The 57,671-nt window shown below is 41.1% G+C and carries 54 protein-coding genes (2 of these 54 only partly in view); 45 read left to right on the forward strand and 9 right to left on the reverse strand.

The features are described 5' to 3' along the window. The 12 genes from rfbC to pssE form a co-directional block, all read left to right on the forward strand. Positions 1 to 428, forward strand: partial view of a dTDP-4-dehydrorhamnose 3,5-epimerase gene (gene rfbC / locus ACXAEY_RS02540; protein WP_270180238.1) — the 3' portion only. It extends 124 nt beyond the left edge of the window; only the last 428 of its 552 coding nucleotides appear in the window; its start codon lies off the left edge, out of view; it ends in the stop codon at positions 426 to 428. Positions 429 to 435: 7 nt separating this feature from the next. After that, positions 436 to 1,440: a dTDP-glucose 4,6-dehydratase gene (gene rfbB, locus ACXAEY_RS02545; RefSeq protein ID WP_474810270.1), complete on the forward strand. Its 1,005-nt coding sequence runs from the start codon at positions 436 to 438 to the stop codon at positions 1,438 to 1,440. Positions 1,441 to 1,470: 30 nt separating this feature from the next. Then, a complete protein-coding gene (locus ACXAEY_RS02550; RefSeq protein ID WP_474810272.1) occupies positions 1,471 to 2,385 on the forward strand; it encodes a glycosyltransferase family 2 protein in 915 nt (304 codons plus the stop codon). A gap of 23 nt (positions 2,386 to 2,408) precedes the next feature. Beyond that, a complete protein-coding gene (locus ACXAEY_RS02555) occupies positions 2,409 to 3,110 on the forward strand; it encodes a CatB-related O-acetyltransferase (protein WP_474810274.1) in 702 nt (233 codons plus the stop codon). A 55-nt stretch (positions 3,111 to 3,165) separates the two neighbouring features. Continuing rightward, positions 3,166 to 3,492: a helix-turn-helix domain-containing protein gene (locus ACXAEY_RS02560; RefSeq protein ID WP_270180235.1), complete on the forward strand. Its 327-nt coding sequence runs from the start codon at positions 3,166 to 3,168 to the stop codon at positions 3,490 to 3,492. Between the two features lie 14 nt (positions 3,493 to 3,506). Further along, the gene (locus ACXAEY_RS02565; RefSeq protein ID WP_474810276.1) at positions 3,507 to 4,991 is read left to right on the forward strand and encodes a right-handed parallel beta-helix repeat-containing protein; all 1,485 of its coding nucleotides are present in this window, start codon (positions 3,507 to 3,509) and stop codon (positions 4,989 to 4,991) included. Positions 4,992 to 5,096: 105 nt separating this feature from the next. Continuing rightward, positions 5,097 to 6,218, forward strand: a complete 1,122-nt coding sequence (locus ACXAEY_RS02570) for a glycosyltransferase family 4 protein (RefSeq protein ID WP_474810278.1) — start codon at positions 5,097 to 5,099, stop codon at positions 6,216 to 6,218. 16 nt (positions 6,219 to 6,234) lie between these two features. After that, positions 6,235 to 7,104 carry a dTDP-4-dehydrorhamnose reductase gene (rfbD, locus tag ACXAEY_RS02575; RefSeq protein WP_270180232.1) on the forward strand — a complete coding sequence of 290 codons (870 nt, stop codon included), beginning with the start codon at positions 6,235 to 6,237 and terminating at the stop codon, positions 7,102 to 7,104. Between the two features lie 13 nt (positions 7,105 to 7,117). Then, positions 7,118 to 8,545 (forward strand): O-antigen ligase family protein, encoded by a 1,428-nt coding sequence (locus ACXAEY_RS02580; protein ID WP_474810280.1) that lies wholly within the window; start codon positions 7,118 to 7,120, stop codon positions 8,543 to 8,545. Positions 8,546 to 8,617: 72 nt separating this feature from the next. Next, positions 8,618 to 9,772: an NAD(P)-dependent oxidoreductase gene (locus tag ACXAEY_RS02585; protein WP_474810282.1), complete on the forward strand. Its 1,155-nt coding sequence runs from the start codon at positions 8,618 to 8,620 to the stop codon at positions 9,770 to 9,772. Between the two features lie 40 nt (positions 9,773 to 9,812). Then, the gene (gene pssD, locus ACXAEY_RS02590) at positions 9,813 to 10,262 is read left to right on the forward strand and encodes a PssD/Cps14F family polysaccharide biosynthesis glycosyltransferase (protein WP_474810284.1); all 450 of its coding nucleotides are present in this window, start codon (positions 9,813 to 9,815) and stop codon (positions 10,260 to 10,262) included. After that, entirely contained in the window at positions 10,259 to 10,759 is a 501-nt protein-coding gene (pssE, locus tag ACXAEY_RS02595) for a PssE/Cps14G family polysaccharide biosynthesis glycosyltransferase (RefSeq protein WP_474810286.1), read from the forward strand. Before pssD ends, pssE begins: the two co-directional genes overlap by 4 nt. Positions 10,760 to 10,795: 36 nt before the next feature. On the opposite strand, the gene ACXAEY_RS02600 is transcribed toward pssE, so the two are convergent. Beyond that, positions 10,796 to 12,457 (reverse strand): right-handed parallel beta-helix repeat-containing protein, encoded by a 1,662-nt coding sequence (locus tag ACXAEY_RS02600; RefSeq protein ID WP_474810288.1) that lies wholly within the window; start codon positions 12,455 to 12,457, stop codon positions 10,796 to 10,798. Between the two features lie 325 nt (positions 12,458 to 12,782). Here ACXAEY_RS02600 and ACXAEY_RS02605 point away from each other — a divergent pair, with 325 nt between their 5' ends. Genes ACXAEY_RS02605 through ACXAEY_RS02625 form a run of 5 tightly spaced genes read left to right on the forward strand, consistent with a single transcriptional unit; the run spans position 12,783 to position 17,175 of the window. After that, a complete protein-coding gene (locus ACXAEY_RS02605) occupies positions 12,783 to 13,910 on the forward strand; it encodes a nucleotidyltransferase family protein (protein ID WP_474810290.1) in 1,128 nt (375 codons plus the stop codon). After that, positions 13,907 to 14,692 carry a hypothetical protein gene (locus ACXAEY_RS02610; RefSeq protein ID WP_474810292.1) on the forward strand — a complete coding sequence of 262 codons (786 nt, stop codon included), beginning with the start codon at positions 13,907 to 13,909 and terminating at the stop codon, positions 14,690 to 14,692. The genes ACXAEY_RS02605 and ACXAEY_RS02610 overlap by 4 nt, the downstream gene beginning before the upstream one ends. Continuing rightward, positions 14,692 to 14,952: a PqqD family protein gene (locus ACXAEY_RS02615; RefSeq protein ID WP_474810294.1), complete on the forward strand. Its 261-nt coding sequence runs from the start codon at positions 14,692 to 14,694 to the stop codon at positions 14,950 to 14,952. Before ACXAEY_RS02610 ends, ACXAEY_RS02615 begins: the two co-directional genes overlap by 1 nt. Then, positions 14,949 to 15,422 (forward strand): signal peptidase I, encoded by a 474-nt coding sequence (locus ACXAEY_RS02620; RefSeq protein ID WP_474810296.1) that lies wholly within the window; start codon positions 14,949 to 14,951, stop codon positions 15,420 to 15,422. The genes ACXAEY_RS02615 and ACXAEY_RS02620 overlap by 4 nt, the downstream gene beginning before the upstream one ends. After that, on the forward strand, positions 15,400 to 17,175 hold the full coding sequence (locus ACXAEY_RS02625) for an ABC transporter ATP-binding protein (RefSeq protein WP_474810298.1): 1,776 nt from the start codon (positions 15,400 to 15,402) through the stop codon (positions 17,173 to 17,175). Before ACXAEY_RS02620 ends, ACXAEY_RS02625 begins: the two co-directional genes overlap by 23 nt. Positions 17,176 to 17,289: 114 nt before the next feature. Here ACXAEY_RS02625 and ACXAEY_RS02630 read toward each other — a convergent pair whose 3' ends face one another. Then, positions 17,290 to 18,714, reverse strand: a complete 1,425-nt coding sequence (locus tag ACXAEY_RS02630) for a peptide MFS transporter (RefSeq protein ID WP_474810300.1) — start codon at positions 18,712 to 18,714, stop codon at positions 17,290 to 17,292. A gap of 347 nt (positions 18,715 to 19,061) precedes the next feature. On the opposite strand from ACXAEY_RS02630, the gene ACXAEY_RS02635 reads away from it, so the two are divergent. From ACXAEY_RS02635 to ACXAEY_RS02670, 8 genes are all read left to right on the forward strand, one after another. Next, positions 19,062 to 19,739, forward strand: a complete 678-nt coding sequence (locus ACXAEY_RS02635; RefSeq protein ID WP_270180220.1) for an MgtC/SapB family protein — start codon at positions 19,062 to 19,064, stop codon at positions 19,737 to 19,739. A gap of 202 nt (positions 19,740 to 19,941) precedes the next feature. Further along, positions 19,942 to 20,226: a YhdT family protein gene (locus tag ACXAEY_RS02640; RefSeq protein WP_474810302.1), complete on the forward strand. Its 285-nt coding sequence runs from the start codon at positions 19,942 to 19,944 to the stop codon at positions 20,224 to 20,226. Continuing rightward, positions 20,223 to 21,689, forward strand: coding sequence for a sodium/pantothenate symporter (gene panF, locus ACXAEY_RS02645; RefSeq protein WP_474810303.1), 1,467 nt, complete (start codon positions 20,223 to 20,225; stop codon positions 21,687 to 21,689). The genes ACXAEY_RS02640 and panF overlap by 4 nt, the downstream gene beginning before the upstream one ends. 162 nt (positions 21,690 to 21,851) lie before the next feature. Continuing rightward, complete coding sequence (locus ACXAEY_RS02650; RefSeq protein WP_474810305.1) at positions 21,852 to 22,646, forward strand: carbon-nitrogen family hydrolase; 795 nt, start codon at positions 21,852 to 21,854, stop codon at positions 22,644 to 22,646. Positions 22,647 to 22,795: 149 nt separating this feature from the next. After that, the gene (locus ACXAEY_RS02655) at positions 22,796 to 22,891 is read left to right on the forward strand and encodes a putative holin-like toxin (RefSeq protein WP_270180216.1); all 96 of its coding nucleotides are present in this window, start codon (positions 22,796 to 22,798) and stop codon (positions 22,889 to 22,891) included. Positions 22,892 to 23,225: 334 nt separating this feature from the next. Further along, positions 23,226 to 24,467, forward strand: coding sequence for a hydantoinase/carbamoylase family amidase (locus ACXAEY_RS02660; RefSeq protein ID WP_474810307.1), 1,242 nt, complete (start codon positions 23,226 to 23,228; stop codon positions 24,465 to 24,467). Positions 24,468 to 24,573: 106 nt separating this feature from the next. Further along, positions 24,574 to 25,536 (forward strand): 2-hydroxyacid dehydrogenase, encoded by a 963-nt coding sequence (locus ACXAEY_RS02665; protein WP_474810309.1) that lies wholly within the window; start codon positions 24,574 to 24,576, stop codon positions 25,534 to 25,536. A 199-nt stretch (positions 25,537 to 25,735) separates the two neighbouring features. After that, positions 25,736 to 26,308, forward strand: coding sequence for a transposase (locus tag ACXAEY_RS02670; protein WP_270180213.1), 573 nt, complete (start codon positions 25,736 to 25,738; stop codon positions 26,306 to 26,308). An 83-nt stretch (positions 26,309 to 26,391) separates the two neighbouring features. On the opposite strand, the gene ACXAEY_RS02675 is transcribed toward ACXAEY_RS02670, so the two are convergent. Continuing rightward, a complete protein-coding gene (locus tag ACXAEY_RS02675) occupies positions 26,392 to 26,868 on the reverse strand; it encodes a hypothetical protein (protein WP_474810311.1) in 477 nt (158 codons plus the stop codon). Between the two features lie 161 nt (positions 26,869 to 27,029). On the opposite strand from ACXAEY_RS02675, the gene ACXAEY_RS02680 reads away from it, so the two are divergent. Next, complete coding sequence (locus ACXAEY_RS02680; protein ID WP_474810313.1) at positions 27,030 to 27,929, forward strand: ankyrin repeat domain-containing protein; 900 nt, start codon at positions 27,030 to 27,032, stop codon at positions 27,927 to 27,929. 82 nt (positions 27,930 to 28,011) lie between these two features. On the opposite strand, the gene ACXAEY_RS02685 is transcribed toward ACXAEY_RS02680, so the two are convergent. From ACXAEY_RS02685 to ACXAEY_RS02700, 4 genes are all read right to left on the reverse strand, one after another. Beyond that, positions 28,012 to 29,004: a LacI family DNA-binding transcriptional regulator gene (locus tag ACXAEY_RS02685; RefSeq protein WP_474810315.1), complete on the reverse strand. Its 993-nt coding sequence runs from the start codon at positions 29,002 to 29,004 to the stop codon at positions 28,012 to 28,014. Positions 29,005 to 29,097: 93 nt separating this feature from the next. Beyond that, positions 29,098 to 29,901 (reverse strand): carbohydrate ABC transporter permease, encoded by an 804-nt coding sequence (locus ACXAEY_RS02690; protein ID WP_474814710.1) that lies wholly within the window; start codon positions 29,899 to 29,901, stop codon positions 29,098 to 29,100. Between the two features lie 51 nt (positions 29,902 to 29,952). Continuing rightward, positions 29,953 to 30,852 carry a carbohydrate ABC transporter permease gene (locus ACXAEY_RS02695; protein WP_474810318.1) on the reverse strand — a complete coding sequence of 300 codons (900 nt, stop codon included), beginning with the start codon at positions 30,850 to 30,852 and terminating at the stop codon, positions 29,953 to 29,955. A gap of 77 nt (positions 30,853 to 30,929) precedes the next feature. Continuing rightward, positions 30,930 to 32,168 carry a sugar ABC transporter substrate-binding protein gene (locus ACXAEY_RS02700; RefSeq protein ID WP_474810320.1) on the reverse strand — a complete coding sequence of 413 codons (1,239 nt, stop codon included), beginning with the start codon at positions 32,166 to 32,168 and terminating at the stop codon, positions 30,930 to 30,932. 283 nt (positions 32,169 to 32,451) lie between these two features. Here ACXAEY_RS02700 and ACXAEY_RS02705 point away from each other — a divergent pair, with 283 nt between their 5' ends. The 3 genes from ACXAEY_RS02705 (at position 32,452) to ACXAEY_RS02715 (ending at position 39,163) form a co-directional block, all read left to right on the forward strand. Beyond that, a complete protein-coding gene (locus ACXAEY_RS02705; RefSeq protein ID WP_474810322.1) occupies positions 32,452 to 34,632 on the forward strand; it encodes a glycoside hydrolase family 3 N-terminal domain-containing protein in 2,181 nt (726 codons plus the stop codon). Continuing rightward, positions 34,626 to 37,946, forward strand: a complete 3,321-nt coding sequence (locus ACXAEY_RS02710) for a GH36-type glycosyl hydrolase domain-containing protein (RefSeq protein ID WP_474810324.1) — start codon at positions 34,626 to 34,628, stop codon at positions 37,944 to 37,946. The genes ACXAEY_RS02705 and ACXAEY_RS02710 overlap by 7 nt, the downstream gene beginning before the upstream one ends. Before the next feature lie 212 nt (positions 37,947 to 38,158). Beyond that, positions 38,159 to 39,163, forward strand: a complete 1,005-nt coding sequence (locus ACXAEY_RS02715; RefSeq protein WP_474810326.1) for a serine hydrolase domain-containing protein — start codon at positions 38,159 to 38,161, stop codon at positions 39,161 to 39,163. 86 nt (positions 39,164 to 39,249) lie between these two features. Here the strand turns inward: ACXAEY_RS02715 and ACXAEY_RS02720 are convergent, their stop codons facing one another. Next, positions 39,250 to 39,867: a YesL family protein gene (locus ACXAEY_RS02720; RefSeq protein WP_474810328.1), complete on the reverse strand. Its 618-nt coding sequence runs from the start codon at positions 39,865 to 39,867 to the stop codon at positions 39,250 to 39,252. Positions 39,868 to 40,198: 331 nt separating this feature from the next. Between ACXAEY_RS02720 and ACXAEY_RS02725 the strand changes: the two genes are divergently transcribed. From ACXAEY_RS02725 to ACXAEY_RS02740, 4 genes are all read left to right on the forward strand, one after another. After that, on the forward strand, positions 40,199 to 41,446 hold the full coding sequence (locus tag ACXAEY_RS02725) for a sugar ABC transporter substrate-binding protein (protein ID WP_474810329.1): 1,248 nt from the start codon (positions 40,199 to 40,201) through the stop codon (positions 41,444 to 41,446). A gap of 104 nt (positions 41,447 to 41,550) precedes the next feature. Beyond that, positions 41,551 to 42,471, forward strand: a complete 921-nt coding sequence (locus ACXAEY_RS02730; protein ID WP_474810331.1) for a carbohydrate ABC transporter permease — start codon at positions 41,551 to 41,553, stop codon at positions 42,469 to 42,471. 88 nt (positions 42,472 to 42,559) lie between these two features. After that, positions 42,560 to 43,309 carry a carbohydrate ABC transporter permease gene (locus tag ACXAEY_RS02735; protein ID WP_474814712.1) on the forward strand — a complete coding sequence of 250 codons (750 nt, stop codon included), beginning with the start codon at positions 42,560 to 42,562 and terminating at the stop codon, positions 43,307 to 43,309. Positions 43,310 to 43,498: 189 nt separating this feature from the next. After that, positions 43,499 to 43,645 carry a hypothetical protein gene (locus ACXAEY_RS02740; RefSeq protein ID WP_474810333.1) on the forward strand — a complete coding sequence of 49 codons (147 nt, stop codon included), beginning with the start codon at positions 43,499 to 43,501 and terminating at the stop codon, positions 43,643 to 43,645. 200 nt (positions 43,646 to 43,845) lie between these two features. Here ACXAEY_RS02740 and ACXAEY_RS02745 read toward each other — a convergent pair whose 3' ends face one another. Then, positions 43,846 to 45,234, reverse strand: coding sequence for a GGDEF domain-containing protein (locus ACXAEY_RS02745; protein WP_474810334.1), 1,389 nt, complete (start codon positions 45,232 to 45,234; stop codon positions 43,846 to 43,848). 209 nt (positions 45,235 to 45,443) lie between these two features. Between ACXAEY_RS02745 and ACXAEY_RS02750 the strand changes: the two genes are divergently transcribed. From ACXAEY_RS02750 to ACXAEY_RS02805, 12 genes are all read left to right on the forward strand, one after another. Beyond that, positions 45,444 to 46,460 (forward strand): NAD-dependent epimerase/dehydratase family protein, encoded by a 1,017-nt coding sequence (locus ACXAEY_RS02750; protein WP_474810336.1) that lies wholly within the window; start codon positions 45,444 to 45,446, stop codon positions 46,458 to 46,460. Between the two features lies 1 nt (position 46,461). Then, entirely contained in the window at positions 46,462 to 47,529 is a 1,068-nt protein-coding gene (locus ACXAEY_RS02755) for a dihydrodipicolinate synthase family protein (RefSeq protein ID WP_474810338.1), read from the forward strand. Positions 47,530 to 47,534: 5 nt separating this feature from the next. Then, positions 47,535 to 48,533, forward strand: coding sequence for a zinc-dependent alcohol dehydrogenase (locus ACXAEY_RS02760; RefSeq protein WP_474810340.1), 999 nt, complete (start codon positions 47,535 to 47,537; stop codon positions 48,531 to 48,533). 16 nt (positions 48,534 to 48,549) lie between these two features. After that, a complete protein-coding gene (locus ACXAEY_RS02765; protein ID WP_474810342.1) occupies positions 48,550 to 49,605 on the forward strand; it encodes a Gfo/Idh/MocA family protein in 1,056 nt (351 codons plus the stop codon). A gap of 22 nt (positions 49,606 to 49,627) precedes the next feature. Further along, the gene (locus ACXAEY_RS02770; RefSeq protein ID WP_474810344.1) at positions 49,628 to 50,680 is read left to right on the forward strand and encodes a Gfo/Idh/MocA family protein; all 1,053 of its coding nucleotides are present in this window, start codon (positions 49,628 to 49,630) and stop codon (positions 50,678 to 50,680) included. Next, the gene (locus ACXAEY_RS02775; RefSeq protein ID WP_474810346.1) at positions 50,680 to 52,224 is read left to right on the forward strand and encodes an FAD-dependent oxidoreductase; all 1,545 of its coding nucleotides are present in this window, start codon (positions 50,680 to 50,682) and stop codon (positions 52,222 to 52,224) included. The genes ACXAEY_RS02770 and ACXAEY_RS02775 overlap by 1 nt, the downstream gene beginning before the upstream one ends. Before the next feature lie 55 nt (positions 52,225 to 52,279). After that, positions 52,280 to 53,122, forward strand: coding sequence for a sugar phosphate isomerase/epimerase family protein (locus tag ACXAEY_RS02780; RefSeq protein ID WP_474810348.1), 843 nt, complete (start codon positions 52,280 to 52,282; stop codon positions 53,120 to 53,122). Between the two features lie 15 nt (positions 53,123 to 53,137). Further along, entirely contained in the window at positions 53,138 to 53,848 is a 711-nt protein-coding gene (locus tag ACXAEY_RS02785) for a hypothetical protein (protein ID WP_474810350.1), read from the forward strand. Further along, positions 53,848 to 54,822 (forward strand): Gfo/Idh/MocA family protein, encoded by a 975-nt coding sequence (locus ACXAEY_RS02790; protein WP_474810352.1) that lies wholly within the window; start codon positions 53,848 to 53,850, stop codon positions 54,820 to 54,822. The genes ACXAEY_RS02785 and ACXAEY_RS02790 overlap by 1 nt, the downstream gene beginning before the upstream one ends. A 62-nt stretch (positions 54,823 to 54,884) precedes the next feature. Then, complete coding sequence (locus tag ACXAEY_RS02795) at positions 54,885 to 55,751, forward strand: ROK family protein (RefSeq protein ID WP_474810354.1); 867 nt, start codon at positions 54,885 to 54,887, stop codon at positions 55,749 to 55,751. Between the two features lie 16 nt (positions 55,752 to 55,767). After that, entirely contained in the window at positions 55,768 to 56,913 is a 1,146-nt protein-coding gene (nagA, locus tag ACXAEY_RS02800; protein ID WP_474810356.1) for an N-acetylglucosamine-6-phosphate deacetylase, read from the forward strand. 185 nt (positions 56,914 to 57,098) lie between these two features. Beyond that, positions 57,099 to 57,671 carry the 5' end (the start) of an FIMAH domain-containing protein gene (locus tag ACXAEY_RS02805; RefSeq protein ID WP_474810358.1) on the forward strand. Its footprint extends 1,668 nt past the window's final position, so the window shows 573 of its 2,241 coding nt (coding positions 1-573); its start codon is at positions 57,099 to 57,101; its stop codon lies beyond the right edge, outside the window.

The raw sequence follows: 57,671 nt of genomic DNA on the forward strand, positions 1-57,671 counted from the left end.
ACACGTTTGTACAAGATAACCACTCGTTATCAAAGGAGAGAGGCGTCATCAGAGGGTTGCATTACCAAGAAGAACCTTATGCACAAACGAAGCTTGTCAGGGTCATCGCTGGATCGATCTACGATGTAGCCGTAGATATTCGTAAGAACTCAAAAACCTACGGTCATTGGATCGGACTAACGTTAAGTGAAAAGAATCATCGTCAGCTCCTGATTCCTCAAGGTTTCGCACATGGGTTTTGCACACTCGAAGCGAACACGCAGGTGTTGTATAAAGTCGATCATGTTTACTCTCCAGAACATGAGAGAGGAATCGTTTGGAACGACCCATACCTAGGTATCACCTGGCCAACTGCTACACCGATATTATCTGAGAAAGACACAGGGTTACCATTTTTAAAAGACGTGACAGAAGCAACGAGGAGGTGAGCTAGACGTGAGGGTGTTGGTGACAGGTGGCGCGGGATTTATCGGAAGTAACTTTATCCATTATTTGTTTGAGAAGCATCCTACGTACTCGATCATCAATGTTGATGCGTTAACGTATGCAGGTAACCTTGAGAACTTAAAGCAAGTTGAACATGATGACCGCTATACGTTCGTGCATGCTGACATTAGTGATCGGGAAGGGATGGCACAAGTTTTTAAGACTCACTCGATAGACGCTGTTGTAAATTTCGCAGCAGAATCACATGTTGATCGAAGTATTGAGCATCCAGAAAGCTTCGTGAATGCGAACATCATCGGTACGCATGTGTTGCTTGATTTAACAAAAACGTACGGTGTTAAGTTCGTGCAGATCTCGACTGATGAAGTGTACGGTTCTCTTGGTGCAGAAGGATATTTTCATGAAGAGATGGCCCTTTCTCCATCAAGTCCATACTCAGCATCGAAAGCTAGCGCAGATTTACTTGCACTTTCGTATTTTAAAACATATGGGTTAGATGTTTGCATTACGCGGTGCTCCAACAACTATGGTCCTTATCAGTTTCCAGAGAAGCTGATTCCTCTGATGATTTCGAATGCGCTAGAAGGTAAGGCGCTGCCGATTTACGGTGATGGACAGAACGTAAGAGATTGGCTTCATGTTAACGATCATTGCTCTGCGATCGACCTTGTTCTGCACGGTGGTAAGGCAGGCGAGGTTTATAATGTAGGGGGAAACACCGAACGAAAGAATATCGAGTTAGTAGAAGCGTTAGTTAAGAAAGTTGGCTGTTCCCGGGATTTGATCACGTTCATTAAAGATCGTCCTGGTCATGATCGGCGCTACGCGATCGATGCGACGAAGATCTCGACTGAGCTTGGCTGGAAACCACGCTTTTCTTTTGAAGAAGGAATAGAAGAAACCGTTAGATGGTATAAAAAGAACCGAGGTTGGTGGGAAAGGGTTAAGACTGGTGAATATGTTTCTTATTATGAAAAGCAGTATCAACCTTGATCAAAATATGACTTATTGAGAGGGAGTTAAATGAAGCGTACACCTTCCGTTTGTATAATTATCGTAAATTACAACAATGCGAGCGATACGATCGAGTGCCTTGAGTCACTTGAGAAGGTCAACTATCCAAACTATGAGGTGATCGTAGTAGATAATTGTTCCTCTGAAAGAGAGGAGCTAGATACGTATCTGTCAAAAAGTAGGTATCGTCTACTTCAACTCGAAGAAAACCTTGGATTTGCTGGGGGAAATAATGCGGGGATCAAGCTTGCTCTAGAAGCGTTTCCGGAACTCGATTACTTGCTCCTATTAAACAACGATACGATCGTCGACCCTGATTTCCTTGGCCCTCTCGTTGAAGAATGTGCTTCGAGTTCTGATATAGGAGGATGCTGTTCTCATATTAACTACTACGATCGACCTGAAGAGACGTGGTATAGCGGTGGGGGAATTCGATGGCTGATCGGTACACCGTTTCATAAAGAAGACGTACGGCAGGAGCGAGATGCAACTGATGAAGGGTTCTTAACCGGCTGTGTGTTTCTTTTCCCTGTTCATCTTATCGAAGAAATCGGTTACCTTCCTGAAGATTACTTTTTATATTTCGAAGATGTGGCTTATAGTCTCGAAATAAAAAAAGCAAACTATCGATTGCGTTATGTTCCACAATCTCTCGTCTATCACAAAGTGCAAGCGACAACTGGCTACCGTTCGCCTCTCTCAAATTATTATGGTACACGCAACAACCTTCTTTTCATGTCGAGGTATTCGAAGAAAACGATTTATCCGATCTTTTTCGTTTATTTTATTGTGAAGAACGCAGTAAAGTACGTGCTCTACTTTCTAAAAGGGAAAGAGTTTTATAGTATTCGTGAAGCCATCGTTTGTGCTTTTATCGATTACTTCAGGCGAGCGATGGGCAAACGAGTTCAGAAAGCCAATTAGGAATAGGAAGAGGGGGGAAAGGTATGAAGTTCCTAAAGAAGTCTATTCCACACTCCGTAAAAAATTGGTTGAAGTTGAAGAAGTTCAAACAGCTTCATTCAGCAGTCTACATTGGACCAGGCGTTCAGATCGACCCCAATACGACGAGGATGGGCAAACATTGTGGAATCAACGATTATTCAAGGGTTTCTCACTCTACGATCGGTGATTATACGTATGCTTCTAGAAACAATAACATCATGAATAGCACGATTGGGTCTTATTGCTCGTTCGGCCCAGGTTGTCAGATGGGACTCGGTTCACATCCTGCTCATTTCGTTAGCACATCACCTATTTTTTATTCATCGTACGGCCAATTAAATAACGAAACGTGGGTCGATAAAGAGTATTACGATCACTTCGAAGGGGTTACGATTGAGGATAATGTTTGGCTCGGTGCGAACGTCATCGTTTTAGACGGCGTAACAATTGGGGAAGGGGCGATCGCTGCTGCAGGGTCGATCGTAACGAAAGATGTTCCTCCGTATGCGATTGTGGGCGGGGTACCTGCAAAAGTGCTGAAATACCGTTTTGATAAAGAAACGATCGAGAAACTCGTTTCTCTTAACCTATTTTCTAAAGGAGAGGAATGGTTGAAAAAGCATTTATCTGGGGCAGTCACACCAGCAGATTTATTCAACGATGTAGCCGTAGAAAACAAAGCGAGTGAAAAGCTCTATGGTTGAGATGAGTAAAGGTAAGGTGCCAGCTGTCTGTTGGGATGAGGGGGAACTCTCACACATGGTAGGAGAAAATGTAAGGAAGATTAGAAGGGAAAAGGGGATTTCATTATCCGTTCTCGCTGAGCGTGCGTTAGTTTCAAAATCTTACCTTAGCAATATTGAACGAAACCTTAAGACGAATCCGACGATCGATGTGCTATTACGTGTCAGTAAGGTGCTCGAAGTCGATTTATATGACTTACTGGATGTTGATCGGTTATCGCTATCGAATGAGCTGACGGGAGTCGTACAACTTGCTCATGAAGAAGGGATTACAACGCAGCAGCTCAGTGAGTATAAGATCCTATTCGATTTTATCAAATGGCACAGTCAGCAGGAGAATTGAGTTAGGAGGGAGCTATGGTTGTAAAATGGCTTGTTTCCCTTTTCCTTGTCTTTGTCGTCGTATTCATACTCGTTCTTCCAAAAGAGTATGATATTCAGGCATCGATCGATCAGAAACATAGAGAGGGAGGAGGGGCTGTAGAGCTACCTCCTAGAACTATTTATCTAGAAGACACGATCGTTCTAAGGTCAGGTGTACATTTAAAAGGTGCGGAGAATGGTCAAACCATTCTTAAAATCAAAGCGAAGATTCATGGTGAGCCTAACCGTGCTAAGTTACTAGAAGCAGAAGAAGGTGCAGTTGATGTCAAAGTTAGTAACATCACATTCGATGGTGACAAACAAAATAGAGAATCGTTGATCGATGATCCTAGTGCACACACGATCAGTTTTCCGTTCGTAAAGAACTTCGAAATCTATCATACTACTATCATCAATTCAGCAGGTGCCTCGATCGTTCTCTATAATGCTGAAGATGGCCTTGTTGAGAACAATACGATTATAGATAGTGGCTCTAATGGGATACTTGGGCTTCAGGCAATGAAAAACATCGTTGTGAAGGGAAACACGGTTAAACAGGTAGATTATCAGAACGGAATTTATTTTAGTTATCAGGAAGGTAAGTCGAGTGAAAACATTATAATTGAAGGAAATACGGTCGAGAATGCTGGAGACTTTGGTATCGAAGTTGGCCATAACGTTAAAGAGGGTGACACCCCTCACCGTCAAATCGTCATAGCACTGAACACTGTTCTACACTCTCAAAACGCAGGCATTGCCTTTCGCACGGTCAGCCAGGGGCGGATCGAACATAACACGATCGAAGGATACGGCAAGACCGGTGGGTATGGTGGAGATGGAATCTTTGTTGAAGGTGGATTTAATAAGGCGTATGACGTCTCTGTTACAAACAATTTCGTGAAACAAACTTATGAGAATGGAAATGCTAACGGTATTTATATTACTGGAATTGATGGGGCTTTAGTCGAAAGGAATACTGTATTGAACAGTAACGGAAAAGGCATATTTGTTCAGGCTTCTAACTTAGGGGAAGCGACGGCAGATTTTAAAGATGGTTTACGAGAATACGAGCGAATTACGATTAGAAAAAACGAGATTTTCGAAAGTAAGAACGAAGGGATCCACCTACAAGGAGCGGGTTCAGAGAATAATGAAATTGTTGATAATCATGTGAAAAGGAACCGGTCAACAGGTATTTTTGTCGCAAACATCTATCGAAGCAGTGGACTCGAAATAGAAGACAATACCGTAACAGATAACGAAGCGAACGGGATCGAAGTTTACAATCAGGATGATTTGCGGCTAGATGAAAATACTGTGGAAAGCGGCGGAAAAGCTGCAATCAAAGTAGTGAGCACACGCTATGGCCAAATTACGAACAATACGCTTCGAATCGCTGATGTTGATGGGGCGTATGAACCGATCATCATTGAGAGTTCTGAAGATATCGAAACACAAAATAATATAGAATTATACTGATTTGTTCTTTTTACAGAATTAAAACATTCGCTATATTGTACAATAGCGTAACTAATGTTACAATCGTTCTATATAGAGAACATACGAGGGGACGGTGAAAATGCGATGAACGTGCTGCATGTTGTCCGGCAGTTTCGACCTTCGATTGGCGGGATGGAAAGCTTTGTTGAGAGTCTCGCTTTGCATTTGAAGCAGAAGGGCATCGATTCTGACGTTCTTACACTGGACCGAGAGTTTGCTACTGGAAACAAACTTCCAACTTCATCGATTGAAAATGGAATCAATGTAACGCGCATCCCATATGTAGGTTCAAAAAAGTACCCTGTTGCGCTTTCTTCTATCTCCTATCTATCGAACTATGACCTCATTCATGTCCATGCCGTCGATTTTTTTATCGATTACTTCACATGGTTCAAGGCGATTCATAAGAAACCGATCGTCCTTTCCACACACGGCGGATTTTTTCATACTCAAGATCTTGTACAGTTCAAGAAAGTCTATTTCCAAACGATGACGCGGATGAGTCTTATGCAGGCAGATCGAATCCTCGCTTGCAGCATCAATGATTACGAACTCTTTCAACCACTTGGGAAGAGAAAGACGGAGATCATCGAAAACGGCATCGACTTTGATGCGTACCATCGTGTTTCACACGTTAAAAAGCAACGAAATCGATTCTTGTTTGTTGGAAGGTTTTCTCAAAACAAGAGAATCGATAAACTTGTGACGTTAATTCACTTATTAAAAGATGAAAACCCTGATATTAGCCTTTGCATCGTAGGAAAAGATTTCGATAACTTGAAAGATGGATTGATCAACAAAATCAAAGAGTACGAGTTAGAAGACTATGTGTCGATCAGAGAATCTTTGCCCAATGAAGAACTTTTAGAAGAGATGGGGAAAGCTGAATATTTTATCTCGGCTTCCGCTTACGAAGGATTTGGAATGTCTGCATTAGAGGCGATGTCTTCAGGAGCGATTCCGATCTTAAGTGATATTCCATCTTTCAAGAAGATGGTCGATCATGGAAAGAACGGCTACGTGCTCGATTTTACTGACGTTCGTTCAGCTGCTATTCACGTAAATGATGTGATTAAGAAGTCAAACAAAAATCAATTAAAACAAGCAGCGATCGAAACAGCGAGAAACTATTCCTGGGGATCAGTTGTAGATCGATTCGAAAAGGTTTATAGGGATACGATTGAGCAAAGTGTAGTGCATCAATAGGATAGGCGGTGCTGAAATGAAAAAGGTGTTGATCACTGGAGCAAAGGGTCAGCTTGGAAGTGAGCTCGTTCCCATTTTATCAAGCCGAGGTTATCTCGTTTACCCATTTGGAAGTCGTGAGTTAGACATCACGAATCAAAGCCTTGTGAATGAATCGGTTAAAGATGTAAATCCAAGCGTTATCATCCACTGTGCAGCTTACACGAATGTGGATCAGGCTGAGTCAACTATTCAGCGTGCATTTGAAGTTAACGCAGTCGGAAGTCGAAATGTTGCGGTTGCAGCGAGGAACGTGAACAGTAAGCTCGTTTATCTCAGCACCAACTACGTTTTCGACGGAATGAAGAGAACAGCTTATACAGAATACGACACTCCGAATCCAATCAATGTTTATGGAAGTTCGAAGTTGGCTGGGGAGCAATATGTGAAAGAATTTTCTCCAAATCACTTCATCCTTCGAACATCCTGGCTATATGGCGGAGACCATAAAAACTTCGTAACGATGATGCAGGATCTTGCTAAGAAGAAAGACTCGTTATCAATTGTGACCGATCAAATCGGAAACCCTACCTACACGTACGATCTTGCGAACAAGATGATTGAAATCTTTGAAACTGAGAAATATGGAACCTATCATGTGTCGAATAGCGGTCAATGCAGCTGGTTTGAATTCGCGAAGGAAATTTTTCATGTCTCCAACATCGCGATCGAATTGTCACCAGTGACCACAGAAGAGTACGCTGCTCCTGCACCTCGACCTAAAAACTCAACGATGGAACCGTTCAATTTAACGCTGAATAACTTTCTCGTTATGAGGAGGTGGGAAGAGGCGCTAAGGGAGTATGTGAAGGAAATCGAAAAGAGGGCCTTATGGAAAGTAAATTAGGAGGATGTCGCCGATGGATCACACGCTTCAGAAACTACCTGTTCCACTCATCATAGGAATCCTTTTTCTTGCTGGTCTATCTGGTCTTATGTCCACCGTTAATCTGTTGGCCATGGTCGTCTTAAGCATCCCAGTAATGATTGTTCTCTTCTATCCTATTTCTATAGAAAGACTTATTACAACGATTGCGCTCGTCATCTTCATCGATGTTTCGTTCATCGTCGTGTCAGGATCTTACATTCGTATCTATCAACTGTTGCTTACTGTCGTATGCGTAAAATTAGTGATCGAATATTTACTGCAAAAACGGCAGCTATGGAAAGTGCCATTATTTTTCCTCATCAACCTTTGGGTGTTGAGTTACTTTCTGAGCTATCAACATGTTCTGAGCATGAAGGATTTCTGGGTCTCCGTTATCGGACAGCTATTCTTAAACTTGTTTTTCTTTATATCCGTTCAATGCATTCGTGAAAAAGAGCTGCCTTTCTTCATGAAGATCGTAAAGTTCACGATCCTATCAGGATTCATCGTCGTGGTTGTTGGAATCTTGCAGTGGATCGGTTTCTTTCTGGGAATTCACATCGGCATTAGTCACTATGATGCGATTGGGATTCCGCGACCATCTTCTTTTGCATACGAACCAGACTGGTTCGGCTTATTCGCAGCCTATACGTCTATATGGTTCCTTGTCTTGTTTATCCGAAAAGATACAACGCTGTTTAGTGAGAAGTTTGTGCAGTATGCGATGGCACTCTCTTTTCTAGGCATCTTCATCAGCATGGCACGAGCTAGTATTGTAGCCTTCATATTCGCTGGTCTTTACTTACTTGTTGTAACAAAGAACATTCGAATACTGAAGATGGCAATTTCCGCTGCAACATTAGTCATGCTCTTACTCGTCGTTCTATTTGCTGTCGATCAGAACATTTTTAAAGAAATTACGAATCGCTTTAATCCCGCCACCTCTGTCAAAACTGATCGCGGTGCTGCAGATAGCCGTTTAGGTTCGATCGAACTCATGTGGGATTACATCCAAAAACATCCGATCGTAGGAAATGGAAGCGGCGGAATGGCTTTACTATCAGAATTAGAAGAGAACAAAATCAAATATGCGGGCGGGGGAGATCTCAACACTGGAAAAGGAAATGCGAATATATTTTTATCGGTATTATTTGATACAGGTGTTGTAGGGTTAGCGATTTTTTTACTCATCATCAGCCGTATCATCTGGATGCTAAAACAAACCTACAACAAAAATGATTTTGTATCATTAGGTCTCATTGGGTGCAGCATCCTGGTATTAGTGAACTTCAACTTTAATAATGGTTTCCGGATGGGGTTCGTGTGGTTCCATCTTGCCCTCGTCGTTTCATACTTCCTTCTTAAGAAGCAAAAGAGAGAAGAAGATAGAGAGATCGATATGATCGACCGTTCTCTATAACGGTCTACAGAGAGGTTAAGGAGGGAGAACGATATAAAAATTAGATCGGCTCGATTGGGAGGGTACTTGGTAATGAGAAAAAAAATAGGGGTTGTCGGAACAGGGTTTATTGGAACAGGTCTTATCAACTTACTACAGCAACATAAAGAACTAGCTGTTGGGAAAGTGCTGACAAGGAGAAATATATCTACTATCAAGAATATACCAAGGCACCTTCTAACAAATTCAGTCGATCGATTCCTCGATAGCGTCGATCTGATCGTGGAGTGTTCAGGAGATGTGCTTCATGGATCTTACGTGATCAATGAGGCGATGAAAGGTTCATTACCGGTTGTAACGATGAACTCAGAATTGCAGATTACGACTGGAACCTACTTCGCCCAAAAAGGATTTATTACTGAGGCAGAAGGAGATCAACCTGGGTCGATCGCAGCACTTAGAGAAAATGTGATGGAGATGGGTTTCACTCCTCTCGTATATGGAAATATCAAAGGCTATTTGAATGAAAACCCAACTCCTGATGAGATGGCCTATTGGTCAAAGAAAAATGGTATCAGTTTGGGAATGGTGACATCATTTACTGACGGTACAAAGGTGAATATTGAACAAGTTCTCGTTGCGAATGGATTAAATGGAGCACTCGCGAACCATCGGTCTCCAGGTATCGCTGCAAAAAGTGTTGAAGAGGGAGGGAATACACTAGCAGCTGATGCAAAGAAGATGGGGCTTCCAATCAGTGATTACATATTGTGTTCTTCTGGCCCTCCGGGGGTTTTTATAACAGCTGAACATAATCGTAATCAAGCAGCCGCGCTGAACTATTTAAAGATGGGGCAAGGACCGTACTACACGATCCTTCAGAACCATCATCTTTGTCATCTTGAAATCATCAAGACGATTAAACGAGTCTTGAGAGGCGGGGGGATCCTATTAAATAACTCAACGAAGCCCACGTATAGTGTAGGTGCTACTGCAAAAAGAACGCTGTCGCCCGGAGATAGGATTGAGAAAGGAATCGGCAGCTTCGATGTTAGGGGAACGGTGACGGAGATTTCAAAAAATCCAGATCATATTCCGATCGGGTTGTTATCACAAGCCACTTTGAAACGAACTGTGAAAGCTGGGGAAGAGCTTCAGTTTGACGATGTGACTATTCCACAAAGCATCGCGTTAGAAGCCTGGCGTAAAACTGTGCTCGTTAACGGAAGTCTGATTCGTTCACTTTAACCAAACGTTTTGCCAATCTAAACGAATGGGAGATGTTTAGATGAAGATTTGTTTAGTAGGATCTAGCGGCGGCCATTTAATGCAGTTGTATCAGTTAGAAAAGTGGTGGGGTAAGCATGATCGATTCTGGGTGACATTTGAAAAACAAGATAGCTGTTCCTTACTGAAAGATGAAAAGCGCTATTGGTGTTATTATCCTACGAATCGTAATATCAAAAATTTGATAAGAAACACCTTTTTGAGCTGGAGGGTTCTTATTAAAGAACGACCAGATATTATTATTTCGACTGGTGCTGCACCTGCCATTCCATTCTTTTATATTGGAAAACTGCTGGGGAGTAAGCTGATCTATATCGAAGTGTACGACCGAATTGAACTTTCGACCCTCACTGGAAAAATCGTCTATCCTATTACAGATAAATTCATCCTTCAATGGGAAGAACAGAAGAAAATGTATCCTAAAGGTGAATTTTTAGGAGGATTATTATGATCTTTGTAACCGTAGGAACGCATGAGCAGCCTTTTGATCGATTAGTGAGTGAAATCGACGATTTGATCGAGAAAGGGATGATCAATGAAGAAGTTTTCGTTCAAATAGGGTATACCACCTATAAACCGAAGCACTTCGAGTATGAACCTTTGATAAGCTACGATCAAATGATAGAGAAAGCACAGCAGGCATCGATTATCATAACTCATGGAGGACCTGGCAGCATTATGCTTCCTCTTTCAATGGGGAAAACACCTATCGTTGTCCCAAGGCAAGCACAGTTTGCTGAACATGTAGATGATCATCAGGTATATTTCGCAAAACGGTTGGAGCAGGAGAATCGAATCGTGACAGTTTTAGATATTTCGACGTTGAAAGATGCTATTCAATCTCTCGAGGGAAGAGACTCAGAGTTCGTTCGTGTGAGTGAAAACTCTAATCTTGATTATTTCATTGGAAGGTTGGATGAAATAGCGGTAGGACTTATTGAGGGTTAAAAAAACAGTGATGGGACTCCCTATCACTGTTTTACATTAGTTAGAGCGTAGAGCAAATTGAACGATATTTTTAACGATACTTAAAACTTCATCGATGGTTTCACTATCTAGATTTTCAAGTCCTACCACTGCATCGAAAAGTTTCTCTTCAAATTCAGCAGAGTCCTTTGGCTGGTAGGTAATGTCGGATTCTGTGTAGTTTGGTGAATTGATCACTAGCTTCGATTTCGTGCCGCCTATTAGTCTAACGCCATCGTTTGTGACTCTTCCGTTTGTTTGTCTAACAACAATATAATAGAGTTGCGTAGGTGTATCTTGATCATCCTTAAACGTATTTTCAATAAGTGCACCATTACCTACGGCAGTTAAGCGGACTCCTGCTTGTCTATTCTCGACACCATCAACAGCCTGCCCATTGTTCACGAGCTTATTTTCATTGAGCGAAAAGTCTCGCTGTCTAAAAATCCCGATGCCTTCGAAGGAGCTCGAAGTAACGGTATTTCTCTCGATCATAATCCCCATGTTCTCATCATCAAGGTTTGCTATTAAAATCCCTTCTTCACCGCTGTTTGTGACGATGTTCCCAATTATTCTATTTTCTTGAGAAGCTTCTCCTTGAAACTGTATACCGACACCTTTAGGGTTTGAAATCTCGTTTTCTAGAACAGTAATGTTATTGTACCTTCTCCTGCCGTTTGGAAAATCGTTTGTCGTCACCCCCATCACAGAGGCTTGAGCAAAGACCCCTTTTCCATTGCTATCGACCAATTGGTTTCCTACCACGTTGACTTGATCTACTCCTGTAATGTAGATTGCATTTGCATTTCCAGTAGTATTGGTTTGTTTGACGGTGTTATTCATAACGTTGACTTTTTCCGCCCGATTTCTAAAGCCTTCAACGAAGATTCCATCTCCTCCGTATCCTCCGTTCTTCCCGTATCCTTCGATCACATTATCTTCGATCAGTCCAAAGCTAACCGTTCTAAACGCGATTCCACTGTTTTGTGAGTTCACTACCGTGTTATTTCGAACGACGATTTCTGAGTGAGCAGGATCGCCTTCCGCTACAGTATGTCCAACTTCAATTCCAAAATCAGCAGCATTCTTTATCGTGTTGCCTTCAATTGTAATAGTAGAAGATGACTTGCCGAGTTGGTAACTGAAAAAGATGCCGTTTTGAAAGTCAGTATTTTCAATAGTGTTATTGAGAACTGAGATGCTCCTACAATCTTGTAGGGCTAATATGCCATTTGATCCACTGTTCTTAATCGAACAATCTTTGATTGTCCCGTTAGTAGAATTGTAAAGAACGATCGAAGCACTAGCCGAGTTAATGATTTCGACTTGGTCTAGTTCGAAATGATTGCACCATGCAACTTCAACCGTATGTGCATAGGGATCATTGATAAGGTCTTCTCTACTATACTTAACGCCATCGAACGTTACGTTACTAATCTTGATGTTATCACTGCGGTCCGCAATTAAGAGCTTGTGACTAGCAGATATGCCATTCGCGTCTTTTGGATTTATCTTAAGAATTGATTTCCCCTGGCCGGCGCCTTGTAAGTGAACACCAGCTTTCAAGATAAGTGGCTCAGTAAGAATATACGTGCATTCTTCTATAAGAACAGTGCCTCCACCTGAAGCGCTTGTACGATTAATTTGTTCTTGCAACAAACGTTGTGAACAAGCTTCCATATGTTGCTTCCTCCTTATATCTTTTAAAATAGATTGCTATTTACTAGTTTATGAATGCTTGAACGAAGTTGGACTAGTTAAGAAGCTTAAGTTTGTATAAAGCCAGAAAATAAAATTAGAATTTTTAGATAAATAAAGTTGAACTCGTTCATTGTGTGCGTTATAATGAACGTGTGAAGTAGAAATCGAGTGAAAAGGAGGTGGATTTATGAAGAAACCTTACGAAGCTCCTAAAGTTCTTGCACACGAATCTGTTTCTTTTGAGACAAAACAATCGGGTGGGAAAAAGAAGGACGATTAACTTCTATTTAAGAGGAGGTGCGCTATGATCCTGTCTTTGCTTGAAAAGTTGTTCACTAATGAAGAGATTGTAGAAGGGGAGGAAAGTGACTACATAGGTTTGGTACGTGATGTAGAAGTGTTCGCTATAAAGTCACAGATACATCATTATCTTAAGGATCGTACACAGACTGAAAGAGTAACTCAACTCCTCTCAGAGCAAGTGAAAGAATCTTCTCAGAGGGCAGCTTATCAGAATTTAATGCTTAGACATGAGCTATTCCACCTCCTTGACGTGTTTGATTCTGAAGCCATTTCCGTAATTCCGTTAAAGGGTGTTGTTTTCTCTGAAGAGTATTTCGGAGATTTTGCAGCAAGGGGGACGGCAGACATCGATCTGTTCATCCGTCCCTCCGAACTGCAAACGGCGATCGCGCTCGTAAAAGAACAAGGATTTACAAACGAGGAAGAAGAAGATCCCACGAACAATCATTGCACGTTCGTAAAAGTAAACGCTGGTTTATCAGTATCAGTAGAACTGCATTGGAACTTAGATAAAGAGTACTCTTCCAACGTTGATCCCGGTATCTTCTGGGTTAATTCTGAGCCATACTCCGATTTCAAGTATGTCAGGGTGTTATCGAAGCAGGATACGTTGTACTATACGTGTTTACATGCTGCGAGGCACAATATGGACTCAGTTAAATACTTCATAGACTTGCTTCAAATCATTACCACATTTCCTTCTCAAATTGATTTCACAGAGATTAAAAAACGGGCAAAACGAGATAAAACTTGGAGGAAAGTTAACGCTGTTCTCACTATTCTTTACCGGGAGTGTCGATTTCTTCATGAAATCAAACTGTATCCGTACACTACTTTTGTATTCTGGAGCTTAGCTCTTGCTCGTCGAACTCACACAGGGAAGAAAAATCTAGCTTACTATCTTTATCGATTTTATTTTGATTACTTACTCGTAGATACTCTAGCTTTTTTGATCACAGGCGCGAAATGGTTTCACTATATTAATCCACCAAGGATGTATCTTATGTATTTTCTTGGGGAAGATCGAGAATCGATATCGAAATGGACACTCTTAAAAGAGTATTATCGAGTGATGTTTCATCAACCGTTCAATTTTAAAAGTGTGAAGAGCAGGGGGGAGAGTTCATGAAAATGGTCATGATTGAAATCGGAGAACACTTGTTAGCGATTGAGACTGGTTCAGATAAAGCCATGGGATTTGTGAACGAAAATTTTAAGATTATACCAAATCCCGAGGGTGTTAGAGAATCACTAAAGGTGTCTATAGAATATGGCTACGGTTATCCTTTTATGAGTTTTGATGTAGCTATTCAAAAGGGTAACGGATCTGTTTTCTATAATCGCGGCGACTATCTCATCGAGGTAGACGAAAATTACGCTAAAGCGACCATAAAAGCGTATAACGACTTTGCGCTTAAACACGCATTGATGAACTTGTATAGTGCTTTCATCGTTCATCATAAGTGGGGCCTTCTCATTCATTCCTCTTGTATAAAAGAGCATGAGAAAGCGTTTATCTTCACTGGACACTCTGGTGCAGGTAAATCGACTGTAGCCGAATTATCGAGCCCGCGAACGATCTTATCTGATGAAGCCACAGTGGTGAAGGTTACGAGTGGTGATGTTCAGGCGTTTGACTCCCCCTTTAGAAGTGATACGGTGGCTTCTTTTTCTGAAAAACCGCTGAAGCTTGCTGGAATCCAACTTCTTGAACAATCATCAACGATCGAGAGGGTTAAGTTAGAAAAAGCCGAGAGTGTTATGAAAATGCTCGATAAGATTTTTTATTGGGCGTATGATCCAGCAGAAACTCAAAAGTTATTTTCCCTTCTACAACAGCTTGTTCGAGTGGTACCTGTCTATAATCTTAAGTTTCAGAAGAATGATGCTTTCTGGGAGGAGATATCGTAATGACTACTTATATTCGTAAAACGAATCTAGACGCTGTGGAAATGGACGGAAACTGGGTGATTCTTCACCCGAGTGATTACACTGTTACGAAATTAAACGGAATCGGTGGTGAATGCTGGTCCCTCTTGAAAGAAAAGCAATCCGTAAGTTCTTTAAGGGAAGAAATTCAGCGTCACTATGATGTCGCTGACGATGTAGCGGAAAAGGATATTGAGGATTTCTTGAATCATATGTTGGATGCTGGCTTAGTAACAACATGAATGAGCATGCTACCATCCTACGTACTTTGATGAACGAACACGGTCAACTAGAGGTTCCTTCAAAAGGAATGAGTATGTATCCATTCATAAAAGAAGGTGACTGCTGCGTATTTGAAACGATGGATCTCTCCCTCATCAAACGTGGTGACGTCGTTTTGTTTCAGTCGAGAGATGGCAATCTAACCGGACATCGGTTTATTAAATCTCATAAAAGCAGTACAAAACAATGGTTCATCTTCAAGGGAGACACGAATCTTTACCCTGATGCGCCTGCTCGGGAGAGTGAAATAATCGGCGTGTTAACGAGTATTAGTAGAAATAATAGAACGATTAGGATGAACAGTCCTCTTATCAAAGCATATAGTCTCTCGTTCAGCTATTTACGATTTTTCTCAGTTCTTGCACACATCTACGTGAACAAAATCCTAAAGAAAAGGGATCTTGCCGATGAACATTCTCGCTCCTATTAAAAGAAGCATTGATGCAGGTGATATCCGTAGTTCATTAGCTTTTCTTTTTCCCTATATTAGAACGTACTGGAGAAGCTATTGCTTTCTCCTTTTTATTTTAGTTACTGATGTTTTCATCATTATTTTATTTGCCTGGCTGATGCAGCATATAACGGACCAAGCCGTTCAAGGCAATTTTGACAACTTGCTCAAGCTTTTTTCAATCGGTCTCGGCTCGTTATTCGTTAGTATTTTTCTTGATTATTTTAATACGTATTTTAGAACGTCAACGGTGAGTCATGTGAAGAAAGATTTACGGATTGATATGTACCATCGTTTCCTATCGATGCCTTACGCATCTTTTTCAAAGAATCATTCGGGTAAGCTGTTATCGAATGTAACGAATGATATCGATAAGATCAATGGAGCGGTGGGGGGCGTTTTGCTTAATCTTATCAGACTACCGATCATGATTCTTTCAGTGTTTGCCTATTTGATTTATCTCAACTGGCAGTTATCGATGATCTTCCTCCTTCTTGCCCCATTTACACTCGTTTGCGGACTTATTTTTGGTAAATTAATGAGAGATCGAAACCGAACGATTCATGGTAAAGTGGAAGACCTTCATATTACGCTAAATGATAGCTTTGCAGGAAATCTTGTTTTACGAGTCTTTAATTTAGAACAGTTTTTCTCACGAAAATACCAAAAGAACTCTGATGAACTTTTTGACAACGAATTAAAAGAAGCTTCAATGCGAAGCTGGTTTAATTCTTCAGCTAACCTAGCTGGAACGATGTCCTTCTTCATAACGCTTGGACTCGGAGCTTTTCTCGTTTCAGATGGTGAGATCACGGTAGGTGTCCTTCTCGCCTTTGTTAGTCTCATGCAGCACCTTGTTTATCCTCTTACTGATTTAGCGGGTGAATGGGGAGGGTTTCAGCGTTCAATCGCCGCTGTGGAGCGAATTAAGGAGGCGATGGATGTTCCGCCTGAGATGGACATTGGGGAAGTTGTTGATGAGGATAGGGCATTGTATCAGTGTATTGAGTTTAAGAATGTGGATTTTCAGTACCAGGGCTGTGAGAAGCTGTTCAAGGATTTCTCGTTAACGATTCTGGCAGGCAAAGTCACGGCCCTCGTTGGGCCAAGCGGTGGCGGGAAAAGTACGCTTCTCCATCTTCTTCAAAGAGTTTATCGGGCTGATAAGGGTGACATTCTATTCGACGGAAAGTCAGTCGAATCGATGTCCGTTTCACAACAAAGAAGTTATTTTTCCTATGTCCCTCAAGAAACATTTCTCTTCAGTGGAACGATTGAGGAGAACATCGCTCTAGGAAAGCCAGGAGCAAGTTCTAGAGAAATAATCGAAGCAGCTCAGAAAGCCAATGCTCACTCGTTTATTGTAGAACTCTCTAAAGGTTACGACACGCAGGTAGGCGAGCGAGGAGCACGGTTGTCAGGAGGGCAAAAGCAGCGTATTGCCATTGCACGAGCGATATTGAGAGATGCACCTATCTTACTGTTAGATGAAGCGACTTCAGCGTTGGACAACGAATCTGAACGCCTCGTGCAAGAAGCGCTCGATCGGCTCATGATAGGGCGTACAACGATCATGATCGCTCACAGGCTTTCTACGATTCAGCATGCGGATCATATCGTTGTGATCGATAACGGCGAGATCGTTGAATTTGGCACGCACGATGACCTCATTCGCTCGGATAATGTGTATGCTAATCTTTATCAGAAGAAGGCAGTGAGGCTAGCTCGTTGACTAGAACGGTGCCTGTCACCACCCGGTTTTGCTCGACTGGTGTCGAACAAAAAGAGGCGGTTCCCGAGAATGGGAACCGCCTCTTAAATGATTTCATGATTTCTTGGAATGCTATTAACTAGCTTGTTGAATCTTATTTCCGTGAACGTCTTCGTCAACATGCATCAGCTTTTGAAGCTTCTTAGACATGAGCAATAGAATTACTCCTAGTCCAAGTGCTGCCACTCCGAGGTATACGAAGATTTCTAAATATCCTGCTGAAGTGGTTAGTGATGCGATATGACCTGCTAGGTAGTTTGCGACTGAGTTACTCAAGAACCAAGCACCCATCAAGAGTGATGCGATCTTCACTGGTGACATTTTACTTACTAGTGAAAGACCGATCGGTGATAGTGCTAACTCCCCTAGTGTGTGCAAGAGGTATGTGAAGACCATGAACAGCATGCTGGCTTTCACCGTGATGCTTCCGTCATCACTTCCTGTCATAAGAACTGCTGGGACCATAACCATGAAGCCTAGTCCAAGGAGAATGAGACCGAACGCCATTTTCGTTGGAATGGAGAAGTCTCCACTCTTCGTTTTAGATAGCTTGATCCATAGAGCAGAGATTACAGGAGCAAGTAATAGAACAAACAGTGGATTCAATGACTGGAACCAGGATACAGGAACTTCGTAACCAAATACGGTTCTGTCAATGAAATCACGTGTGTAAAGAGTAAAGGATGCTCCGGCCTGTTCGAAACCAGCCCAGAAGATAACAACGAATACTGCAAGGATAAGAATAACTGCTGTACGTTGTTTTTCAACTTTCGTAAGTGGTTTCGCTTTGCCTTTCACTGTAGGCGAAACTCTTTGAGAAGAAGGTTTTGTACCAACATCTCCAAGATACTTTTTCGCAAGCAAGTTAAATGTAAGCTGTCCGATAATCATACCGATTGATGACGCAAGGAAAGCATATTTAAAACCGAACGTTTCAATTCCACCATCTGTTGAGTGGAAAAGGTCAGCGTATAGGAATCCTGCAACGAGCGGGGAAATGAGTGCCCCAAGGTTAATTCCCATATAGAAAATTGTAAAAGCTGAATCTTTACGTGGATCGTTTTTGGTATAAAGTTCACCAACAAGAGTTGAAATGTTGGGTTTGAAAAAGCCGTTCCCTAGAATCAATAATAGTAGTCCTAAATAAAGACCCCATTGCTCTTGTATCGCAAATAAGGTAAAATCACCCACGGCCATTGTTATACCACCGATGGTGATTGCTGTACGTAATCCCATGAATTTATCGGTCAAGTACCCTCCGATGAGTGGAGTAAAGTATACGAGACCTGCATATATACCGTAGAGCTGAAGTGCTTTTCCATTATCCATACCAAGACCGCCGCTGATCAATTCAGCCGTCAAATATAGAATTAGAATGGATCTCATTCCGTAGTAGCTATAACGCTCCCACATTTCTGTGATGAATAGCAAGTATAAACCGGGAGGGTGCTTCCCCTTACCTTTAGGCGGTTTCACCTTGCTGTCTACTGTGGTGTCCATGTTGTAACCTCCATGTTGTTTAAAATAGCACTTTCCCATTTTAGCAAATTATTTGTCAACTTAAAGAGTTAGCAAAAATGTTCCCCTATTTTAAATGTTTGTAAATTTGTAAATAATTTATTAAAAATATGTGCGATTTTACAGAGATAGCGTTATCATACATAGAGTTATGCTACTTCTACCTGATTGCGCTGTTTTAAACTACTTTTGTAAAATGAGCAATAGGCACTAAGCGTTTAGTCATACATAATTCACTAAAAAACACATAAAAATTTAATATATCGCAGGAAATTCACTTATTTTTAAAGAATTTTGATTGATAAAGAAAAGAGTTGGAGATGACTCCTATGAGCATGATTGTATTAGCAAAACTGGCTATTTCAGCACTATTAGGATTGATGATTGGAATCGAAAGAGAATTAAAACATAAGCCTCTAGGGCTCAAAACGTGTATGGTTATCGCCGTTAGCAGCTGTTTGTTGACGATTGTATCGATCGAATCATCTGTAAAGTTCGCCGAGTTCTCGACGAACATTCGAACAGATCCGATGCGACTCGCTGCCCAAGTCGTGTCAGGAATAGGTTTTATAGGTGCAGGTGTTATTCTTAGAAGAAACAACGATGCGATCTCAGGCCTTACAACAGCCGCAATTATCTGGGGAGCGTCTGGCCTCGGAATTTCTGCAGGAGCTGGATTTTACTATGAAGCATTTGTTGGTGCAGCCATTATCCTGTTTAGTGTCAATGTTTTACCCATCATCATTAAGAAAATTGGTCCGAAGCAGCTTAGGCAGCGTGAAATGCGTGCGAAAATTACGTTTCATGAAGATCAAGATGTGACTGTATTTATGAAAGCCATTTTAAAACATGACTTCGATATCAAACACGTACGCGTTCGTGATACAAAGGATCACAATCGCCAGATCGAACTTAAGCTTTTAACGTTCGAAAAAAATCACACAACAGATATTTATCAGCTGTTGCGAAATGTGGATGGTGCGACGTCTGTTGAGGTTGAAGGATAAATACCCCCTTTTCAATCAAACGTTTGTTTAACAAAAAAGCTTTTGGCTAGAGTTGCGGCCAAAAGCTTTTTTATATGCTTCATAGGATGAAATTAAAAGGCAAAAGATAAGATTACGATCATCTCTATAGACTTTCTGTTGTGATGTTATTTAGAATAGGACACGTACAGAAGCAGAAGCGGTAGTGTTGAGGGGGATAAGAATGAATAAAGGAAAGCGAAAAGGTGGGGAGGATCCACGTTTTCGAATAGCGAATCGTGAAGCCCTTATAGGGGTTGGGCTTGTATTACTAAATTTTGCGTTATGGTATGGGACTGCTTACGGTTTAGGATCTAAACCTGTAGAGGACTATCACTATATATGGGGATTGCCTGCATGGTTTTTCTATAGCTGTATCGTTGTAACGCTCTTGGTACTCTTATTAGTCATCCTTTCGGTAAAGTATCTATATAAAGAAGTGTCTCTTGATGAGGAGGAGAACAATTGAACTGGGAAGTCGTCATTCCACTCCTCATTTTTCTAGGTAGTATTTTCGTCGTTGGATTTTATGCATCAAGACATCTCTCTGTTACGTCTAGCTTTCTTCATGAATACTTTCTCGGCAGCCGAGAGCTCGGAGGATTTATTCTTGCGATGACGATGGTCGCAACGTATGGAAGTGCGAGCAGTTTTATCGGAGGACCTGGCGTAGCATATGAAATGGGACTAGGCTGGGTGTTACTCGCAATGACGCAGCTGCCGACAGGGTATTTTGTATTATCTGTTCTCGGTAAAAAATTTGCGATCGTCGCAAGAAAAATCAAGGCCGTTACGCTCATCGACTTTTTGAAAGAACGGTATCGAAGTAAAGCAGTGGTGATCCTATCAGCACTTAGCATCATCATCTTCCTATTTTCCGCAATGGCGGCTCAATGGGTCGGTGGAGCACGCTTGATCGAATCGTTAACAGGGCTCTCTTATACTGCAGCGCTGTTTATTTTTGCTGTATCCGTCCTTGTCTATGTGATCATTGGTGGCTTTCGTGCTGTCGCGATCACAGATACGATCCAAGGTGTCATCATGTTTTTTGGAACTCTCGTTATCCTTGTGGGGACAGTGGTTGCTGGAGGAGGAATCGAAAACATTATGTCAGACCTTTCAGCTGAAAATCCAAATTTGATTTCGCCTTATGGACCTGACCGCTCTTTAACACCGCTTTACGTGTCATCGTTCTGGCTGCTCGTAGGAGTTGGAGTGGTAGGTCTCCCGCAAGTTGCCGTGCGCGCGATGTCTTATAAAAGCTCAAGAGGTATGCATCGTGCTTTAATCATCGGAACAGTTGTTGTTGGATTTATTATGCTCGGCATGCACCTCACTGGTGTTTTTGCGAGAGCCGTTTTACCTGGGATCGAAGTGGGTGATACGGTCATGCCTCGGATCGCAATGGAAGTTCTTCCAGCTTGGGTAGCGGGGATCGTTCTTGCAGCACCGATGGCAGCAATCATGTCCACTGTGGACTCTCTCCTTCTGCTCGTAAGCTCTGCAGTGGTGAAAGATGTGTACTTAAACTACGTGAGGCCTGATGCGAGCGATCGAACGATCAAGCGATTTAGTATCGGAGTTACGGCAGTGCTCGGTATTCTTGTATTCCTGATGGCCGTAAACCCTCCTGATCTTCTAATCTGGCTGAACCTTTTCTCGTTCGGCGGCTTAGAAGCAGCATTTATTTGGCCAGTTGTGATGGGACTATACTGGAAGAAAGGGAATGCGAGCGGAGCGATGGCGTCACTGCTGACGGGTGTAGGGAGCTATATCTTGTTCAACACCTTCATGCCTAATGCGTTCGGCATGCATACGGTTGTACTGCCAGTTTTGATCTCCTTTGTGTCATATGTGCTCGTAAGCTTATTAACAGTGAAGCGGCACGAAGAAACGCAGGCTCTCGTGTTAGAGAACATGTGGAAAGCGTAACGTAGTCGACAGGTACCTGGTACCTGTCGATTTTTTTGATAACAGAGGTACAAACAATTTGATGTTTCTGAAAATTAAGATGTATGATGTGGGAAGAGATAACGTTTGGCAGACTTAATGATGAAGAAGAGTGTATTTACTATAGAAACAGGAGGGAAAGAAATGAAGTTTTCAATTTACCAGATGGACATTATTGCAGGTGATCCAGAAAGAAATCGTCAGAAGGTAAGTGAGTGGGTAGAGAAAGAGGTAGCGAGCGCAAATCCTGACACGATTGTTCTTCCAGAGATGTGGACAACCGCTTATACGCTTTCGGACCTTAACCTCTATGCAGATGAAAATGCTGAACCGACGAAGGGGTTTTTAAGTGAATTAGCTGTGAAGTATGATATTAACATCATCGGAGGCTCCGTTGCGAACAAAATCGAAGGCAAATTTTATAACTCCTCATTGATCGTTAATCGAAAAGGCGAGCTTGTATATCAGTACGATAAAGTTCATCTTGTTCCGATGTTAAATGAGCCAGCATATCTTTCAGGAGGCACAAAAGCTCCAACAATCTTTGAACTTGATGGTATCAAGATGGGAGTTATAATCTGTTATGATCTTCGTTTCCCTGAAATCATACGCACCCTTGCTTTAGAAGGTGCTCAAGTTCTCCATGTTGTAGCCGAGTGGCCGCTTGCTAGACGCTCTCATTGGCGTACGCTGCAGCTTGCAAGAGCAATTGAGAATCAGATGTATGTTGTTTCTTGTAACCGAGTTGGCAGCTATGATGGCGTTGAATTTGCAGGAACTTCGATGGCGATCGACCCGTGGGGGGATGTTCTTGAAGAAGGTGAAGTAGAGGAAGAAAAATCTCTTTCAGTTTCATTGGATCTAGAAAAAGTGAAGCAGGTTCGAAAGGACGTCCCTATTTTTGATAGCAGAGTACCTCATCTTTATAAACATAAATAAGAGTGAGAACTAAGCCCTGAAGAGTTTCTCAAGTCACGATGACCAATGACCCATGCTATTCACACGACACCCTGTGGTAAAATGAGTGTAACAGCTGTAAAGCAGGGTGGGCGGTGGTACCCCAAGAACGAAAGGGGGTGCTGCCTATAATGATGACCACATACGAGGCATTGGTGTTGATGATTAGCTTTGCTTCTCTTGTGATCACGATTATTACGGTTTCAGGTAATAATAAAAAGAAGTAACCCACCCTGCCCCGGCCAAGGTTTAAGGTGAGTTACTTCATTCATTTGCCTTTTGAGCCGCCGCTCTTCTTGCGGAGCAGCTGTATGGACGCTGGTGTTGACGCACCAGCGTTCTTTTTTTACGTTATGATATCTACTCCTATTATATGCACTTCTGATTGATATGGCAAGGTGGAATGGTGCCTGGTACCACCCGGATTTGCTCATAATTTGTCGAACTTGATTAGAGTTAGACGTAATATCAAATGGAGAGCTAAAATATCCAACAAAGTGTAAAATGTAAGGCTATTCTTGCTTTGCTATAGTGGACTAAAACCAAGAAAGTGGTGAGGTTATGTCCATTAACCGCTCACGTCTACAACGTCATTTAGAAGAACTTGCAGAGATAGGGAAGATCGGAGATACAGGCGTTTGCCGTCTCGCACATTCGAAAGAAGATCGGCAGGCAGTGGATGTCGTAAAGGGTTGGATGGAGGAGGCTGGGTTATCAGCTAAAATCGATGGTTTCGGAAATTTGATAGGAAGAATCGAAGGAGAAAATCATGAGCTTCCTATATTAATGCTTGGCTCACATATTGATTCTCAGCCGTATGGAGGAAGGTTTGATGGAACAGCCGGAGCGCTAGGTGCCATCGAAGTCATTCACACGATGAAAGATAATGGGATCAAACCAAAGCGAACGATCGAAGTGGTCTGCTTTTCCGATGAAGAAGGCTCAAGATTTAATAAAGGTGTTTTCGGTGTTCGTGCACTTGTTGGCATGCTTGAAGAAGGAGAACTTGAGCGCGAGGACAAAAGCGGTGTCTCAAGGAGAGAAGCTTTGAAAGAGTTCGGTGTAGAAACTGATCTGAACGAGAGTCCTGTTTATCAAAAAGGTGACATCGAGGCGTTCCTAGAACTTCATATTGAGCAGGGTCCTGTCCTCGAATCAAAAAATAAGCCGGTCGGCATCGTTTCTGGTATTTCAGGGCCGATCTGGCTCACAGTTACGCTCGAAGGTTTTGCTGGTCACGCTGGATCTGTTCCAATGAATTTAAGAAAAGATGCGATGGTAGGGGCAAGTGAAATCATTTCTAAATTTGATCGGATGGTTAAAGAGAAAGGAAAAGATACGACGGTTGGAACCGTTGGGAGTGTACAGGTTTTTCCTAACTCTCGAAACATCATCCCTGAAAAAGTAGAATTTACGATCGACTTACGCGATATCGACCTTGAGCACCGCACGAAGCTTGAACAAGAGCTATATACCATTATTGAAGATACGTCGACTGCCAATGAGCTTTCGTATAGCATAAGAGAAGATACAAAAAGTAATCCAAGGTATTGTGCGGACTGGATTAAAGAAATCATGGCAGAGGAAGATGAAAAGCTTGATTTCGATTCGCCAGTTCTAATGAGTGGACCGTTTCATGATGCACTTTTCATGTCCTATATAAGTGACTACGGCATGATCTTCGTTCGATGTGAGAAAGGCATCAGTCACAATCCGCTTGAGTTTGCAGAAATGGATGATATCGAGAAAGGAGTGAACCTCCTTTATAAGACGGCATTAAGGATTGCAGAGAAAACCGGGTGACAGGTACCACCCGGTTTTTGTCATATCATTTGTGTGCAACAGGTATGAAGAGGGTATATGCTGAACATAAAGTAGTTAGAGATCCTTAAAGGAGTGCAAATCACAATTGAAACGGAAAATATATATAACAAGGAAATTACCAGAATCGATCGTTCAGCGTTTAAGCGAGACATGTGAGGTGCGAATGTGGGAAGAGGACGAAAAGCCTGTACCGAGAGAGGTGCTTGAGGAGGAGATCAAAGATGTCGAAGGGCTCTTTTGTTTACTCACAGAACAAATCGATGCATCACTCTTAGATAAGGCAGACAAGCTTAAAGTAGTTTCAAATATGGCTGTAGGCTATAACAACATCGATGTTGAAGCTGCGAAGGAACGTAACGTTATCGTTACAAATACACCTGGTGTTCTGACAGAAACGACTGCAGACCTCACCTTCTCTTTGTTGATGGCGACAGCTAGGAGAATTCCAGAGGCTTCTGAGTACTTGCGGAACGGAAATTGGAACACATGGTCTCCGATGCAGCTTACCGGACAGGATATTCATGGAGCGACACTAGGTATTATTGGGCTTGGGAGAATAGGGGAGGCTGTTGCGAAACGCGCTCAAGGGTTTGATATGAAGGTACTCTACCACAATCGAAGTCGTAATCATGAGGCTGAAGGAAGGCTTGATCTTCACTTTACAGAGCTAAACACCTTGTTACGTGAAAGTGATTATGTTTGTGTGTTAACGCCATTCACGCCTGAGACAAACAACCTGATCGATACTGAACAACTAGATCTTATGAAGAAAAGTGCGATTATCATTAATTCAGCAAGAGGAGGGATCGTAAACGAAAAGGCACTGTACAAAGCGTTAAAAGAACAGTCGATCTGGGCAGCTGGGCTAGATGTGTTCGAGGAAGAGCCGGTACGCTTAGATCACCCTCTCCTTACGCTTCCAAACGTTGTTACACTGCCGCATATAGGGAGTGCAAGCATAAAAACGAGAATGAAGATGGCGAATCTTGCAGCAACCAATTTGCTTGCTGTTCTTGAAGGGGAAGAGCCTCCGAACAAGGTCGGGTGACAGGCACCACCCGAACTAGCTCGAACGGTGTCGGAGAGTTTATGTTGACGTTTATTGTGAGAGCGAAGTAATCTGAATCTAATACGAAAGGAGGGATCCATTGAACCACCACTAATCACGAAGGAGAGAAGAAAGTGAGAAGCAAGCATCATCCCCGTTCCACCTTTACCCTCAATCAAACAACCAACGTTCCATCCCCATGGTAAGGAAACGCAGAGTTTGGCTTCCCAATCACTTTTATCACATCGTAAGTAGAGGAAACCGTAAGGAGGTATTGTTTCAAGACGATAAAGATTACCGTGTTTTTTTCTACATCCTCGAAGAAGTCTTCGAATCCCACCCTTTTGAAATTTCTTCATACTGTTTACTCAGCAATCATTATCACCTTCAGCTTCGGTCAAAGCATGTTCCTGTTTCCAAAATCATGGCTTTGATCAACAAACGTTATGCGACCTATTTTAATTTACGTTATGAATTAACGGGGCATGTTTTTGAAAAGCGATATTTTGGCGAGATCCTAGAAACGAATGGCGATATGTTGGAGGTGAGTCGATATATCCATTTAAATCCTGTTAAAGCGGGCATTTGTATTCGCCCTGAAGATTACCGCTGGTCAAGCTATCGCTATTACTACAATAGTTATCGGGCCATTCCTTATCTCAAAACTTCCGTCCTATTAGAAGGGTATCCAGGAACAGTAAGGGAGAAAAGAGCTGAGTATCGTAACTATGTGAATGTGTTACGAAAAGATCTACTAAATCCTACTTTATAACAGGCATAAACTTCAGAATTCGAGTGAGGTGCCTTATTAAGCACCTCACCCACTATTAAACAAACGTTTGATTGAACAAGGAACTAGTTGTAATTCCACAATATCCGATACTTCCCATCCTCTTTTACTATGATGACCTCTTGCACGATGTTGAACTTTCCAAAATCGTTATTAAAGGTTTGTGTAACCGTTGTTACGTAAACTTTCTTTAACACCAGTCCGCTTCCAGGCGTCTTCCAGTTTTTCTTTGCTTTCATTTTACTAACTTTAAACGTAAATGACTTAGAAAATGTATCTTGTGTTAAAAACTGAGCGCGCAATTTGCTATATTGCTCGTCTGAAAAACGGTTCTTCATTTCGGAATGGAATAAATTCCAGGATTGAGTGTAGTTCCCTTTTTGCTCATATTTATAAAATTCCTTTACAGCATCGGCAGCTTTCGCTCTTGGTTGCTGCAGAATCCATATCGTTACGCTTCCACCTAATAATAAAATGATAATGCCGATGAGTAAGAACTTTGCGCCTCCACCAGGCTGACGGCGAGTTTTGAAGTGCGACAAGGTAGTTACCTCCTTGAGGCTTGACTAATAAAGTGTATGAGCTACTTGAGTTGTCCCATTCAAAGTAGTTTCTCTTTTCTGATTATTTAACCATCTAAGCCTAGATTAAGGTTATACTAGAAGATGAATAGTAAAAAAGTAGGATGCAGGGGGAGAGTAAGGTGAACTGTAAACGACTGGTGGGAATACTTTTTCTTTCATTTATTGTTGGATGTGAGTATATCGAGTCCTCTCCTGATTCACAAATGGTTTCTAGTGCGGAAGAAACTAAGAAGTCCGAAGAGAGCGAGGTTTCTGGTCAAGAGCGACTATGGAGTCTGATTACTTCTGAAGGTAATAGTGATTTTCTAAACGAAGTGGCTTCTTTAATAGAAGGTGGTGTCGATCCTAATCAAAAGAACAGCGATGGACAAACCCCTTTAGGTTATGCAGTAGAAAAAGCGGATAACAAGCTTGTGCAAGTGTTAATACAGTCAGGAGCTGGAAATACGAGTCACGCTCTTGATGAACTTTTAGAGGTGGCTGCAGCCAAACAACATTATGAAATTATAGATACCTTGTTGAAGAGTGGAGCGCACTTCGAAGTTGGGAATGAAGCGAAGCTGATTCAGGCTGTTGAAGAGACTGATCGTGAGTTGATTCGCATTCTTTTACATAATGGGTATAATCCTAATCAGCTCGTAACGAGTGAGGGCAAAGACATCACTCTCCTTAACCATGCGATTAAGGGAAGAGACGAATCGTTAATAACGATGCTTCTTAATGCTGGAGCAAATCCTAACTTTGCCGTTGAAGACGGGGATAACGCTTTATCTATCGCAGTTGCAGAAGGATCTGCTGACTTGTTAACGATGTTACTAGCCAAGGGCGGAGACCCAAATAGTATCATTCAAGACCAATCCTTACTACATAAAGCGATCGAAATGAATCAAGCAGAATTAGTAGAAGTGCTTCTTAGTTATGGAGCATTGGCTAAGACTGATGAGGAAAGAGAAGAAGTAATGAAGCTAGCTGGAGGGAATAAAGAAATCGAGGAACTCCTTGTCAATTACGGGTGGTAGTGGTTGTGTGATTGTGTGATAAAGGATTTTGCAAGACCAAGATCCCTCGACAAAAAGCGGGTGGTGCCAGGCACCACCCTCCTCAATTTAGCTTCTTAATAGACTTTCTCTCGATTAGTTCAGTTGGCAGTTTGTAATAGCGCTCTACTTTCTCAAGTGATAGCTGTTGGAAAATGAGATGGACGGCGAGAGCGCCTGCCTCGTATTTTGGTTGTCTAATCGTTGTCAGTGCTGGAGAGATGTATTCGGAAAGTTGTATATCATCATAGCCGATCATTGAAATGTCGTTCGGAACAGAAATGTTATTCTCATTGAATGCTTGTAGTCCACCAAGCGCCATTTCATCGTTTGCGAAGAACACAGCTGTTGGCAAGTTTCCTTGTGCGATTAGCATTTTTGTAGCGCGGTAACCGCCTTCCCGGGTAAAATCTCCGGAGAACTTCCAACGAGATTGATACCGAATGTTATGAGCATCTAATGCATTTTGGTAGCCTTTGAACCGCATGTCATTATCGTGGGAGTCATAAGGTCCACTAATGTACGCTATTTCGTTATGTCCCATGTTAATCAAGTGTTCGGTCGCTTGGTACCCACCTTGCATGTTGTCTACTTCTACTTGAATGATGTGTTCATTATCCATATCTCGATCGAGAACAACGATTGGGAACCCTTCTCTAGCGGATTCAACAATGATGTCATCTGTAATGTTCTGAGCGAGAATAATCGCACCATCCACACGTTTTTCCTTCAAAAATTTAACTGCTGTTGACTGTTCACCGCCGATTGAACTGCATGCGATCAAGTCGAAGCCGTTCGTCATCGTCACTTCCTGAACGCCTTTGATCAGTTCGGAATAATAGGGCCCAGAAAGGTCCTTTAGAATAAGTGCGATCGTATTCGTTTTCGTTCGTTTCAGGTCAGATGCCAGGCCATTTTTCTGGTAGTTTAGTTCTCTTGCGGCATCGTGCACTTTTTTTACAGTGGCAGGGCTCACTTTTTTAATATTATTCAACGCATAAGAAGCAGTAGATACTGCAACGCCAGCTAATTTCGCTACGTCTTTTATTGTCGCCATTCTATTTCACATCCTCTAACTAGACAGGTCTACCATCGTTAAGTTTGTATCCGTTCAAGTTTTTTATAAAGCTCTTACCTATAGTATAAAGCATTACTTCAAGCCAGACATCGTAAACCCTTCAACAATATACTTCTGGAAAAATGAGAAGATAATGACGATGGGTACGACCATAAATGCTGCGCCAGCCATCTGTAGCGCATAGTTATTCGCATATTGACCTTGCAAGAGAGAAAGACCTACAGAGAGAGTATAAAGGCTTTCATCATTTGCGATAATCAAAGGCCATAAGAAACTGTTCCACGCACCGATAAAGGTTAGGATACCCTGAACAGCAAAGATCGGCTTTGCAATCGGTATGATGAGCTTAAAGAAAATATAAAATTCTCCAGCTCCATCTAGTCTTGCAGCTTCGATCAAGTCGTTCGGAATCGTCGTCATGAATTGTCTGAAAAGGAAAATACTGAACGCAACTGCAAGGCCAGGTAGGACAATTCCTGTCATCGTATTGGTAAGACCCATTTCATTTAATAAAAGGTACACTGGTATCATTGTTACTTGTGCTGGAATCATCATCGTAGCAAGGACGATGTAAAACAGCTTCTGTTTTCCTTTGAATTCGAATTTCGCAAACCCATACCCAGCCATCGCATTCAATAGAAGGCCGAGAAATGAAAACAAGACGATGATCAACGTGTTTTTTAAGTAAACTCCAAAGTTTAAGCTTTGGAAGAGGTTAATGTAATTTTCAAATGTCGGGTTTGATGGAAACAACTGTGGTGGGATGTTTAATACTTCGCTTTCCTGTTTGAATGAACTTGAGATCATCCATAAAAATGGAACGGAAACGATCACACCTCCAGCAACGAGGAAGAGTGCCACGATGGGTCTCTCGATTTTTTGTAAAAATGATTTTAATTGCAACTGTATCACTCCGATCCGATCGCTTTAATATTCCGTGTCAGACTTACGCACTTTGAACTGAACGAGTGTCGTGATGATGATGAAAATAAACAGAATGAATGATCCTGCTGCCGCATAGCCAAATTCGCTGAACTGGAAGCCGTTTTTATAGATGAATAATGCAATCGAAATCGTGCCATCTAGTGGGCCGCCGTTCGTCATGACAAATGGCTCCTCGAAGAATTGCATCCAACCGATCAACGTTGTAACCGTAACGAAGAAAGTCGCATACCTCAGTAGCGGAATCGTTACATAGAATAACATTTGAAAACGATTCGCTCCGTCAATCTTTGCTGCTTCATAGTAGGATTGGGGAATACCTTGAAGCGCAGCAAGGAAAATGATCATGTTGATTCCGATTCCTTTCCACACAGCAAGAATGATAAGAGACAATTTCGCAATGGTTGGTTCCGTGAGCCATGGAACTTTATCTACTGAAAGCAATGATAGCAAGTAGTTGAAAAGACCATACTCGGTGTTATAAAGATATCCCCATACTACTGCCACTGCGATAATGTTTGTGATGGAAGGCATATAGTATACAGCCCTGAAGACTGTAAACAGTTTCGAAGTCCCGTAATTTAATAGAAGAGCGATACCTAGAGAGAAAAGGATCACGAGTGGAACCCCGATCACTACATAGAAAATGGTATTGATAATAGATTTATGAAACAGTTCATCTGAGAAAAGGTCAACGTAATTTTCAATACCTATGAAACTAATATTCGACCAGTCAGCAAGTCCTTTTAGATTTAAATCTGTGAAACTGATGAAAAAAGCGATAATGATTGGGATAATACTAAAAACAAATAATATGAGAACAGCAGGAGCAATAAACATTAGTCCGTGTCTAGCTTGTAAAACCCTATTGTAAATAGCTTTCATGAGAACCCCACCTACCTTCAGAGCGCTTTTCTGTAAAAAAGGAGAACAGGCAGCGCCTGCCTGTATCTCCGTCGTGATTACTCTTCTATCAATTCGTTCGCTTTTTTACTAAAATCGTCTAGCTCTTTATCAAGATCAGCGCCACCAACATTGATTCGTTCAATAGATGAAAGAAGTTCTTGAGCCATTTTTTCAAACTCTTTTAGTTGTGGGGCAGCCTTAGTTTCTTTAAGTTGTTCTCCAAATGTAGCTAGCATTTTATTTTCACTTAATGTAGGATCTTCCCATGCTTTTACTCGTGAAGGGAGAGTATTTGAAATCTCGAGCCATTCAAGCTGCGTATCAACTTCGTTCATGTAAGAAAGGAATTCAAGAGATTCATCGACATTCTCAGAGTTATGAAAGATCGATAGGTTGGATCCTCCAATGCTCGAAGTGTTTGATTCTTTTTCAGGCATCACAGCTACGTCCCATTTACCTTCAAGGTCTGGAGCTTGATCATTAAGGATGTTGATCATCCACGGTCCACTGAAAAACATTGGCTTTACGCCATCTTTGAAGGCTTGTACCATATCTACACCCTCTGTTGTTTGGCTAATTCCCTCTGCAAAGTAGCTGTGATAGTATTCTAGTGCTTCTCTGAATTCTGGACTATCAAAATTAAGATCTTTGTTTTCTACATCCATTTCATAGCCGTTTTGCCATGCGAAGATGAACGGAGTGATCTGATCATTTTGGTCAATATCTAACCCAAACTGGTCATCACCACGGTCAGAAAGAGTGGTGGCAGCATCTTTTAGTTCATCCCACGTAGCTGGCGGTTCTTCGTACCCAGCTTCTTTTAATAAGTCTGTTCGATAGTACAGTACGCGTGTTTCTACGTACCATGGTACGCCGATTACTTCATCATTAAAGGTCATAGATTCAGCGGCACCTTCGAAATAATTATCAGGCTTAAATTCAGGATAATCTTCAAGATGTGGAGATAAATCAAGTAAAGCACCTGCATCAGCAAATTCAGGTACCCAGGTAGTTCCTAGTTGAACAATGTCCGGTCCTTTTTGTGATGCGACAGCTGTTAATAACTTATCATGTGCATTTTCCCAAGGGATTGCTTGAACGTTCACTGTGATATCTGGATGTTCTTCTTCAAATTTCTTACTTAGTTCACTAAGCTTTTTCCCTTCTTCACCCATTGCCCAGACGGTGATTTCCTTCGATCCATCCGAAGAACTGCTGTCACTATTTGAGCACGCTCCAAGAATCATTGAGAAAGCGAGGATGCAAACTCCTAAAAGTTTGGACGTTTTCTTCATTTCACTCCAACTCCTTCTAAAACGTATTTTCGTTCCGCGTTTTTCATCTCTTATCAAAAACTTACATAAACCGTTGAAACGTTTCGATAACACGATTATAATCAAACGTGTATCCGCTTTCAATACTTTTGTTAAAAAATTTAAAATATTGTCGATTGAGTGCCGATAACTTAGTATTACTGGAATTTATAAGAAATTAAGCTTTGACTGTTGTTTGTGTAGTAGTCTATTATTTTTGTATAAGATTCATTGAAACGTTTCGATGAGTAGAAGGAGGGAATGTATGGCTTATTCAGATTTAACGGTATTAGTAGAGAAGATGACGTTTGAAGAAAAGTCGGCACAGTTAATGCAACTCGCAACCCCTTTTTACAAAGGTGCGATGGATTCTGGAGAGATCACTGGGCCGTTAGAACAGTTGGATATAGAAGAAGAACATGTAAGGAATAGCGGGTCTGTGCTCGGAGCTTCTGGTGCAGAAAACATTAAAAATATCCAGAGAACCTACCTTGACGAAAGCAGACTTGGTATTCCATTACTTTTTATGTCTGATATTGTGCATGGGTATAAAACGATCTTTCCCATCCCTCTTGCCATCGGATGTTCATGGGATTTAGAACTTGCTGAAAAAAGTGCTGAAGCAGCGGCCAGAGAAGCAGCGGTTTCAGGGATTCATGTAACGTTTTCCCCAATGGTCGATCTCGTACGTGATCCAAGATGGGGGCGTGTGATGGAGTCGACTGGAGAAGATCCCTATTTAAACAGTGAGTTTGCTCGCGCGTTTGTAAAAGGCTATCAGGGCAATGACTTAACGAATGATATGGAAAAAGTTGCAGCATGTGTGAAGCATTTTGCTGCTTATGGAGCTGTCGAAGGAGGACGTGATTATAACACGGTCGACATGTCTGAGCGTGAGCTGCGTGAAACGTATTTACCTGCATACAAAGCAGCATTGGACGAAGGCTGTGAAATGGTGATGACTGCGTTTAATACGGTAGACGGGATTCCGGCGAGTGGAAATAAACGGTTGATGAGGGACTTGCTTCGGGAAGAGTGGGGCTTCGATGGAGTTCTCATTTCTGATTGGGGAGCATTAAAAGAACTCATTCCACATGGAGTCGCTGAAGACGAGCGTGAAGCAGCATTAAAGTCGATTCAGGCTGGCGTCGATATTGAAATGATGACATCAACCTATGTTCACAACCTGCAGCAGCTAGTGACCGAAAACCTCGTTACAGAAGAGATGATCGATGAAGCAGTGCTTCGAATTTTGAAATTGAAGAAGAAGCTAGGGTTGTTCGAGAATCCTTATAGGGGAGCGGATCCTACCCTGGAGAATGAGATTGTTCTATGTGAGGATCACAGGGTAACGGCACGAGTTCTAGCTCAGAAATCCAGCGTTTTATTGAAGAACGATTCGATTCTACCATTACATAAAGACCAAAAGGTAGCGTTAATCGGACCGTTTGCTGAAAGTGAGGATATCCTTGGGCCGTGGTCCTGGCTTGGATGTGGTGAAGAAACAGTAACTTTAAAGGCAGGTATGTTATCAAAGCTAAAAGAAACACAACTTCACTTAGCAAAAGGTTGTGAGATCGAGAGCTGGACGGAGAAAGAAATAGAAGCATCTGTTAATAAAGCTAGTGAAGCAGATGTTATTGTGCTTGCATTAGGTGAGGACTCAGAAATGAGTGGTGAAGCAGGATGTCGAGCTGATATTCGCTTACCTTATGCGCAGCTTAAGCTAGTCGAACGAATGAAAGAGCTTAACAAGCCGGTCGTTGTGGTTTTATTCAATGGGAGGCCGCTCGATTTACACGGCGTAATTGAAGAAGCTGATGCAGTACTTGAAGCGTGGTATCCAGGAACAGAGGGAGGAAATGCGATTGCAGATCTATTGTTTGGTGACGCGAATCCTTCAGGTCGGTTAGCGATGTCCTTTCCGCATTCCGTTGGTCAAGTACCAGTTTATTATAATCACTTTAATACGGGGCGTCCAAAAGGCGCACCAGATGCCCAAGTACGGTATGTTTCTCAGTACCTTGACGTGCCGAATGAGCCGTTGTTTCCGTTTGGCTTTGGTTTAAGTTATTCCTCATTTATGTATCGTAATGCTACGGTTTCAGATGATGTGATGAAAGAGGAAGTTGAGATCAGTGTAACGGTTGAAAATACGGGTGAGTGCGTAGGAGAAGAAGTTGTTCAGCTTTATGTTCGTGATCTTTCAGGGGAAGTGGTTCGGCCCATAAAAGAATTAAAAGATTTTAAGAAAGTATTGTTACAACCTGGAGAAGTTCAGACAGTAACCTTTGTTCTGAATGAGAAACAACTTCGCTATCATCATGCGGATTTAACCTATAAAAGTGATGCTGGAGCCTTTAGTGCGTATATTGGCTCCAACAGTCGAGATGTTATTGAATTGCCGTTTCAATTAGTGAATAGAGGGGTTGTGACAGAGTGTTAAAAACGACAGATGAGTACAAGACGCATTTGCGCGCAGGGGAAATTGAAGCGATCTTTTTGAACAGTGGCGATCTATATGAATTAAGCTCGAACAATATCCTGATCAATCAGGTACTGTCAAATTCGATTGATGGTGCGCTTAGTAACCTTTATCTTAGGGTGTTTACAGGTCATGAGACTCTGTCATATCCATTGATCGGTGTTCACTCTAACAGCAACGTAAGCTTTGGCGATTCTAGTGTAAGTTGGACGGGTGAAGTTTCAGGATTGACATACGAGGTCACCTTCATGCTTTCTGAAAGAAATAGTTGGTTTTGGGATGTGACAGTAGAAGGAAGCGGCGTCGAGGTAGACGTCATCTATGGGCAAGACCTCGGATTAGCTGAACGGGGTGCAGTAAGAACAAACGAAGCTTATATGTCACAATATATGGACCACGCTGTGTTTAAAACGGAAAAAGGCTATGCTGTATGTACGCGACAAAATCAACCACAGCACGATTCTTTTCCATATCTGCAGCAAGGTTCTCTCGGGAACCTAACAGGCTATTCAACAGATGGCTTTCAATTCTTTGGATTATCATATAAAGAAACGCATGAACCCGAAGCGTTGAAACGAGGGTCGCTTGCAAACGAGGTTTATCAATACGAATTTGGATATACGGCTCTTCAATCTGAACGTGTTCAAATCCAAGGAGTAGAGAGATTCGTTTTTTATGGGTTGTATAAAGAAGATCATCAAGAAGCAGTGACTCAACGCGAGTATGAGGAAGAGGTAAAAGAAGCCTGGGAACAAGTACAGAGATCGATAGAAAGAAAAGATACCTTTAGGAAGAAAGTACACCTTCGTGCTGGTCGTCCGCTTCAATCGCTTCCGATGAAAGAGGGTGATGTAAAGCAGTTGTTCCCGAATCGCGTGCAAGAGGAGCGGGAGGACAATCAGTTACTCTCCTTCTTTACAGATACTTACGAACATGTGGTGTTAAAGGAAAAGGAACTCCTTGTTGAACGGCCACATGGACATATCCTCATGTCAGGTGAGAACGATCGATTGAATGAGAATGTAATTTCCACAACGTCATATATGTATGGGATATTCAACTCGCAGCTTTCGCTAGGGAACACTTCGTTCCATAAAATGCTTAGCAATGCTCGAAACCCGCTTAATATATTGAAGACTTCAGGACAGCGAATTTATATCGAGCTAGACTGTGAGTACAGACTGCTCGCGATGCCATCCATGTTTGAGATGGGCTTTAACTATGCGAGGTGGTATTACAAATTGGAAGACGACGTGCTTGTCGTTACGAATTTTACAACTGTAGATTCTCAACAAGTACAGCTTGACATTTGTTCGAAACTGGGAAAAGAGTACCGGTTTCTTGTTACGAATCAGATCACAATGAACAACCTCGAGTATGAAAGCACTTATCTCGTCGAACACAATGGAGACAAACTCACAATTAAGGCGGGAGAGGATGGACCGAGTAGAAAGTCTGCTCCTGACCTTTCTTATCATATGCAGTTGTTTGGCGCTTCAATGAAGGTTGGTGATGAACGATTACTTGGCGATCATATTCCTTCAGGTTCAGCATTGCTTACTGTTATGGAAGTTAGCGCTACTGATAAGTGGTCAGTCGTCATACAAGGTTCACGGGATGGAGAGTGCTCGATATTAGAAAACGAAGCCGAAGTTGAGATCGAGCGATACATAGCTTTTTATAAACGAGTGATGAATGATTTTGAAGTCACAATGGCAGGGGAAGACTTTGCAAAAGTAAATGCACTTGCGTGGTGGTATACCCATAATATGCTCGTTCATTTCTCTGTACCAAGAGGTCTTGAGCAATACATTGGTGCTGCTTGGGGAACACGTGATGTTTGCCAGGGACCGACGGAGTATTTTCTTGCTACCCAAAACCATCAAACTGTTAAAAAGATCATCCAGACAGTGTACTCTCATCAATACGAGAAAGAAGGCAATTGGCCGCAGTGGTTTATGTTTGATGAGTATACTGCTGTTCAGCAAGATCATAGCCATGGAGACGTCATCGTTTGGCCGTTGAAGGTCGTTGGAGATTATATAGCTGCAACGGGCGACGTTGACATTTTAGAAGAGAAAATCCCTTTTACTAGGCAAGGAGATTTTTCATTCACACGTAACGTGTATACTCTCAGAGAACATATTGAGAAGCAGCTTGCCTATATTAAGAGCAACTTTCTCCATAACACGTATCTTTCCTCATATGGGGATGGTGATTGGGATGATACGCTACAACCCGCGAACTCTCAATTAAAAAAGTACATGGTCAGTAGCTGGACGGTCGCTTTGACTTATCAGGCAATGAAGAAATTATCTGAAGCAGTTGGTAGTAGAAATGAATTAAGTCGTGATTTGCTGGAGCTTGCGCAAGGTATTGAGCGTGACTATCAGAAATTCCTATCGAACTCGAGTGCACTTCCAGGATTTTTGTATATGGAGGACAAAAACAATCCTGAGAAAATGCTTCATCCTGATGATACAAAAACAGGTATTTCTTACCGATTGCTACCTATGATTCGAGGTATGATCAGTGAATTATTGTCGGCAGAAGAGGTAGAAACACACTACAATATAATCAAAGATCACCTGTATTGTCCTGACGGTGTCCGGTTGATGGACCGGCCAGCTCATTACCATGGGGGAGTGAGTACTCATTTCAAGAGAGCTGAGCAAGCATCAAATTTCGGTAGAGAGATCGGTCTACAATATGTGCATGCTCACATTCGTTTTGTTGAGGCGATGGCGAAGATTGGAAAAGAGGATGAGGTTTGGCACGGGTTAGAGGTCATTAACCCTGTTGGCATAACTGACGTTGTGCCGAACGCTGAAAAACGTCAAAGTAACACTTATTTCAGCAGCTCGGATGGAAAGTTCAAAACGCGTTATGAAGCAGAAAAGCATTTCGGTGAATTGAAAAAGGGAACTGTTCCAGTAAAAGGCGGCTGGCGAATCTATTCTAGTGGCCCTGGAATCTATATGAATCAATTGATTACGAACACACTTGGTGTCAGACAGGAAGCTGGTAAGCTAGTCATCGATCCCGTTTTACCGAAAAAGCTAGATGGACTACAGCTTCAATTTAAATTTTGGAATAAACCGATCACCTTTATTTATCACCTTAATAAAGGGGAAAAGCGAGTCTTCGTAAACGGTACAGCCATGGAGACTGAAACAACCATCAATAGGTATCGCCACGGCGGTGAAATGCTTGAACGTGATTTGGTTGAAACGTTGTTAAAAGAAGAAGATAACCTTATCGAGATTTGGCGTTAGTTTGAAAATCAAAACGTTTCGAAAAAAAGCCGCTGATTGAGATCAGCGGCTTTTGGTTTGTTTAAATTATTGGAGAATGTTTATCTACAATTAAGTATAGAAAGTCTATTCAAGCAAATATCGCTTAAGCATTTATACATTGAAAGAGCTAAACTTTTGTATTAAGTTAACTATAATGATTTGAAATAATTGGTAAAGGAGGTGGTTATAGAGTGAAAGCAAGGTATGAGAAATTAGTTTCTTGGGTTGAGAACATTAAAGAGTTAAATCATTGCTCAGCAGCATCCTTGTTAATATTGAAAGATGATCAGGTGGTTTTAGAGCATTATAGTGGCGTTCACTCCAATAATAATGAACGTCCTATCATTAGGAATTCTAGGTTTAATGTAGCTTCTGTTAGAAAAATCTATTTAGGTTTGTGTGTCGCTTATGCTATACATGAAGGGAAAATAAGAGATGTCAATGATTCTATTACTAATTATTTTGATGATCTAAGTCCTCAATTATTTAGCAAGGTTACAATAAGACATTTAGTCACACATACTCATGGATTAGATGAAAATACGAATGGTGAGGTGATTAGAGAATTCAATCCTGGTGAAAGTTGGGCATACAGAGGAATAAATATTAAGCTTATGACGCGGTTAATCAATAAATTATATGGTATACCTTTTACCGAACTGTTACGTAAAAGAGTTCTACTTCCCATGGGGTTTTATCAAACCTGGTGGGAAACTAAACATTATGATGAATTGGTACATGTCATTACTAACCCAGAAGAAGATGGAGAAGATGCAACAGGGAGTACTGATAACGGTACAGAATCAAATCTCTATGTATCTACTCAAGACCTTGCAAGTTGGGGAAGTCTCTTCTTAAATAAAGGTAAGTTTAATGAAAAACAAATCGTTCCCCAAAAAGTAATTGAATTAGCTACTGAAATTCATACACCTCATGAATTAAATCCAGAGTTACCTCGTAACGGTTTTTTCTGGTATGTTCATGATCAACCTAGAGAAATGAGTGAAATAGGCGACAGAGTTCCAGCTGGTTCATACCAAATAATAGGAGTGACTGGGCCAACGTTGCTTGTAATCCCCGAAAATAACGTCGTTATCGCAAAAATGTATAACAAGAAAATCAATTACGGAAATAAAAATTACCTCTATTACCTTAAAGAGTTTAGTAATATTGCTGCTGATTTAACTAACAAATAGTTTCTCGTTCATAGCGAGAAACTATTTGTGAAAAGGAGCTTAACCTGGTTCAGGCTAAGCTCCTTATTTATATTCCTATACCAGGCTCATACTTTATAGTTTAATTGCTTCTTTTCAATGTTTTTGAATGCTCGATGACTTAGCCAAGTGATGATAATGGCAAGAATGCTCCCGGTGAATAGTGGAATGATACCAGGGATAAACATTAAAAGGACATATATCACAATGATTGAAACCACGATTAGTAGCGTCTCCATTGGAGAGGCAGCCGCCACAAGGAAAGATTGTTTCAAGTATTGGAAGAATGGAAGTCTGAAATGGACATAGACACTGAAGAAGAATAGCAAAGTGAATACATAGATAATGGAAACCAAAATTAGGATTGGATAAAAGTAATTTAAGTTTCCTCCATTTACGCTAAGTAACTGAAAATCATAATATAGAAAAGCCCCAATAAAAATAAAGATTAGTCCAAAGGCATTTCCTTTAATAAATTCTTTTCGAAATGATTTGGAAAAGGTACGGAAGATTGATGATTCATTGTTTCTAAGCCATGCCCGTACTACCGTGAACATAGCGATTGTAGAAGGGAAAATACCAAAAATGGCTAGTCCGGCCAACGTAAAGAGAATCCATAACAAGTTTATGTAAGCTGCTTTAAGCATCCAAAAAGCTACTCTATTGAACCTCTCCCAGCCACTCATGAAAGTCCCTCCCTTTGATAACAAACTATACGTGAGAGAGCATTCGTTTTGCAACCCTCTATTAAATTGGTTTATCAGTATCCATTTAAAGACAGTTAAGAGACTTGTCTATTGATAAGAAAAGACATACCATTAGAAATAACTTATAGAAAATTTACGCAATTTAGAATCTTTTACTGAACGGCTATGAGTCCCATCTTTCTCTAGCAAACTACTATGAGAAAAATCTTCACTCTCCAATAACGCGATGCTCTTTAATGGGATAAGCTGTTCATCAGTCGCACAGGTAGTAGCTTTAGATTTAACTTTAAAATTTTGAGGGGGTTTTTGAATGAGGAGATTTGGTTACTTCTTTGGCTTGATGTTTTTGATGTTCGTCATTGTAGGCTGTAGTGCAGATGAAACAACGGATGCAGGAGAAGATGGAGAGATTTCCGGTGAAATTACAGTTTGGGCTCATCCATTTGCCGGGCAAAGCGACGAGGAAAGTGAAATGTGGGAGGAAGTCATTACTTCTTATGAAGAAGAGTTTGGTGTTGAAGTTAATTTTGAACAGATCCCGTGGTCAAATAGAGACCAAAAGATTCTAACAGCTCTAGCTGCGAATAATGGACCTGACGTATTTTATGCTATTCCGGACCAAATGCCACAATATGCTGATGAAGGAATGCTCCTTGAATTAGATCCTTACTTAGAAGACATGGATATGGATGATTTTGTAGAGACGGCTCTTGTCTCTACGACCTGGCAAGATAAAACATACGGCCTACCAATTCTACAAGAAGCATATACCCTTTTTTACAATAAGGAAATTATTGAAGCGATCGGAGAAGATCCAGAGAATTTGCCTACAACTTGGGAAGAGTTTGAAGAATGGTCTAATAAAGCAAAAGAAAAAGGATATTATGCTATGACTTATCCTGGTGGTGGCTCCATGAATGGAACGATCTATCCATGGATCTGGCAGGCTGGCGGTGACATCATTACTAAAGATGACGAAGTACTGATTAATTCTTCTAAATCAGTCAAGGCATTTGAATTTATTAATGATATGTATAAAGAAGGTAAGATACCTAAGGATGCTATTACAGCTATGGAACATAATGCTCTTTGGGATAATGGAGAAATTATGGCCACGCTTGGTTCTGGTATCACATTAACAAACTTGTTGAGTAAAGATGTTGTTGACTTTGCGATTGGGGAGCCACTCCAGAACGAAGAAAAAGTGACTTATGGTACTACCGGGATGTTTGTTGTTCCTTCTAATAGTGACAATAAAGCAGCAGCTGCTGAGTTTGTCAAAACGATTACCAATACAGAGAATCAACGTAAGTTTAATGAAGTGACTCAATATATTCCGACTCGAGAATCTGCAAAAGATATTTTTGACGATCAAGAATATTTAAGTCAGCTTTCCGATTATACCCAGTATGCATTACCAGGAGTTATCCATCCTGTTGGCCGTGACATTATGCCTTTGATCCAGGCAGAAGTCCAGACGATGATGGAAGGTAAGAAAACACCTCAGGAAGCTGCTGATGCTGCTGCAGAAGCAATTAAAGCCAAGCTTAACAAGTAACTTGCACGATAAGAACAATGAGGATGGTTGTCCAGCAGATGAACATACTCATTGTTCTAATTTACATATGAAATAAGGTGATTACACTGGAAGAAAAGTTAACGATGAAATTATCAAATAAGAGTAGTCTATCTTTGAGAGAGCGTTTCATTAGGGAATGGAACCGAAATGCTATTGTGTACATTTTCTTAATTCCAGCTTTGATTCACTTTCTTATATTTCAAATTTTTCCATTCGGTTTTAGTTTTGTTCTTACCTTCTTGGATTGGAAAGTAATCGGAACTCCTGAATTTGTTGGTTTAAAGCATTGGTCAGCATTTTTGAGTGATAAGCTTGCCTGGAAATCTATTTGGAATACGGTGTTGTTCTCCATTTACTATATTATTCCGACTATGGCAATGGGCTTGATATTAGCCTTGATTATCAATAGTGGAGTAAAGTTCTCAAAGATTTTCAAGGGGATTTTCTTCTTACCTGTCGTTACTTCCTTTGTCATTATTGCAGGTCTTTGGGGTTGGTTATTCAATGGGACAGAAGCAGGGATGGTCAACTATGTCATAGGGCTGTTCGGGATCGATCCACAGCTTTTCTTGGCTGATTCTGGTCAGGCCCTCATGGTTCTTGCAGGTTTAAGTATTTTTAAAGTCAGTGGAAGTACGATGATTTATTACTTTGCTGGTTTACAGTCCATTCCTAAACAATTATATGAAGCTGCCCGTATTGATGGGGCTTCAAGAATGAAGATATTTTGGCAGATCACCTTTCCTTTGTTAAAACCGATTCACTTTTATGTAGCTATTATCACAACTATCGGTTCTTTCCAAATCTTTGACTCAACTTTTTTGCTTACAGGCGGAGGGCCGAATTACTCGACAACCACCATTGTCTATTATTTATATGAGCAAGGGTTTACTAGTCTGAATCTAAGCTATGCCGCCGTTCTTTCCTATGTTTTGTTTTTTATCATCCTGACGATCTCTTTGATACAAAGAAAATACTTGGGGAAAGATTCAGCAATCTATTAGGTAGGGTTGTGTAAGAAAGGAGAAGGTGTTATTGCTTAAAACCATTATCAAGTATATAGCATTATTGCTACTAGCTTTTGTATTCTTAATGCCATTCATCGTCATGGCTTTGGGTTCTTTAAAAGACGTTCAATATGCTCAGGTGGATCCATTATTCTGGATACCTACTGAGCCGGTACTAAAAAACTATGCTTATATATTCACAGATGGGATATTTTTAAGGTGGATCTTTAACTCAATCGTGATCACAATTGTGCCAGTTGGAAGTCAGATGTTTTTATGCGCTGTGTTAGGTTATGTATTTGCGAAGAAGCGGTTTCCAGGACGAGAAGTTATTTTCTGGATATTCATGGCTGTAATCATGATACCTCAGCAACTCTTAATCATTCCCAAATACATCATGTTCGCTGACTTTGGATGGATTAACACGTACTGGTCTTTGATCGTTCCAGAGCTATGGGGGATTATGGGTGTTTTCTTAGTAAGACAATTTTTACAAAACATACCTGATGATTTAGAGGAAGCAGCACGTATGGACGGAGCAAATGATATCCAAATCTTTTTTAGAGTCATTTTACCGTTGTCCATACCTGTTGTAGCAACAGTTGGGACATTTTCCTTCATCTCCAATTGGAATGATTTATTCCAGCCGCTTATTTATATGACGAAAGAAGAGATGTTCCCTGTCACGGTAGGTCTTGCTTCTTTACTTGGTAAAGAAGGGAACTTTGGAATTGAAATGGCTGGTTCAACGATCTCTTTTATTCCAACATTTTTAATCTTCCTGTTTTTCCAGCGCTATTTCACAGAAGGAATTCAAATGTCCGGCTTAAAGTAGCTTGTTAGGAAGGATAGGGGAAGTAAGACAAATTTATCTATTGGCATGATAGGGATTGATTCCTCTCATGCCATTGCTTTTACTAAGCTTATGAACAATTCTCAAGAAGGTTATCACGTGAAGGGAGGAGAGTTGAGGTATCTTTTTTTCTTAGCGGTTCTACGAATTTAGGGTTCAGGGGTGGATTCTGTGGAGGTTCGAGCAACCCATAATCACCATTTACTAACAAGAAAATGGAAAGATGAACGGCTAGGTACAGTAAAGGGCAACATTAGTGGGAATAATCAGTTTGTACTGTTATTCATTTTGATTTTGAGAAAGGAAGCGCTCATGTAAACGCCTCCAATAATTAAAGAGCCTATTATGCTAGTTTGCTAAATCGACTTGTTCCATTTTTGGGGAATGGTAAACCGTACGTCTCAATTGATAAGACTATAGACATTGTACACTTTCTCATTTGACTAATGAAAGTAGACTAAAAGTTGGGCAACGTTGCTGAATAGGAAGGGGTAGAAAGGGGTTTTCTCGTGTCGCAGTTATTTCACTTTCTCTTCCTCTAATATGAATGACAGACGATAGATTCGACGTGGTCTTCCTTTATGTGTTACTTTTTCTTCTCCTACAATATCGACCAATTCAGCGTCCATCCATTTTAATAGTATTCGATGAGCACTCCTGACGGTGATTTTAAGTGTAGAAGCTAGTTCTTGTGCTGTATAGTCATACTTTTTATGGCGGGCGACCCTAGCCATGAGCTTAGTCATATAGGCTGCAGACATACCTGCTTGCTCTGCTTTATCTAAAAGTTGGGCATCAGTCACGGATAAATCATAACGTTCGTATTGTGTGTGAATCGCTATGTCAACGGGGCCAAGAACACTTCTATCTTCACGGACGATATAACATACGTTACCTCCTAGTCCTTTGGACTGTCGAAGAGCGAGGCGTGCGTGATTTCCAGCTTCTGCTGCAGTACTGCCGAACCCAACACCGATACTTAAAGTGATTCCTATTTTAATTTTAGTATCTTGTAGCAGTGGAATAAATTTATAACCTCTCGTTTCGCGCTCGAATATTCCACGAGTTGTGATGAAGGAGTATTCTTCACCTCCAAGGTTAATTAAGTGGCCATCTAATTGTTTTATATAATCTAACAGCATTTGTTGTATCTGAAGCTTTAAAAGCTGTACATCGTGCTCAGAAGGGTATTTCTCGGTAACTTTTTGGAAATGGTCGAGATCAATAAGGCCGAAGACGATTTGGGATTCCTTGTTTTGACGTGTTCGGGTTGCAAGTAAGGCACGTTCTAAAGAAACAACCATATCCTGGTGTGTCGGTGTCACCCATTCATGCGGGATGTTCATCTCGGTTAACTTCTTAGAAACATCTTGGATACCTGTTAATGCTATCGATTGATTCTCTTTGTGATTTTGGGCATGAAAATTAATAATGTCACTAATCATGGCAGGGCTGTTATCAGATTGGAAGATGTTGTATTCATAAGATTGTTCATCTAGTTCATACAAAATTTGCTGTACATATTTTTCATCAATCGTATCTATGGATAATTGTTTGCACTCATAGTTATTTTTGATTAAAAATAATGCTCGGTAAAGACCAGTGCCCATCAACGGGATATAGTGAACGGGAATTGAAAAATCCAACATTTGCTTGGCAAAATAATAGAGTTGAGATTCTGTAAACATCAGAACGTCTACATCAGCCATTAATTCTTTAGCAATATCTGTAACATTGGTTGAAGGCGTTACAGTACGAAATATCGGCTTAAAGTTTGGAAAAGATTTTAATGTCTCTTTAATTTTAATGATCAGCGCATCAGGACCAATGACACCGATAATGATATCTGATGCTCCCTTCTCAACATTTGGAATATTCATTTCATCAGCTCCCGTTAAAAGACGCATTCGAGACTTGTCTTTATAGATTAGTTGCGTCTATATTATACTCAAAATTCTAAATTGTCAAAAATTTAATTAGTTAATGTTAATCCCTCGGTAAATAAAGACACTTTTAAGACTTGTCTTTTAATGCCCTAGTTTCTAGAATGATAGGTAATTAATAATCAGAAATTTCAAACATATAAGGTTGTGAATTTTAGAATAGGAGTGAAAAGATGAACACAATTGCAGAATTAGAGGATTTTATGACAAAGCCCTCAAACGATTTGAAGAAAGATCTAGCAAGACTAGACGGAGATATTATGATCCTAGGCGTTGGGGGAAAAATGGGTCCCACTTTAGCGAAAATGGTTAGAAGAGCTATCGACGAAACGAGCGTTAAAAAACGTGTGATTGGCGTCTCAAGGTTTTCTACAGGGAATCTCAACAAGGAATTAAACGACTATGGAATTGAAACCATTGCTGTTGATTTGCTTGATGATCAGGCGCTTGAATCTCTCCCAATGGTAAAGAATATTATCTTTATGGCTGGCAATAAATTTGGAACGGTTGGAAATGAACATTTTACTTGGGCGATGAACGCCTATTTGCCAGGAAGAGTCGCTGAAAAGTTTAAAAACTCCAGAATTGTTTCATTTTCCACGGGCAATGTTTATCCATTGACAATGATTTCGAGTAATAATTGCTCTGAGGATACGATGGTAAATCCAATCGGGGAGTACGCTCAATCTTGTCTCGGTAGAGAGCGTATCTTTACTTACTTTTCCCATAAAAATAGGACTCCTATGCTGATGTTTCGATTGAACTATGCGATTGACCTCCGTTACGGTATCTTGTTGGAAATAGCAAAACAAGTAAACGAAGGTAAGACGATTGATTTAACAATGGGAAACGTAAATGTGATTTGGCAGGGAGATGCGAATGAATACGCAGTACGTTCATTACTTCATTGTGATTATCCGCCAGAAATTCTGAATGTGACGGGTCCAGAAACGTTATCGGTACGATGGCTGGCAGAAGAATTCGCAAAGCGTTTTAACAAGAAAGCGATCTTTGCTAATGAAGAAGAACCAACAGCATTACTTAATAACGCTTCTAAATCTCACCAGATGTTTGGTTATCCAAAAGTATCGGTTCTGGAAATGATCAATATGATAGCAGCATGGGTACAAGGTGAAGGTTTGACGTTGGACAAGCCAACCCATTTTCAAGAACGTGAAGGAGCTTTTTAACATGATTAATCTAGCAATTAAAAAGAAATTGCAAGAGGGAACCGTTATTCCTGCCCACCCTTTAGCTTTGACCAGTGAAAAGAAAATGGATGACGCTGGACAGCGTGCTTTGACTCGCTATTATATTGACGCTGGGGTCGGTGGACTTGCTGTTGGTGTGCATACCACCCAGTTTGAAATTCGGGATCCAGAAGTGGGTTTGTTTGAAAAAGTGCTCACTTTAGCTATGCAAGAAATAAAATCATCTGGTAAGGAAAATTCTTTGATCAAAATAGCGGGAGTTTGTGGGCCGCTCGAACAAGCGATGGAAGAAGCAAAACTAGCCAAAAATCTTGACTATGATCTCGTGTTACTCAGTATGGGAGGTTTGGATGAATTATCGGAAGACGATCTTATTCATCGCACAGAACAAGTTTCTGAAATAATCCCTGTGTTTGGTTTTTATTTACAGCCGTCAGTAGGCGGCAGGATTTTATCTTATGATTTTTGGAGTAAATTTGCTGATATTCCTAACGTTCACGCAATCAAAATCGCTCCTTTTAATCGTTATCTTACTTTAGATGTTGTAAGGGCAGTGGCAAACTCCAAACGTAACGAAGAGATAGCACTCTATACTGGAAATGATGACAATATTATCAATGATTTGCTGACCGTTTTCAAAATAAACACAGAGAAGGGACTCGTGGAAAAATCGTTTGCGGGCGGGCTTCTCGGGCATTGGTCGGTCTGGACAAAACGAGTCGTCGAACTGTTTGAGGAAATCAAAGCAGGACAGGGACAGACAACCATAACAAGTGAATTGTTAACGTTAGCCCAGGAGGTTACCGATGCTAACGCGGCTTTTTTTGATGCGCACAACCAATTTAAAGGATGTATAGCTGGCATTAATGAAGTCCTTACACGTCAAGGGATTTTAAAAGGGAACTGGTGCTTGGATGAAACAGAGCGATTAAGTCCTGGGCAATCAGCTGAAATTGAAAGGGTTTACAAAAGTTATCCCCATTTGCATGATGATGATTTTGTTCGAGCGAATTTGAATAAGTGGTTTAAAACGACAAAGAAAGTGTGAGGGAAATGAGACAAATTATTGCTGCCAATCAACGTGTTGACATTGAGGAAGTACCAGATCTAGAGGTTAAAGCTAATTATGTGTTGGTCAAGACGATGCATTCGATCATTTCCACTGGCACAGAAGCTACTATTATTAAAAACAGTATAAACAAAAAAAATGGGTTAGGTTACAGTGCTATGGGAGTAGTTGAAGCATGCGGAGATGGTATTGAGGACGTAGAACAAGGTGATTATGTAGCCTGCTATGGCGCTCCATATGTTCAGCATGCAGACTATATGCTCGTGCCCAAAACCTTGTATGCGAAGGTCCCTGAAAATGTGAATGCTAAAGAGGCAGCTCTTGCAGGTATTGGAGCCATCGCCATCCATGCTCTTCGTATCGCAAAGCTGGAATTTGGAGAAACCGTTGTGATCGCAGGCCTCGGGTTATTAGGACAAATGATCGCAAAAATTTCAGATGCAGCTGCCTATGACGTCTTCACTTACGATCTACATGAAGAACGAGTAGAAATGCTACATGAAGAAGCTAACATACGTGGTTTCTCAGATAAGGCTTCCTTAGAAAAGGAGATCCATAGAAGTACAGGTGGTTATGGGACAGACGCCGTATTACTTTGTGCAGGAGGAAAAAAGTCCCCACTTACACATGAATCACTTCAATGGATACGTAATAAAGGGAAAGTGGTGATCGTTGGAGACATCGAACCCGACTTTCCAAGGAATCTTATGTTCAGTAAAGAAGCTCAAATCCTTATCTCAAGGGCAGGAGGACCGGGACGCTATGACAAGGTTTATGAAGCTCAAGCGGTAGATTACCCATACGGATTTGTCCGCTGGACAGAAGGACGGAATGTATCAGAATACCTTCGGCTCGTGAGTGAAAGAAGAATCGACGTTTCTTCCTTTTTAACCAGTGAAATCGATTTCGAACATGCAGTAGAGGCATACGAAAGTTTACTTGGTAAACAGACGAGTATGCTGACAAGCGTTATTAACTATTAGTTGCAGGAGGAAGGAAATGAGACAGGTTCATATAGGAATAATAGGACTAGGAACAATTGCAGAAACAAGCCATTTGGTACATCTCAAAGAATTGGAAGGCGTGACCCTTACAGCAGTAGCTGATTTGAGCGAGAAGAGAGCTAAGCAAATAGCGGATACTTACGATATTCCTCTGCATTTTAGTAACACAAAAACGATGTTGGACACTGCAAAATTGGACGCTGTAGTGATCTGTACACCTAATACAACACATATTCCCATTGCACGCATGGCTGCCGAAAAGAACATTCATGTGCTGATGGAAAAGCCAATTGGTACAAATTTGTTCCAAGTGAAGGAATACCTTGAATTAGCCCGTCAACATCATGTCATGACGATGGTAGGAATGACGCATCGCTTTAGAGATGATGCCGAAATTTTGAAAGAATATATTCATAGAGGCGAATTAGGCGATATTTACTATGTTAAAGCTAAGTTACTTCGCAGAAGAGGAACCCCGAAGGGCTGGTTTACGAACAAAGCTCTGGCTGGGGGAGGCGCGATGATGGATATTGGAATTCATGTATTGGATTTGGCTTGGTGGCTGATCGGAATTCCGAGCGTCAAGTCTATTTCAGGGCAGACCTTGAAAGCAATTGGTCCGTATAATACACGTTATTCATCAAGCTGGGAATCGAGTAATAAAGAGTTGAATGCTTCCTCCATTTTTGATGTTGAAGATTTCGGATCAGCTTGGATTCGTTTCAGTAATGGAGTCACCCTCTCCCTTGAAATAGCTTGGGCCATGAATGGGGAACAAGATGGGAATATGTCGATCGAAATATTCGGAGATAAAGGCGGAGGAATACTGTCGCCTTTAACTATTTTCCAGGAAGAACATGGTGTGGTTGTAAAAAAGCATCCGTACGTCGAGAGTAACAGTCCATTTCGAAAAGAATTACAGCATTTCATAGACTGTATACGGACTGGCGCTCATCCACATCCGAGTGGTGATCAAGGATATGAAGTGCTAAAAATGCTGTGCGGAGTTTATGAATCATCAGAGAAGCAACAAGAAATTTCGTATTCCTAACTTAGAAGGGAGACTTTAATTTATGCTAAAGGTTGGAGTCATCGGGGTAGGTTCCATATCTCAATATCACATTGAACCCTATCAGGCTAACGCTAAAGTGGATTTAACAGCTTTTTGTGACGTGAATGAGGAACGTCTTAATGAAAAAGGTAAAAAATACAACATAGTGCAACTGTATACAGATTATCGAGAGTTGTTGCAAAACAGTGAGATTGATGCCGTAAGTATTTGTACATGGAACAACACCCACGCTGAAATTGCAGTCGCTGCTTTGGAAGCTGGTAAACACGTACTAGTAGAAAAACCTCTTAGTATTACTGTTGAAGAGGCTGAAAGAGTCCAGGAAACTGCAGAACGTACCGGTAAGAATGTACAGGTGGGATTTGTAAGACGACATGGAGACAATGCTAAATTACTGAAGACGTTCATTGACCAAGGAGAGCTTGGTGATATTTATTATGCAAAAGCCTCTTGCTTACGCAGGCTTGGCAATCCAGGTGGTTGGTTTAGCGATAAATCTAAATCAGGAGGCGGACCATTGATAGACCTAGGGGTTCATATGATTGATATCAGCTGGTATTTGATGGGACGCCCTCGTCCTATCTCGGTTAGCGGAAACACATATAACAAGCTAGGGAACCGGAGTCATATAGAAAACCTATCATTCTACCAAGCTGCCGATTATGACCCCGCTCTTAATGATGTAGAAGATTTGACAAATGCGATGATACGTTTTGAAAATGGGGCCTCACTAGTATTAGATGTCAGTTTTACTCTGCAAGCTTTGAAAAACGAAGTATCTGTTAAGCTGTTTGGTGATAAAGGTGGTGCTGAAATTGAGCCTGAGCTTGCTATGGTGACGGAAAAGAATAGCACTATTTTAAATATAACTCCTCAAATTGATAGTCTAGTTTTTGATTTTGAATGTGCTTTTCAAAATGAAATCAATCATTTCGTCTCGATCTGTTTAGACGGTACAGAAAATATCGCACCAGTCTCAGATGGGGTTGAAGTCATGAAAATGCTAAATGCTATCTACGAGTCTGCAAAGTCAGGAAGAGAGGTTTACTTTTAATGAGTACCATAAGCGTAGATTTAGTAGTCATAGGCGGTGGATTAGGTGGTTGTGCTGCAGCTCTTGCTGGATGTTCTCGAGGCCTTCGCGTTCTTTTAATAGAAGAAACAGAGTGGTTAGGTGGACAGGTGACTTCCCAGGGGGTACCTCCTGATGAACATGAATGGATTGAAGATTTTGGTTGTACGAGACGATACAGGGATTATCGAGAAAATGTTCGTCAGTCATATGAACGTATGATGCAAATGACCGAAACGAAAGAACCTCTAAATCCTGGAAATGGACTAGTCAGCAACATATGCCATGATCCACGAGTTAGCCTTCATGTATTAACTGAAATGCTCCTGCCATTTACTATGACTAATCAACTGATTATTATGCTTAGAACAAAAGTTGAGCATGTGAAACGTAATCAGAAAGCTGTTCAAACAGTCCGTTTGGCTTCAGGGGAAACGGCCCAGGCTCCTTATTTTATTGATGCTACGGAATCAAGTGATCTACTCCCTTTAGCCAATTTAGATTATGTAAGAGGAGCAGAATCAAAAGCAGAGACGGAAGAGCCACATGCGCTGGATACAGCAGATCCTGATGATATACAGGCCTTCACTTATGTTTTAGCGATGGAATACCGTATAGGAGAAAATCACCAGATTGAAAGGCCGGAAATGTACGACTTCTGGCGTGAATATCAGCCTGATTTTTGGCCAGATAAAGTGTTGAGTTTTTATGCGCCTCATCCTATAACCAAAAAGAAACGGCAATATACTTTATTTCGAGAAGAACAGGGATTTCCTTTATGGGAATACCGGCGAATGTTCGATTCTAACCTGTATGTAACTCCGCTTCCTAGTGGTGATATTTCGTTAATGAACTGGCCGCAAAACGATTATATGTTAGGTAACATTTACGATGTATCGCCACAGGAAAAAGAGAAACATGTATACCAGGCAAAGCAACTAAGCCTTTCCTTATTATATTGGCTTCAGACAGAAGCACCCCGTCCTGATGGAGGGAAAGGGTACCCTGAATTAAAACTCCGATATGACGTATTTGATACGGATGATGGACTAGCCAAAAGTGCTTATATCCGGGAGTCTCGACGTATTAAAGCAGAGTATTGCATCACTGAAAAAGATGTTTCCCCTGATTTCAATGAAGGAAAAACAGGCGAATTGTACAGGGATCGTATTGGGATAGGATCTTACAGTATAGATTTACATCCTAGTATGTCTGGGCGCAATTATCTGGATATCGATGCCCTCCCATTTCATATACCATTAGGAGCACTCATCCCTAAAGGTATGGAAAATCTTTTAGCAGGCTGCAAAAATATCGGCACGACTCATATAACTAACGGCTGTTACCGTCTGCACCCTACAGAATGGAATATTGGGGAGGCTTGTGGGGAACTAGTGGCTTTTTGTTTAGAGAAGAAAATGAGTCCCAAAGAGGTAAGAGAGGATGATAACTTACTACATCAATTTCAAAATGAACTTAGAGCGTCTGGTTTTGAGCTGGAATGGCCGAAAGAATTCTATCACTAAGTTTCAGGCAGCCTTCATGTTAAATCAATTCAAAGTCAAGTCGAGGAGGATTTGAATGAACATTAGCGTGAGTATGTATAGCTTAGCATCAGTCATCCGAGAAGAAAATTGGGACATTATTGATTTTATTGTTTATGCCGATGCCATTCATTTGGATGGTGTTGAGCTGCTGGACATTTATTGGAAGGATAAACGAAATAATCAAGCTGAAATCATACAAGTAAAAGAAGCTTTGGAGAAGCATGACTTAAAAGTCTCTGCCTATGATGTAACCAATAATTTCGTCAGGGAATCAACGGCTGAGAGAAAGGAAGAAGTAAATAAAGTAAAAGACGGCATCCGTGTGGCAAAGGAATTAGGTTGTAATATTGTCCGAGTATTTTGCGGTGATTTACGTGGTGATTTGACTTACGAAGTGGGACAGGGTTGGATTGTTGAGGGGTTAAAAGAGTGTGCGCCCCTTGCCGAGCAGGAAAAGGTTTACCTAGCCATTGAAAACCACGGATTACTGGCTGGCGAAAGTACTCAAGTTGACGAAATCATTCAAAAAGTTAATAGCCCGTTTGTGAAGTCAACTTTTGATACAGGAAACTTCCTTTTGGTTCATGAAAGTCCTCTGAATGCATTTGATCGACTCAAAGAAGTGATTGTTCATGTGCATTTTAAAGATTTTCGTCAAAAAAAATCAGATGAAGTCATTAAGGGGTTTAAGTCAATAAAGGGCGTTGAATTGATTGGGACCGTGCCGGGAGACGGAGAAGTGGATCTCTCTTATGTTGTGAACGGGCTTAAAGAAGTGGGTTATAAAGGATATCTATCAATTGAATATGAGGGTAAAGATGATGCAAAAGTTGCCAATGAAGAAGCTGTGAACCGTTTGAGACATTTATTGAAATAGGGAGGTGTTTGTCTGATGGATATCGTCTATGGTAATTCTGAAAAAATCGATTTTGATTCATCGCTTATTAAGGTGAAAAAGGTGGATAAACTTGAGCGGAAAATGTTCGATTCAATGCGCGATCAAGTGGTATTTGTCTCGGAATATACAGAAAAGGTGGATCTTTTTTCCACCAGTCACAAGGAGTTCATTCCCTATAGAAATCTTCCTGAGAACTTATCGGATCGAGGTCGGCTTTTTACGTATTTTGAACTAGATATTTACCCTTTTTTCGAAAAAGTGAAAGAAGTTATTGCAGAGCAGAGAAAGGGTGTCCTGCGTTTTAGAAGAAACGTACCAATAGGAAACACGAAAGCAATTATTGTCGAAGATTTGTTTGTCATAGCTAAACTTCTTGGGAAACCCGAGCACGTTAAGGTGATACACTCCAAACGAAAAGTTGATCCACAGCATGTCATTCTTACCGTCAACTTCAGGCAAGGTTCAATGGCTCATTTGGAATATACCTTCATGGACCGAGAGGGATTGGAGTTTGAATGGAGTGGAATCAAAAAAATAATCGAGTTTAACAGTGAAGACCTGTGCCAAGTCAAATCCAATCAGAATCCCTATATGCCCTTTACCTATTCAATTGATTCTATCTTAAAAGCTGGCCATGAAGTAAGTGCTGATCTACGCACTCAGTTGGAAAAATGGAAGGATCTCGTTAAAGGAGAGGAGGAGTAATGAAAGTAGGAATTATGAGCTTTGCTCATATGCATGCCTATAGCTATGCCGATGGGTTGAAGAAATTGTCGGGTGTAGAACTGGTGGGCATTTATGATGAGGGTTTAGAACGTGGAAAGAGCGCTGCCAAGAAGTATCATTGCGAGTATTTTTCTGACCAAACTACGTTTTTAAAACAAGAAATGGATGCTGTTATCATCTGCAGCGAAAATTTTCGTCATAAGGAGATGGTGCTTAATGCAGCACAAGCTAAGAAACATATTTTATGTGAAAAGCCGATTGCAACAAATGTAAGTGACGCGAAAGAAATGATACAAGCATGTGAAGAGAATGGGGTTATCTTACAAATCGCTTTTCCTGTTCGATTCAGTTCCCCTATCCAAAAATTGAAGCAATTCATTGACAATGGTGAACTGGGAGAAATCGTTGCTTTTCGTACAACAAACCGTGGCCAAAACCCTGGAGGCTGGTTTATTGACCCGAATCAATCGGGGGGAGGGGCTGTATTAGACCATACGGTACATATGGTTGATATCATGCGCTGGTATACGGGTAATGAAGTCGCCTCTGTTCATGCCATAGTAGATTCCTATTTTCATGACATTGATATTGATGATGCCGGTATCATGACACTAGAATTTGATGGTGGCATCGTAGCTTCTCATGATGCCAGTTGGTCAAGGTTTGCAGAGTATCCGGTTTGGGGAGACGTCACTATTGAAGTAATTGGGACAAAGCAGACAGTTAGGGCTGATGCCTTTAAAGAACATTTCCGGTTGTTTTCAAATGGTGAGGAATCAATGAACCACGTATTCTATGGAAAGGATATGGATCTCGGTTTGATTCATGATTTTGTAGGATGCGTGAAAGAACAACGTGAGCCATCGATAACTGGCTATGATGGATTAAAAGCTTTAGAAGTTGCCTTAGCAGCATACCAGTCAAGCGAGCAAAAACGAACAATAACCTTATAGGAAATGGCGACTATCTCTAGATGAAGGTGCCTGTATTGATCTATCCAATGAGAGGTGAAGCTATGTACACAATTGGAGTAGATATTGGAGGAACAAAAATAAAAATAGGATTGTTTTTGAAAGATCTGCTGATAAAAGAAGAAACGATTCGAACACCTGAAAATTCCGTGGCGGAACGTTTGATTACAGCAATAAACAGAGTAGCCCAAGACAATAATATTCGTGCGATTGGAGTAGCTTCAGCTGGTATCGTCGATTTTGAAAAGGGGATGATCGTTCGTGCTGCCAACGTTCGTGGCTTAGAAGGAGTTCCATTAAGGTCTTTGATAGAAAAAGCGTTTCACGTACCGGTGGTTATTGGGAATGACGCAAATTGTGCTGCATGGGCAGAAGGTGAAGTTGGAGCGGCGCGAGGTGTGAACAGTTATATTTGTGTCACGCTTGGAACAGGTATTGGAGCCGGAATCGTTCATAATCATAAACTAGTTCATGGAAAGAACGGTTATGGTGGAGAAGTAGGGCATATGGTCGTGGTCCCAAACGGTGAAAAGTGTGGCTGTGGAAGGAACGGATGTTGGGAAGCTTATGCTTCTGGTAAGGCTTTAGAGAAAATGATTTCTAATCACGTTATTTTGTCAGAAAAACAATACCGGCCAAAAGATCTATTTCAGCATTATACGTACCATTGTAAAGAAATAGTTGATCACTTTATCAACTATTTATGTATCGGGGTCACGAACCTTCAATATATTTTTGATCCAGATCGAATTGTGATTGGTGGAGGAATAATCGATTCAGGAGAGCATTGGTGGGAACACTTCACAAACAAACTTAGCCTTCAATCTCCCATTCCCATTGATGTCAAGCGTGCCAAGCTAAAAAATAATGCAAGTATGATCGGAGCAAGTTATTTAGCCGTACAAGATTAGAAGTGAGGGGAAGAGCATGTACTATCTAAAAGGAGACATCATTACTAACGGAAAGATAATCCCTGATCAGTTAATCGAAATCAAGAATGATACTATTACCGAAATAGGAGGAATGAGGCAAGGAAACGCCCCCGTTAAAGAAGTAAAGAACGGATATATCTGCCCCGGCTTTATCGATATCCATATACATGGTGTCGACGGTAAGGATTTTATGGACAAAGGGGAGGACGCTTTCAAATACATATCCAATCATTTACCAAAGTATGGGGTTACTTCCTGTCTCGCTACTTCCCGCACAGCCTCTCTATCTGATATCAATACATTTCTTCATTCTGCTAAACAGCATACCTTTTCAAGGCAGGGCTCCAGAGTACTTGGCGTTCATCTGGAAGGTCCTTGGATTAGTCCCCACTATAACGGTGCTCAAAACAAGAACCTCATAAGTGAATTAACATGGAAAGAAGTTAAAACCATCATTGAACCTTATCAAACAATTATCGCTAAAATAACACTTGCGCCAGAAGAAATAGAAGACCAATCCATCATAAGGCATCTGGTCTCTTTAGGGATTCAAGTTTCTGCAGGTCATACCAATGCTAGCATGGCACAAATCGAGACAGCAATTGAACATGGTCTTAGTCAGCTGACTCATACCTTTAATGCGATGAGCCCTGTGCATCATCGGAACCCAGGAACAGCTGCAGCTGCTTTCTATTTTGACACTCTGATATGTGAGCTTATTACAGATGGCGTTCATGTGAATCCAAGCATGATTAAACTGTTGTATAAGCTGAAGAGCAAAGATAACATTTCCCTCATCTCTGATTGCACCGGCTACAATTTACTGACTAATGGCGAGTTTTCATTACGAGGCAAGGAATTGATACGAAAAGGGAATGACGTGAGACTGAAAAACGGCCGGTTGGCTGGTAGTGTTATTACATTAATTGAAGGGATCAAACATGCAGTTGACTATTGCGCTATCTCCTTGGAGGACGCTGTGTATATGGCAACTCAAGTCCCCATAAAAGCTTGTGGAAGCAAAATGAAACTAGGTCAAATAAAGTCGGGGTATCTTGCAGATTTTGTCATCATGAATCAAGAATTGGAAGTAACAGAGACCATCATTGATGGGGAAACTCATTATTCTAGGTCTTTATAACGTTGACCTAGATACATGGTAGGTTGTCTTTTAAGGAGTACTCTGTCTTTTAAGAGAGTATAAGTCTGAGAGTGGAGGATGGTGACAATCAAAAAGCGAAGCGTAGAACAAGTTGACATATCTCAGGAAAGGAGTTTCGCATTCTATCTTTTAACAAGAGTGAAAATTGAAAGGGAGATGACGAAATGAAAGGTATATTAAATGTTTTTTTTATTCTTGTCATCACTTTTTTATTGGTGCTTAGTTCCGTTTTTACCCAAACGGAGAGGGTATCAGCGACTATCGGAAAAAATTTCAGTGAACCTGAAAACCTTGGCACTCCGGTAGAGAGCGTAGCAATTTATGATTCTACTTATGGAAAGGAAAATGGTCGAGATGTAATGTATACGACAGCTTCAGGTGAACCTGCCATTTTCCAGGTGGTTGATCTTGCCAGTGAGGAAGTTCTACGAACTTATAAATTAGAAGGATCGGGAAGTTCATGGACCCATATAACGGTTCCTAACGGCAATGTTTATATTGGGGGGAACGGCAAACTGTATGAATACTCTCGAGATACACAAGAAGTGAAGAATCTTGGAGGTATTGGTGAAAGCGTAGTTTATGGATTATCTTATGATGAAGAAGGTCGCGTCTATTTTGGTTCTTATCCGAACGCAAAAGCAGGGCGATATGACCCGAGTACAGGAGAAATGACAGACTACGGAAGTGTAGCGCCTGGTCAGTCCTATACTCGCTCCACTGCTTATCATGACGGC

The organism is Anaerobacillus sp. ABA4_114, assembly GCF_056159065.1.

What these genes read in the sequence shown, in the direction of transcription:
- ACXAEY_RS02695 (WP_474810318.1), bottom strand. Translation starts at nt 30,852, where the DNA reads ATGAAAGCTATTTACAATAGGGTTTTACAAGCTAGACACGGACTAATG.
- ACXAEY_RS02655 (WP_270180216.1), top strand. Translation starts at nt 22,796, where the DNA reads ATGATGACCACATACGAGGCATTGGTGTTGATGATTAGCTTTGCTTCT.
- pssD (WP_474810284.1), top strand. Translation starts at nt 9,813, where the DNA reads ATGAAGATTTGTTTAGTAGGATCTAGCGGCGGCCATTTAATGCAGTTG.
- ACXAEY_RS02725 (WP_474810329.1), top strand. Translation starts at nt 40,199, where the DNA reads ATGAGGAGATTTGGTTACTTCTTTGGCTTGATGTTTTTGATGTTCGTC.
- ACXAEY_RS02720 (WP_474810328.1), bottom strand. Translation starts at nt 39,867, where the DNA reads ATGAGTGGCTGGGAGAGGTTCAATAGAGTAGCTTTTTGGATGCTTAAA.
- ACXAEY_RS02730 (WP_474810331.1), top strand. Translation starts at nt 41,551, where the DNA reads ATGAAATTATCAAATAAGAGTAGTCTATCTTTGAGAGAGCGTTTCATT.
- ACXAEY_RS02745 (WP_474810334.1), bottom strand. Translation starts at nt 45,234, where the DNA reads ATGCGTCTTTTAACGGGAGCTGATGAAATGAATATTCCAAATGTTGAG.
- ACXAEY_RS02560 (WP_270180235.1), top strand. Translation starts at nt 3,166, where the DNA reads ATGGTAGGAGAAAATGTAAGGAAGATTAGAAGGGAAAAGGGGATTTCA.
- ACXAEY_RS02580 (WP_474810280.1), top strand. Translation starts at nt 7,118, where the DNA reads ATGGATCACACGCTTCAGAAACTACCTGTTCCACTCATCATAGGAATC.
- ACXAEY_RS02760 (WP_474810340.1), top strand. Translation starts at nt 47,535, where the DNA reads ATGAGACAAATTATTGCTGCCAATCAACGTGTTGACATTGAGGAAGTA.
- ACXAEY_RS02605 (WP_474810290.1), top strand. Translation starts at nt 12,783, where the DNA reads ATGATCCTGTCTTTGCTTGAAAAGTTGTTCACTAATGAAGAGATTGTA.
- ACXAEY_RS02570 (WP_474810278.1), top strand. Translation starts at nt 5,097, where the DNA reads ATGAACGTGCTGCATGTTGTCCGGCAGTTTCGACCTTCGATTGGCGGG.
- ACXAEY_RS02625 (WP_474810298.1), top strand. Translation starts at nt 15,400, where the DNA reads ATGAACATTCTCGCTCCTATTAAAAGAAGCATTGATGCAGGTGATATC.
- ACXAEY_RS02705 (WP_474810322.1), top strand. Translation starts at nt 32,452, where the DNA reads ATGGCTTATTCAGATTTAACGGTATTAGTAGAGAAGATGACGTTTGAA.
- ACXAEY_RS02770 (WP_474810344.1), top strand. Translation starts at nt 49,628, where the DNA reads ATGCTAAAGGTTGGAGTCATCGGGGTAGGTTCCATATCTCAATATCAC.
- ACXAEY_RS02735 (WP_474814712.1), top strand. Translation starts at nt 42,560, where the DNA reads ATGCCATTCATCGTCATGGCTTTGGGTTCTTTAAAAGACGTTCAATAT.
- ACXAEY_RS02650 (WP_474810305.1), top strand. Translation starts at nt 21,852, where the DNA reads ATGAAGTTTTCAATTTACCAGATGGACATTATTGCAGGTGATCCAGAA.
- ACXAEY_RS02700 (WP_474810320.1), bottom strand. Translation starts at nt 32,168, where the DNA reads ATGAAGAAAACGTCCAAACTTTTAGGAGTTTGCATCCTCGCTTTCTCA.
- ACXAEY_RS02790 (WP_474810352.1), top strand. Translation starts at nt 53,848, where the DNA reads ATGAAAGTAGGAATTATGAGCTTTGCTCATATGCATGCCTATAGCTAT.
- nagA (WP_474810356.1), top strand. Translation starts at nt 55,768, where the DNA reads ATGTACTATCTAAAAGGAGACATCATTACTAACGGAAAGATAATCCCT.
- ACXAEY_RS02630 (WP_474810300.1), bottom strand. Translation starts at nt 18,714, where the DNA reads ATGGACACCACAGTAGACAGCAAGGTGAAACCGCCTAAAGGTAAGGGG.
- ACXAEY_RS02785 (WP_474810350.1), top strand. Translation starts at nt 53,138, where the DNA reads ATGGATATCGTCTATGGTAATTCTGAAAAAATCGATTTTGATTCATCG.
- ACXAEY_RS02620 (WP_474810296.1), top strand. Translation starts at nt 14,949, where the DNA reads ATGAATGAGCATGCTACCATCCTACGTACTTTGATGAACGAACACGGT.
- ACXAEY_RS02660 (WP_474810307.1), top strand. Translation starts at nt 23,226, where the DNA reads ATGTCCATTAACCGCTCACGTCTACAACGTCATTTAGAAGAACTTGCA.
- ACXAEY_RS02610 (WP_474810292.1), top strand. Translation starts at nt 13,907, where the DNA reads ATGAAAATGGTCATGATTGAAATCGGAGAACACTTGTTAGCGATTGAG.
- ACXAEY_RS02755 (WP_474810338.1), top strand. Translation starts at nt 46,462, where the DNA reads ATGATTAATCTAGCAATTAAAAAGAAATTGCAAGAGGGAACCGTTATT.
- ACXAEY_RS02555 (WP_474810274.1), top strand. Translation starts at nt 2,409, where the DNA reads ATGAAGTTCCTAAAGAAGTCTATTCCACACTCCGTAAAAAATTGGTTG.
- ACXAEY_RS02565 (WP_474810276.1), top strand. Translation starts at nt 3,507, where the DNA reads ATGGTTGTAAAATGGCTTGTTTCCCTTTTCCTTGTCTTTGTCGTCGTA.
- ACXAEY_RS02765 (WP_474810342.1), top strand. Translation starts at nt 48,550, where the DNA reads ATGAGACAGGTTCATATAGGAATAATAGGACTAGGAACAATTGCAGAA.
- ACXAEY_RS02750 (WP_474810336.1), top strand. Translation starts at nt 45,444, where the DNA reads ATGAACACAATTGCAGAATTAGAGGATTTTATGACAAAGCCCTCAAAC.
- ACXAEY_RS02550 (WP_474810272.1), top strand. Translation starts at nt 1,471, where the DNA reads ATGAAGCGTACACCTTCCGTTTGTATAATTATCGTAAATTACAACAAT.
- ACXAEY_RS02670 (WP_270180213.1), top strand. Translation starts at nt 25,736, where the DNA reads ATGGTAAGGAAACGCAGAGTTTGGCTTCCCAATCACTTTTATCACATC.
- rfbD (WP_270180232.1), top strand. Translation starts at nt 6,235, where the DNA reads ATGAAAAAGGTGTTGATCACTGGAGCAAAGGGTCAGCTTGGAAGTGAG.
- ACXAEY_RS02775 (WP_474810346.1), top strand. Translation starts at nt 50,680, where the DNA reads ATGAGTACCATAAGCGTAGATTTAGTAGTCATAGGCGGTGGATTAGGT.
- pssE (WP_474810286.1), top strand. Translation starts at nt 10,259, where the DNA reads ATGATCTTTGTAACCGTAGGAACGCATGAGCAGCCTTTTGATCGATTA.
- ACXAEY_RS02780 (WP_474810348.1), top strand. Translation starts at nt 52,280, where the DNA reads ATGAACATTAGCGTGAGTATGTATAGCTTAGCATCAGTCATCCGAGAA.
- ACXAEY_RS02600 (WP_474810288.1), bottom strand. Translation starts at nt 12,457, where the DNA reads ATGGAAGCTTGTTCACAACGTTTGTTGCAAGAACAAATTAATCGTACA.
- ACXAEY_RS02795 (WP_474810354.1), top strand. Translation starts at nt 54,885, where the DNA reads ATGTACACAATTGGAGTAGATATTGGAGGAACAAAAATAAAAATAGGA.
- ACXAEY_RS02585 (WP_474810282.1), top strand. Translation starts at nt 8,618, where the DNA reads ATGAGAAAAAAAATAGGGGTTGTCGGAACAGGGTTTATTGGAACAGGT.
- ACXAEY_RS02640 (WP_474810302.1), top strand. Translation starts at nt 19,942, where the DNA reads ATGAATAAAGGAAAGCGAAAAGGTGGGGAGGATCCACGTTTTCGAATA.
- ACXAEY_RS02615 (WP_474810294.1), top strand. Translation starts at nt 14,692, where the DNA reads ATGACTACTTATATTCGTAAAACGAATCTAGACGCTGTGGAAATGGAC.
- ACXAEY_RS02685 (WP_474810315.1), bottom strand. Translation starts at nt 29,004, where the DNA reads ATGGCGACAATAAAAGACGTAGCGAAATTAGCTGGCGTTGCAGTATCT.
- ACXAEY_RS02635 (WP_270180220.1), top strand. Translation starts at nt 19,062, where the DNA reads ATGAGCATGATTGTATTAGCAAAACTGGCTATTTCAGCACTATTAGGA.